This window comes from Nocardioides glacieisoli, from assembly GCF_004137245.1.
Lineage (GTDB): Bacteria > Actinomycetota > Actinomycetes > Propionibacteriales > Nocardioidaceae > Nocardioides > Nocardioides glacieisoli.
In genome coordinates this window covers 115,343-170,169 of sequence record NZ_SDWS01000008.1, presented here as the reverse complement: position 1 = coordinate 170,169, position 54,827 = coordinate 115,343, and the positions used below count along the sequence as shown (strand labels likewise).

The following is a 54,827-nucleotide window of genomic DNA, read 5'->3' as shown; positions in this document are numbered from 1 at the left end:
AGCCGTCGATGTCACCGTTGGCGATCCACTCCACCGCGCGCCGGTCGAACTCCGGGTCCGGCCCGTGCTCGCCGAACTGGCGCGGGCCACCGAGCTCGAGGGAGAGGTGGCCGGTTCCGATGATCGCCACGCGCTGGTCCGAGGGCCACGACTCCACCAGCTCGCGGATCGCCTTGCCCAGCGCGACGAACCGCTCGGGGCGCGGCAGCGGCGGGGCGAAGATGTTGGTGTAGATCGGCACGATCGGCAGGTCGGCCTCAGGACGCAGCGTGATGATCGGGCAGGTGATGCTGTGGTCGATGCGCAGCTCGTTGCTGAACGCGAGGTCGAAGCCCATGTCGAGGCCGCCGCGCAGCACGTGCGCGGAGAGGTCCTCCTGGCCGGCGAGCGTCATCCTCGGCAGCCCGAACTCGCGTTCCTCGTTGTACCAGTTGGCGTCGTAGAAGGGCGCCTTGCCGACGAGGAACTGCGGCATGTTGTCCAGCCACAGCTGGTGGAAGTGGTCGCTGCCCACCATCACCAGGACGTCGGGACGCGCGCGGGTCAGCGTCTCGCGGAAGGCCTCGATCTTGGGGACCCACTCGTCGGCGAAGGGCGGACGGTCCTCACCGACCGCCGTGCTCGCGCGGTAGTAGAAGGGGTGGTGCGTGGAGGCGATGACGGCGACGATCTCGGCCATGGGACTCCTCAGTCCTCCTCGGTCGGGGCGGGGTCGACGTAGACGGCGTTGCGGTCCACGGTCAGGTACGCGTCCATGCCGATCGGCCGGCGCTGCTCCTCGGCGATCTGGCCGAGCAGGCCCGCGGCACGGGCCAGCAGCGCGAAGCCGCGCAGCATCTCGACGGGCAGGCCCAGGTCGGCCAGGGCGGCACCGCAGACCCCGGCGCCGTTCAGCGGCAGCGAGCGGCCCAGCACCTCCGGGTGCACCCGGCCGATGGCTGCGAACAGTCGCAGGTGCGGTCCGAGCAGGCCCTCCTCGTGAGCGATCCGCATGAGGACGGGCGTGCGCGGGTCGCGCTCCTTGTGGACTGGGTGGCCCAGGCCGGGGACGTAGCGGCCGGCCTCCTTCGTGCGGCGTACGGCGGCGAGGGCGAGCGCGTCGTAGCCGTCGTCGTCGGTGGGAAGCTCGTCCGTGCCCTCGACGACGTCGTGGAGGTAGCTGCCACAGTCCTCGGTGACGCCGAGGAACCGCGAGCCGCCCCCGAGCAGTCCGGCGGCGAGCGCGCCCTGCAACGAGTCCGGGGCCGAGAGGTACGTGAGCCGGGCCGCGATCGCGGTCGGGGTGAAGCCGTGGTCGGCGAGGGCGACCAGGACCGCCTCGAAGAGCCGCGTCTCCGACGGGGTGGGCCTGCGCATCGCCACCAGCCAGAAGGCCAGCTCGCCGAACCCGACCTCGCCCATCAGGTCGGCCGTGAGGTCCTGCCCGAGAAGGCGGATCTCGTCGGCGGTGGAGGTGCCCAGGGAGGTGGGGAACTCGGGTGTCACGGTGTCTCCTCGTCGAGCCAGGCACGGATCTCGTCACCGTGCTCGTCCAGCGCGGGCGGCGGCAGGTCGTAGCGCGCCTCGGCGTCGGAGAAGCGGATCGGGTGCCGGACTCCCGGCAGCGCTGCGTCTCCGGTGCCGACCGTCACCACGGGATCGAGCCCGATCTGCTCGGCGAAGGCGACGCCCCCGTCCACGGTGTTGATCGGTCCGCACGGCACGCCGGCCGCGATGATCTCCTCGAACCACTCCTGCGCGGTGCGCGTGGCGAGTCGCTCGACGAGGAGCGGGCGCAGCTCGTCGCGGTGGGCGGTGCGGTCCTCGTTGCGCGCGAAGCGCGGGTCGTCGGCGAGCTCGGGGACCCCGAGGACCCCGACCAGCTTGCGGAACTGCCCGTTGTTGCCGGCCGTCACGACAAGGTCGCGGTCGGAGCACGGCAGCGGTTCGTAGGGGAACAGGCTCGGGTGGGAGTTGCCCATCCGGAACGGGACGGTGCCACCTGCGACGTACGCGCTCGACTGGTTGACCAGCCCGGACAGCGCGGAGGAGAGCAGGTTGACCTCGACGTGCTGGCCCCGTCCGGTCCGGTGCCTGTCCTGCAGGGCCGACAGCACCCCGATGGTCGCGTGGAGCCCAGCCAGCACGTCGAAGACCGAGATGCCGGCCCGGTACGGCTCGCCGTCGGGATCCCCTGTCAAGCTCATCAGCCCGCTGATGGCCTGGACGATCAGGTCGTACCCGGGCAGCTTCGCGCCTTGCTCGCCGCTGCCGAAGCCGCTGATCGAGGCGTAGACGACCCCGGGGTTGTCGGCGGAGACCGAGGTGTAGTCGAGCCGGAACCGCGCCAGCGCGCCCGGCTTGAAGTTCTCCACGACGATGTCGGCGCGGGCCACGAGGCGGCGCGCCACGTCGAGGTCGTCGGAGTCCTTGAAGTCCAGGGCGATCGAGCGCTTGTTGCGGTTGACGCCGAGGAAGTACGTCGAGACCCCGTCGCGCACCGGGGGCTGCCACGTGCGGGTGTCGTCCCCCTGCGGACCCTCGACCTTGACCACCTCGGCACCCAGGTCGCCCATCAGCATGGTGGCGTAGGGGCCCGCCAGGATGCGGGACAGGTCGGCGACGAGCAGACCGGCCAGTGGTCCCTGCTTGGGAGCGTCCGTCACGCGCCTGCCTCTCGGAAGTGCGGACACCTGTCCGCTGTGTGTCGGCACAGTCTTGGTGGGTCCGATCTGGCTTGTCAAGGGTCACCCCTTGACAGAGCCCCGCGGCGGCGCCACAGTGACACGCATCACAGTGACCGTCATACGGACAGTTGTCCGAGAGTAGGAGCGGGTTGATGCCCCCCACGTCCGACCGCCGACCGGTGCTGTTCACCGGCGGCACCGTGCTCACCATGGACGACCAGCACACCGTGCTGACCGACGCCGACGTGCTGGTCGTCGAGGACCGCGTGGCCGAGGTGGGCCATGGCCTGTCGGCGCCCGACGGTGCCGAGGTGGTCGACGCCTCGGGCGGCATCGTGATGCCCGGCATGATCGACACCCACCGCCACATGTGGCAGACGGCGATGCGGGCGTACGGTGCCGACTGGACCCTGACGCAGTACTTCGTCTGGTACTACCTCGAGCACGGCGCGAAGTTCCGCCCCCAGGACGTGCGCGCAGGCAACCTCCTCTCGGCGTGGGACGCCCTCGAGGCCGGCGTCACCACCACCGTCGACTGGTCCCACGGCCTGCAGACGGTGGACCACGCCGAAGCCGCCGTCGACGCGCTGAGCTCGGTGCCGGGCCGGTTCGTGCTCGCCTACGGCAACATCCAGGCCGCCCCCTGGGAGTGGACGGCCGACCCCGCGGTGCGCGCCTTCTTCGAGCGCCACCGAGGAGCAGCCAGCGACATGCTCGGCTTCCAGCTCGCCTTCGACGTCACCGGCGACCCGGCCTTCCCCGAGAAGGCGGCCTTCGAGCTGGCCCGCGACCTGGGACTGCCCGTGACGACCCACGCCGGCGTGTGGGGGGCTACCAACGACGACGGCATCAGGCTCATGCACGAGCACGGCTTCATGCAGCCCGACACCGTCTACGTCCACGCGGCGACGTTGAGCACCGACAGCTACCACCGGATCGCCGCCACCGGCGGGTCGGTGTCGGTCTCTACCGAGTCCGAGCAGAGCGCCGGACAGGGCTACCCCCCGACCTGGCAGGTCCGTCGCCACGACATCCCCGTCTCGCTGTCGATGGACACGAGCGTGTGGTGGAGCAGCGACCTGTTCAGCGCGATGCGCACCACGCTCGGCGCCGACAGGTCCCGCGAGCACCTCGAGGCCCACGCGGCAGGCGACACCGTGACCCACTCGCACCTGCGTGCCGAGCAGGTCGTCGACTGGGCGACCCGCGGCGGCGCCCGCGCGCTGGGGCGGGACGACCTCGGCCACCTCACGGCCGGCGCGAAGGCCGACGTCGTGCTCATCAAGAACGACGACTCCCCCGTGTCGTTCCCGCTCCTCAACCCCTACGGCCACGTGGCCTTCCAGGCCCAGCGGGGCGACGTGCACACCGTCGTGGTCGACGGTCGCGTCGTGAAGCGGGACCACCGCCTCGTCGGCGCGGACCTCTCCTCGGTGCGCGACGACGTCGCGAACACCGTCGACCACCTGCGCTCGGCGATGGGCGAGGAGGTCTGGCAGCAGGGCATGAACCCCGACCTCCCCGGTGGCGACGACAAGGTGCTGGACAACCCCTACCAGTACACCGACTACCGCTCCGACAGCACGCACGGCGCACGCGGTACGGTCTTCGGCGAGCCGAACTCGGGGAGGTAGCCCATGGCAGGTCGTGGCACCGGGCCCGACTTCGTGGAGGCGCTGGCCCGCGGGCTCGACGTGCTCGCGGGATTCGGCCCGCAGCGGCCGACGATGACGCTCTCCGAGGTGGCGGCCACCACCGGTCTGGCCCGGCCCACGGCACGCCGGCTGCTGCTGACCCTCGAGGAGCTCGGTTACGTCCGCTCCCGCGACGGTGCGTTCTCGCTCACGCCGCGGGTCATCGGGCTCGGGATGGCGTACGTCGGCTCCCTCGGGATGTGGGACGTCGCCCGCCCCCACCTGGAGGACCTCGTCGCCCGCATCGACGAGTCGGCCTCCCTGGCCCAGCTCGACGGGTCCGACATCGTCTACACCGCACGGGTGGCCGTCCCCAAGATCATCGCGCTGCGGGTCGAGATCGGCACCCTCTTTCCCGCGGCGCAGACGTCGAAGGGCAAGGTGCTCCTGGCGGCGCTGCCGCCCCGCCGGGCCGCCGAGGTGCTCGAGACCCCCAGTCGATCCGGACTGTCGCCGCAGCACGGCCGCAGCCTCGAGCGGCTCATGGACGAGCTCAGCGAGGTGCGGGCGCGAGGCTGGGCCCTGGCCGACGAGGAGCTCGCACCTGGTGTCCGCTCGGTCGCGGTCCCCGTACGCGACGGGCAGGGCGAGGTGCACGCCGCCATGAGCGTCACCGTGCACGCCGCCGAGACGTCGCGGGAGACGCTCATCGAGCACCACCTTCCCCACCTCGTCCGCACCGCGAGCGAGGTGAGCGCCGACTGGGCCCTGTGGCAGGCGCGACCGCACGTCGAGATCGACGCCGCTCGCACGCGAGCCTGACGGGCTCCGCTCGCAGGCGAGACCGCCCGAGCGCCTGCTACGCGGGCGGCGGGGTCCGGAACGAGGGCGGCAGCTCCTCGAGCAGCCGGAGCCAGAGCTCGGAGGCCGTGGGGTACGACGCCACGGCGTGGCGCAGCACGTGGACCGGGACGTCGCCGACGATCGCGACGGTCGCCGCGTGGACCAGCTCACCGGCCTCGACGCCGACGAACGTCGCCCCCAGCAGCAGGTGCGTGCTTGCGTCGACGACGATCTGGGAGTCGCCGACCACGGTGTCGCGCAGCAGGCCGGTGCCCGCGGCCGACGAGGTCGGCACGCGCGAGACGACGACGTCGTGACCGGCGTCGCGCGCCTCGGCCTCGGTCATCCCGACGCTGGCCACCTCGGGGTCGCTGAAGACGACCTGCGGCACCGGCGCCTCGCGGTCCGGCTCCCAGGCGACCTCGCCGGCAGCCGCGGCAGCGATCCGGGCGCCGATGACCCGCGCCTGGTGCTTGCCCCAGTGGGTCAGCGGCGGACCGCCGCTCGCGTCGCCGATCGCGTGCAGCCACTCGGGCAGCCGGCCGGCCTTCACGTCGTCGGCGGTGAGGCCGACGGAGTCGAGGCCGAGGTCGTCGAGCCGCGGCGTGCGGCCGATCGAGAGCAGCAGCTCGTCGGCGACGATCTCGCCGGCCGTCGTGCTGAGGGTGACGGTGCCGCCGTGGACCTTGCCGATCCCGGTCGCCTCCGGCGACTCACGACGTACGTCGCTCACCTCGGTGCCGAGGTGGACGGTGATCCCTCGCTCGCGCAGGCCTGCGAGCACGGCCTCCCCGGCGAAGGGCTCGGTGCGCCCGAGCAGCCGCTGGTCGCGCACCACGAGCGTCACGTCCGAGCCGAGCGCCGACATCCAGATCGCGGCCTCGCAGGCCACCACGCCGCCGCCGACGACCACCAGCCGGTCGGGCACCTCGACCACGCCGGTCGCGTCGCGGGAGCCCCACGGGAGGGCGTCGGCGTACATCGGGGGCACGACGGGCTCACTGCCGGTGGCGATGACGACCGCTCGGCGGGCGACGACCTCGACGTCGCCCGTCGACGACGTGACCCGGATCGTGCGCTCGCCGACCAGCCGTCCGGCGCCGCGGACGACGGCGATGCCGGCGCCGTCGGCCCACGTGTCCTGGCCCGCGTCGTCGTAGTGGGAGACCCAGTAGTCGCGCCGCTCGAGCAGCGCCTTCGGCGCGACGTGCGCGGTCGAGACCCCGTCGAGGTCACCGGTCAGGTCGGCCACCGCGATCGGTCGCAGCAGCGCCTTGCTCGGCATGCAGGCCCAATAGCTGCACTCGCCACCGAGCAGCTCGCGCTCGATGATCGCGGACGACATGGCTCGCCCGTCCACCTCGACACCTTCGACGGCATACTGCGCCGCGTTCTCCCCCGCTGGACCGCCGCCGATCACGACGACGTCGTACTCCCGTGTCTCCATGTCGTGGACGATACGTGCACGTCGAGGAGTTGGGATCCGCTTGCCGGTTCAACTAAAATCGATGGCGAGGGGAGTACCCCACCAACGTCCGACCGGTCACTACGGCGCCTCAGCAGGCGCCCCGGTCGGCGGCCACGCCCCGGTGTGGCGGGAGAGACCTCAGGAGCTCATTCGTGAGCGAGACCCTGAGGAGATCCATGTCGTCCATCGCGTCCCCCACCCTGTGGTTCCTGACCATCGGCGTGGTGCTCGCCCTGCTCGTCGTCGACTTCATCGCCACCCGCCGCCCGCACGAGGTGTCCATGAAGGAGGCCGTCGCCTGGTCGGCGTTCTACGTCGCCCTGCCGCTGCTCTTCGGCCTCTACGTCTGGAACGCCCACGGCGGCGACCGCGGGCTGGAGTACTACACCGGCTACCTCGTCGAGAAGACGCTGAGCGTCGACAACCTCTTCGTCTTCATGCTGCTGCTCGCAGCCTTCGCGGTGCCCGAGGTGCTCAAGCAGCGGGTGCTGCTCTACGGCATCGTCGGCGCGCTCGTGCTGCGCGGCATCTTCATCGCCCTCGGCGCTGCCGCGCTGTCGCGCTTCGACTGGGTGTTCCTGGTCTTCGGTCTCGTCCTGCTGCTCACCGGCGTCAAGCTGCTGCGTGACGCGATGTCCGGCAAGGACCACGAGGTCGACGTCGCGGACATGCGCGTGGTGAAGGTGATGAAGCGCTTCATGCCCGTCAGCGACGACTACGACGGCGCGAAGTTCACCGTCGTCAAGAACGGTGCCCGCGCGCTGACGCCCTTCGCGCTCGTCACCGTGGCCGTGTTCGCGACCGACGTCGTCTTCGCCGTCGACTCGGTGCCCGCCGTCTACGGCATCACCGGCGACCCCTACCTCGTCTTCGTCACCAACGCCTTCGCCCTTCTCGGCCTGCGCGCGCTCTACTTCGTGCTCGAGGGTGCGCTCGGCGCGCTGGAGCACCTCAGCTACGGCCTCGCAGCGATCCTCGGCTTCATCGGGTTCAAGCTGGTGCTCCACTGGGCGCACCTGGTCTGGACGTCGGTCCCCGACGTGCCGACGCTGATGTCGCTGTTCGTGATCCTCGGGATCCTGGCCATCACGATCACCACGAGCCTGGTCGCCAACAAGCAGAAGTTGCAGGCCGTCAGCGAGGAGGAGCTCGCTAGTCGACGGTGAGCATCGTCGCGCCGAGGCCGACCATCATCGTGCCGCCGGCGGCGCTCAGGGCGTCGAGGCGGGAGGGTCGTCGGGCGAACCAGTCGCGGGCCTTGCCGGCCGCGATGGCCCACGCCCCGTCGGAGGCCACCGCCATCAGCCCGAAGACGAGCCCGAGCACGACCGTCTGCAGGGCGACCGGCCCGGTCGGGTCGGTGAACTGGGGCAGGAAGGCCACGAAGAAGACGATCGTCTTGGGGTTCGTCGCGCCGACGGTGAAGCCGATGCGCACCGGGTGCCCACGCCTCGCCGGCGCGGCGTTCTCCATCGCGAGCCGCGCGTCGGCACGGTGACGGATGGCCTGGATGCCGAGCCACACGACGTACGCCGCACCGAGCACCTTGATCGCGGTGTACGCCGTCGCGCTGGCCGCGACGACCGCCCCGAGGCCGATCGCCACGAGGACGACCTGGGCCACCAGCCCGATCGCGTTGCCGACCACCGAGAGCAGCGCCTCGCGGCGGCCCACCGTGAGCGCGCGGCCGATGGTGAAGAGCAGGCTCGGACCCGGCACCTGGATGAAGAGGATCGAGGCGACGAGGAACGCGACCCACTGGCTGGACGACGGCATGGCCCCAGTGTGGGGCCACGCCGTCGACGGGGCCATTCGTTTCGATCGGTGGTCTACGTCAGCAGCCGCAGGTGTAGTAGGTGATGTCCCAGTGGTTGCTCTCGCGGGCGTACACGTTGCCCGACGGGGCGGTGTAGAGCGTCGCGCCGTCACCGCGCACGCCGGAGTACGAGTAGTGGCTGGTGATGTAGTTGGACACACAGGTGGTGGGGCTGACGTCGACCTTGTAGCCGTTGTAGTGGCTGTAGGTGCCCGACGCGTGGCCGACCTCGGTGCCGCCGGTGATCGTGATGGCGCAGCCGCTGATGGACTTGAAGGTCTTGATCCCGCTGACCGTCTCCTGGTTGATCTGCTCGTAGGACGTGCAGGTCGAGATGCTGCGGGTGGTGCAGCCGCCGGTCGAGACGCGGGTGATGCCGACCGCCGAGAGCTGGCTCGCCGCCTGGGCGTCGGTCAGGTTGGTGACCGCGTGCGAGGGGCCGGCCAGCCCGGCCACCGCCATCAGCGAGGCCAGGAGGGTGATCAGGATCCTGGTGGTGAGGATGGTCATCGAAATGCGCATGCGCATGACTCCGTACGTCCGTGGCGAGACCCCCGATGGGCTCGCCGCTCACCTCCACCAGAACAAGACCTCGCACGCGGGGTCAACCCCCGCGCAAAGTCTTTGCCCTGGCCAGTGAGTCTCTGGGAGACTCACGGCCCAGGGCGTCGTCCAACGCCCAGCCAGACGCATCGGCCCCAGCCCGAGCGAGGTGGCGAAGGGGAGCGGATCCTCGGGCGCACCACCTCCGAGTCGCACCGATGACGCCCGCTGCAGCGGCGTGCTGGGGACGCAGCGCAGTCGAGGGTGATCGAGATGACCAGGGACAGTGACTTCAAGCAGGTCGTGCGCACGCGCATGGCCGACACCGGCGAGAGCTACACCGCCGCCCGCGCCGCGCTGGAGCGTGAGTCGTACGACGCGGCGCGGGCCGAGCAGGAGCGGCTGGTCGCCCGGCTGTTCACCGACGGCCGCATCGAGCGGGTGCCTGCCAGGCGCAAGGTCCGCGCGGCCGTGCTGCTGGAGGTGGTCGCGCGCTTCGAGCCGGGTCGCGAGTACGCCGAGAAGGAGGTCAACGAGGTGCTGCTCGGGGTGCACGAGGACTTCGCCTACCTCCGCCGCGAGCTCGTGAACTACCACTACCTGGAGCGGGAGGACGGGCGCTACCGCACCGCCGCCCGGGCACCCGAGCGTGCCGCGATCGAGCGCCAGGAGATCCCGGACTGGGAGGCCCACTGGCTGGGGGGCTTCCTCGCCGGTCGCTGAGCGGGCAGGGTGGGGCCATGAGTGAGGGCATTGATCCTGCCGTGGCCCCGTCCGGCCCCGGGTGCGTGGAGTGTGAGGAGGCCGGCGGCTGGTGGGTGCACCTGCGCCGGTGCGCGCAGTGCGGCCACGTCGGCTGCTGCGACTCGAGCCCGGAGCAGCATGCGACGGCCCACTTCGCGGCGACCGGCCATCCGGTCATGCAGAGCTATGAGCCCGGCGAGGACTGGTTCTGGGACTTCGAGCGCTCGGTCGGCGTCGTCGGACCGCGGCTCGCCGACCCGCAGAGCCACCCCGAGGACCAGCCGACCCCCGGACCTGCCGGTCGGGTGCCCGACGACTGGCGCCAGCACATCCACGCCTGACCCCTCGTCCGACGCTCAGACCTGGGGCGTGCCGATCCCCAGCCGGCGCACCACGGCGTAGGTCATCACGGACACGCTCGCCGAGAGGAACGTGCCCCACGCCAGGTCGATCGGCACGAGACCCACCGGGAAGTCCCGGAGCACCGCGAGGTTCGTGAGGTCCCACGTGGCGTAGGTGACGAGCCCGAAGAACGCGCCCGAGCCGGCGGCACGGCGCCACGACCCGGCGGCGAGAGCGGGCGCGATGACGAACCACACCAGCCCCGCGACGAAGATCGCGTAGAAGACCGCGGCCGCGGCGAGGTTCGGCGAGTCGGCGAGCAGGTCGCCGAGGAAGTGGTCGTAGGTCGGCTGGGCCAGGGTGCCGAGCCAGATCGCGTCGACGAGGCAGAACGCGACGGCCGCCACGGCGTACTGGACGGCGAGGGTCTTCAACCGCACGTCGATGGTCATGGCGCCAGCCTCCCAGAGCGGTCCACGACGACACCGGGTGCGCGGCGCGCCCGTGAGCCCAACGGGTCGATCGACGCCGCGCGTGCCATGCTCAGCGCATGCGTCGTACGCCGCGCATCCGTCGCGCTCGCCAGCAGCATGCAGGGTCCCGCACGCGCCCGCAGGTGGTCGCCCACCGCGGCAGCAGCCACGACACCCCCGAGCACACCCTCGCCGCCTACGTGAAAGCGCTCGACGAGGGAGCCGAAGCACTCGAGTGCGACGTCCGGCTGACCGCCGACGGCCACCTCGTCTGCGTGCACGACCGCAACCTGAGGCGCACCGCGGCGAACGCCGGCATCGTGTCGACGATGAACCTGGCCGAGCTCGACGAGCTCGACTTCGCGTCGTGGAAGGACCCGTGGTCCGAGCTCGACGACGAGGCGCCGGCACGCGACCAGCGGGACGGCAAGGTGCTGACCCTGCGCAAGCTGCTCGACACCGTCGCCGACTACGACCGACACGTCGAGCTGGCGATCGAGACCAAGCACCCGACCCGCTACGGCGGGCTCGTCGAGCGGCGGCTGGTCGAGACGCTCGGCGACTTCGGCTGGACCGGCGCCGACTCCCCGGCACGGGTGATGAGCTTCTCGCTCAACGCGATGAACCGCGTCCGCCGGCTCGCACCCGACCTGCAGGTCGTGATGCTCGTCGACAAGGCGCACCACTGGCCCGTGCTGCGCCCGATGGTGGACGACGACTGGATCATCGGGCCGGGCATCGACGAGCTGCGTGACCACCCGGGGCTGGGCCGGCACCTGGTGAAGGCGGGGCGGGAGATCCACGTGTGGACCGTGAACACCGCCGAGGACCTCGAGATCTGCCTCGCCCTGGGGGTCAGCGCGGTCATCAGCGACCGGCCGAAGTACATGCTGGAGCTGCTCGGCGGATAGGTTCTCGGCCATGGCCAAGAAGTCCCGCAAGCCCACCACGTCCACCCCCGTCGCCGAGGGTGAGGTCGGACCCCGTCAGCCCTGCCCCTGCGGCTCCGGCAAGCGCTACAAGGCCTGCCACGGCGCGGCCGGCGGAGCGGCCCCGACCTTCGTGTCGCGCCCGTTCGAGGGGATGCCCGGCGAGTGCGACGTGATCGCGCTGCGCGAGCTGGTCCCGGCTGCGACCACCCCGCTGACGCTGAAGGACGGCGGCCGGACCATCCGGCTCGCGACCCTGCTCCCGGGCGCCGCGCCCGCCATGGTGCGCGACTCCGGCGAGGTGTGGCTCGGCCTGCAGGTGCAGCACTCCTATGGCAACCCCGCCCGCGACCTCGGCGCGGTGCTCGAGCGGGCGCTCGCCACCGAGGAGCCGGGCATCGTCGGGCTCCCGAACGACCCGGGCGAGGGCCCGAGCCTCCAGGACCTGATCACCGACACCAGCCTCGACATCACCGTCCACGACGGCTTCGAGTACTGGATCGACGACATCCCGGAGCGCGACGCGAGCATGGCGGCCGCCCTGGAGCAGGCCAATGACGGCGTGATGCCGACGTCGCGCCTCACCTCGGTCGAGGCGGCGTACTGGACCAACGTCGGCACCAAGGAGCACCTGCGCTGGGTGATGCCGCACCCCGAGGACCAGCTCCTCGACGCGCTCGCGCGCCTGCACGCGGCGGGCCAGGACTCGGTCGCGGAGGGCTCGCGGTTCGTCGGGATGTTCCGCGCCCACGGGCTGCTCGCCCCGGTCTGGGACCTGCCGCTCGGCACCGGTGCCGAGGTGCTGGAGGAGCCGGCCGCCCGCTTCGCGCAGGACCTCGAGAAGGCGCTCGCCAAGGGCGACCTGACGGCCGAGGAGCGCTCCGCACGGGCAGGTCTCGCCAACCGTCAGGTGACGATCCGGTAATCCCTCCACACATCCTCGCCACGGAGCGAACACAACCGGGCCAACGGTTGTGCCGCCGCTCGCGAGCGGAGTAGATTCGTTCTTGCCCGGTCGTTGTCGTTTCCCCCGTCGACAACGACCGGGCTTCTTCGTGCTCGGGGCCGGGAGGCCGCCCGACGATGCTCTGGGCGGCCCGAGTGCCCGCGTCTTGAGCACTCGGGCCTGGTCAGCGCGACACTCATGAATGTCGTGTGGACCTGACGGGCCAGTACCCCGCGATCCTCATCGGATGCGGCTACGACTTCGCGGCCCGCACCCGCCACGCCTGGAGGTGGTCGAATCCCTTGGCCGAGACCCGCCTCAGCCGGCGCCAGCGCCACCCGGGCTCGCCGTCGGGGTCGTCGGCCGTCAGCGCCTCGTGGACGCCCGCATCGACCAGCACGGTGCCGGGTCGGGCGGCCGAGGTCAGGCGCGAGGCCGCGTTGACGGTCGAGCCGAACACGTCACCGAGGCGGCGTACGACGGCACCGTGCGCGATGCCCGCCCGCACCGCCGGGAAGGGGTCGTCCGCGTCGTCGCCGCGGGCCGCCAGGGTGAGCGCGATCTCGACGGCGGCGGCGGGGTCGGCCACGGTGAAGAGCACCTCGTCGCCGATCGTCTTGATGACCTGGCCGCCGTGGTCGACGACCTGGGCGGTGGTGTCGTGCTCGAAGCGGTCGACCCACTCGACGAGCTCGGCGCCGTCGAGGCTGCGGCTCCGGGTGGTGTAGCCCACGATGTCGACGAAGCAGACCGCGAGCCGGGTCTCGGCGCTCGACAGCGAGCTGTGGTCCTCGAGCAGGTGTTGCGCCGCGCTCGCGAGGTGGCGGCGCCAGACGTAGGTCTGCAGGGCCTCGACCCGCGGCAGGACGTCGGACGCGAGCTCGGTCAGCGCGGTCGCGGGGTCACCGCCCTCCGTGGCCACCCCGGCGAGCAGCGTGGTCTGCCACTCCGCGAGGCGGGCATAGCTGCGGCCCCACGTGCGGACCAGCGCGGCCTGCGACTCCGGCGGCAGGATGCCGAGCCGGACGAGGTCGGAGGTCAGGCGCAGCGCCTCGACGTCGCTCTCGGCGAACGCCACGTCGTCGTCGCTGCGGTGCGGGAACCCGAGCTGGTGCCAGAGCTGGACGGCGAGCTCGAGCGGAACACCGGCGCGCTCGGCGACCTGGACCCGCGTCAGGCTGGGCTCCTCGCCGAGCAGGAAGGCCTCCATCGCGCCGGCGATGTCGTCACCGACGTCGGGCCCCTCCGGCTCCCGCTCGTCGGCCAAGCCCGGTCAGCTCCCCGTGACCCGTCCAGCGGCCGCCGCGCGCAGGGCGGCGCCGAAGGCCGGCACCTCGTCGGCGAGCTGCTCGATGCGCTCGCTGGTGAAGTGCACGACCCTGAGCGGGGTGAGCGCCACGATCGTGGCGGAGCGGAGGGTGCGGTTGACGATCGCCGTCTCGCCGACGACCGCGCCGGGACCGAGGGTGGCGATCTCGACGCCACCCTTGCGGACCGAGACCTCGCCCTCGCAGATGAGGTACGCCTTGTCCGCCGGCGTGCGCTCGGCGATCGGCGACCAGCCCTGCGGCAACGTCAGCTCGCGGCCCGCGGCGAGGACGCGCTTGGCGTCGGCGGGGTCGAGGCTGTCCAGGATGGATTCAGTCATGCCTGCTCAACGATCCACGGCGGCGCGGGTGATGGGGATGTGTCTCACTCCACGTCGTCGTCGGCGCCCAGCGGCTCGCGGGAGATCGGGCAGCTCATGCAGCGCGGTCCGCCACGGCCCGAGCCCAGCTCGGACCCGGCGATCCTGACGACCTCGATGCCGGCGTCCTCGAGCCGGTCGTTGGTCTCGTCGTTGCGCTCGTAGGCGACCGCGACGCGGGGCGCGAGGGCCAGGGTGTTGTTGCCGTCGTCCCACTGCTCGCGCTCCGCGGTTACCGGGTCGAGACCGGTGTCGATCTGGTGCAGCGTGTCGATCTGCATCGCCTTGGCGGCCGCCACGAGGAACGGCTCGGAGTCGCTGACGTCGAGGGAGAGGTCCGACTCGTCGGAGCCCTTCTCGCGCAGCGTCACGGTCACCGCGCGGAGGGTGTCGGCGACGTTGGGGTACATCACGACCTTGTCGACGTCGACCATCGTGCACACCGTGTCGAGGTGCATCGTCGCGCGCTCCTGCGCGATCGGCACGGCCAGGACGGTGTGGGCCAGCCCCGCGTGGAAGACCTGGCGGGCGAACCGCTCGACGCCGGCGGGAGTCGTACGCTCCCCGACACCGACTGCGATCACGCCGGGCGCGAGCAGGAGGACGTCGCCGCCCTCGACGTGCTCGTTGTGCCAGCCGTGGATCTTGCGGGTGCCGGCGAAGCGGGGGTGCTCGGTGTAGATCAGCTCGGTCAGCTGCGTCTCGCGCTTGCGCGCGGGCATCGCCAGGCTGGTGACGGCCACCCGGTCCTGCACCCACACGCTGGAGTCGCGCGTGAACAGGAGGTTGGGTAGCGGGTCGATGAGGAAGTCGTGGGGGTCGAGCAGGCTGGTGACCAGGCCGTGGCCGCCCTTGACCTCGTCGTTGCGGATGCCGGAGGTCAGGGTGTCCGTGAGCTCGGCCGGGGACTGGTCGCGCAGCGCCTGGGCGAGGTAGCGGCGCATCGTGTCGCCGAGGTGGAGCCCTGACAGCGCGCTGGTGATCGCGTGGTTGCGGGCCAGCTCGCTCTCGAGCGTCTCGGTCAGCAGCTCGGTCAGGTAGAGCACCTCGACGCCGCGCTCGCGCAAGGTCGCTGCGAAGGCGTCGTGCTCGTCCTGCGCGCGGCTGACCCAGGGGATGCCGTCGAAGAGGAGCCGGTCGTTGTTGCGGGGCGTGAGGCGCTTGAGCTCGTTGCCGGGCCGGTGCAGCATCACCGTGGCCAGGCGGCCGACCTCGCTGTCGGCACCGTGGGGGGCAGGGGTGGAGACCATGACGGGACTCTAGCGGTGCCCCACCGCGACACGTGTCCGGGAAGTGGCCCTCTCCTGCCGGAGCAAGGGGCCATGTCGCGGACACGTGTCGTCGTACGCCGTCACGCCGCGTCGGCGAAGCCCGGGAAGTGCGGACGCCAGTCGTCGAGCAGTCGCAGCGGGACGCCCGGCAGCCCCCGGGCCAGCAGCACCCGGTGCACGCGACGCAGGGTCCGGAGCGGGTCCTTGAAGATGCCGGAGCTGACCACCACCACCAGGCGCCAGTCGTCGTCATCCATGTCGGCGCGACGCTCGAGGTCCTCCTCCCAGTTCTCGATCACCTCGACATGGAGCTTGCCGTTGTACTCGACTGCGACACGAACGGCGGGATAGGAGAGGTCGTACATCCGGATCACCTCGCCGTCCTCGGCGCGGATCTTGAGGTTGATCTCCGGCTCCGGCAGGCCGGCCAAGACCATGAGCATGCGCAGACGGGTCTCCATCGGCGAGTCGACGCCGGACCGGACGTAGCGGGCCGCGACCAACGCCTTGCGGCAATCCTTGTGGCGGCTTCGGCCACAGGCACGCACGAGCTGCTCGGGTGTCACGCCGCGTCGCCGCGCCAGCCAGTCGCCGACCACGACAAGGTCCACCAGCGTCAGCTGCCCGCTCAGCTCGATGAACATCTGGACGTCCCCCGAGACGCGCATGCCGTGCTCGACGACGACGCCCTGCGGGTCACCCACGTGGCACCGGACTCCCCGGTGGTGCCGGCGCAGCTTCTGGTGCCGGACGCTCACGTGCTCGTCGGCGATGGTGGGGATCGGGGCAGCCTTGACCCGTGCCGCCGAAGCGTGGCTCGCCCAGGCGTCGGTGACGTGGAGGGCGAGGGCACCCCGGACGCGCTGGACCGGCGTAGGCGCGGTCGCTGCCGAGACGAGGACGTTGCGGAACAGCCGGCGGTAGCCCGGTCCTCGCAGTGCCTTGAGACTCAACCCGTTGTCGAGGCCCGCGGCGCGGAGGAACGGCTGTTGTGGATCGAAGGCCATCACCACAGGTTCGGCGATCTGGGCGGCCGCCGTCGGTCGTCATCCACAGGCCCGGCCGCTGGCGCGTACACGTGTCCGAGATGTTGCCCCCGGCGGCTGCTGTCGAGGGCCACGTCGCGGACACGTGTCCGCGACGTCAGGTGGAGCTAGCCGGTCAGCGTGTCATCTCCCACACCGTCAGGGCTGCCATGAGGACGCAGACCGTCGCACCCACGTAGTGCAGGACCGAGAGGCGTACGCGCTGGAGCAGCAGTCGGCCGACGATCACGGCGAGGCCGGACACTGCGAGGAGCGCGCCCCACGCGCCGAGGAAGACCGAGAACGGGTCGTCGTACTTCGCGACGAGGGAGATCGTGAGCAGCTGCGACAGGTCGCCCCACTCGGCGGCGAAGAGCACGAGGAACGAGGTGACGATGACCCGGAACCCCTGCGCGGTGGCCTTGGCGGCGTACTCCTCCTCCTGGTCGGACTCGTCGGCGTCTGCCGAGCGCGCCTCCCGGAAGAGGATGATCGCGCCGATCACGAACATGAGCGCGGCGACCGTGTGGATCAGCTGCTCGGGCAGGAACGAGGCGGCCTTGCCGAGGCCGACGGCCACACCGGTCTGCACGAGGAACGCCAGCGCGACGCCGATCCAGACGAAGAGCGGGCGCATCTTGGTCGACATGACCAGCGTCGCGATGAAGGTCTTGTCGGGCAGCTCGACGACGAAGATGGCGCCGAAGGCGAGGGCCACGACGAGGAGGTCGATCACTGATCGATCCTCTCAGTCACTCCGAGCGGAAGGCATCGGCGGGGTAGACGCCCAGCACCTTGACCTCGGTGGTGAAGAACTCCAGCTCCTCCAGCGCGTTGCGCACGCCCGGGTCGTCCGGGTGGCCGTCGACCTCGGCGAGGAACTGGGTGGCGGTGAAGTGGCCGCCGACCATGTAGCTCTCCAGCTTGGTCATGTTGACGCCGTTGGTCGCGAAGCCGCCGAGCGCCTTGTAGAGCGCGGCCGGCAGGTTGCGGACGTTGAAGATGAAGGTGGTCACGACCGGCCCGTGGCCGCGCGGCGCCTGCTCGAAGTCGCGCGAGAGCACGACGAAGCGGGTCGTGTTGTGGTCCTCGTCCTCGATCTCCTCGCGCAGCACCGTCAGGCCGTAGATCTCCGCTGCCAGCGGCGGCGCGATCGCGGCCTGCGTCGGGTCGCCCGACTCGGACACCTCGCGTGCGGCACCGGCGGTGTCACCGGCCACCACCGGCGTGAGACCGAGCTCGCGGATCACGCCGCGGCACTGGCCGAGCGCGTGGACGTGGCTGTGCACCGTGCGCAGCGAGTCGATGCTCGCCTCCGGCAGCGCCATCAGCGAGAACTGGATGCGCAGGAACCGCTCGCCCACGATGTGCAGGTCCGAGGTCGGCAGGAAGTGGTGGATGTCGGCGACCCGGCCGGCGATCGAGTTGTCGATCGGGATCATCGCGAGGTCGGCGTCGCCCGACTCGACGGCCGCGAAGGCGTCCTCGAACGACGCGCACGCCACCGGCTCCCAGTCGGGGTAGGCCTGCTGGCAGACCAGGTGGGAGTTGGCTCCGGGCTCTCCCTGGTAGGCGATGCGACGGTTCACTCTCGGAGTCTGTCATCCCCGGCCGTGTCCGACGGGCCGTGACCGGTCGGCGAACATAGGGTCGCCGCATGCTCGATGTGGTCGCCGTCGTCCTCGCCGCCCTGGCCTGCGTGCTCGCGGGCCTCGCCCTGCGTCGTACGACGTCGCGCCCCAGCGGCGAGGGCGTGGATGCGCTCCCCGAGGACGTGCACGGCCTGCGGCAGGAGGTCGCGGCCCTCAAGGCGGAGAACCGCGACGCGCTGCGGCACCTGTCGGTCGTGCGCTACGACGCCTTCGGCGATGTCGGCGGCCATCTGAGCTGGAGCCTCGCCCTCCTCGACGACGCCGGCCACGGGGTGGTCCTGACGTCGATCCACGGCCGCAGCGAGGCCCGGACCTATGCCAAGTCGGTCTCCTCCTGGTCCTGCGAGCAGCAGCTCTCGCCGGAGGAGGACGAGGCGATCGAGCACGCCCGTCCCTGAGGGGGGCGGGGGGTTGCTCAGCGCGGGACGCGGACCAGGAGGCGGCCGTGGATGCACTCCATCCAGAGCTCGCGGCCCTCGCCGATCGAGTCGCCGTCGAGCTGGCGCGGTGTGGGCGCCGAGGCCTTGACCCGGACGCGTGAGCCGGTGCGGCGGTCGAGCGTCTCGTCGACGATCGTGCTCTTGCGCAGCACCCGCGAGGCCACGGTGATCCACGACAGGAACTGGCGCGGGTGGATGATCACGACGTCGAGGATGCCGTCGTCGATGGTGGCGTCGGGCAGCAGCGGCATGCCGGCCTGCAGGAAGCCGACGTTGCCGACGACGACGGTGCGGGCGCGGTGGGTCGTGGGCTCCTCGTCGTCGATCTGGATCTCCACCTTGATCGCGGGGAACATCAGCGACCGCAGCCCGGAGACGACGTACGCGATCCAGCCGATCTTCTTCTTGATCTCCTCGTTGACGCCCTCCATGATCGCGGCGTCGAAGCCCATCCCGGCCATCACCATGAAGTGGGTGTCCTCGATGCCGTCGCCACCGACCCGCACCAGGTCGATCGCGCGGTCCTGGCCGTTGAGCGCCACGTCGATGGCCGAGCGGAGGTAGAGCGGGATGTCGAGGTTGCGGGCCAGCAGGTTGCCGGTGCCGGCGGGGATGATCCCGACCGGGATGCCCGTGCCGGCGAGCTCGGCACAGACCTCGCGCACCGTGCCGTCGCCGCCGCACACGATCACCAGGTCGGCGCCGGAGACCGCGGCCTTCTCGGCCATACCGGTGCCGGGGTCCTCGATCGTCGTGTACTGCCAGGTCGGCTCGGACCAGCCCGACTCCTTGGCCATCGTGCTCACGACGGCGCGGAACTGACCGACGTCCTCGACCTTGATCGGGTTGAGGATCACCGCGAGGCGACGCTCGTTGGTGAAGACCTCCGGCAACGGCTCGGCGTTGGCGGCGGTCGAGCGGGGGCGCGGGTCGACGACGGCGATCGTCGCGAGGAAGACGAAGAGCGCGAGCAGCGTGCCGCCGACGACGTCGGTCGGGAAGTGGCGTCCGAGCATCATCCGGTCGAGGCAGACGACGAGCCACCACACCACGACGAGCGTGATGCCGAGCCGCCGGAGGTTGGCGCGGCGCACGAAGAGCACGAGCAGCATGATGAGCAGGCAGGAGTACGCCGCCACGGACGAGGCGTGGCCCGACGGGAAGCTGAAGTTGCTGTGCAGGTCGAGGGTGTCCTGCCAGTCCGGACGGTCGCGCCCCAGCCAGCGCTTCAGGCCCGTGGTGGCGAGCGACGTCACCGTCATCACCACGACGACGACGAGCGCCGCCCAGCGCTGGCGCCGGAGGAACAGGCCGCCGGCCAGCAGGACGGTCAGGATCGTCATCCCGATCGTGCCGAACGCGACCTCGACCACACGCAGGGCGTGGACCAGCCACGCGGAGTCGTCCGCCCAGTCCTCCATCGCCCGTCCCTCGACGTCGAAGGTGTCGAGGGGCGCGCGGTCCTGGGACACGAGGTACGCCAGGACGGCGAAGAGCACACCGGCGAGGACGGCCCAGGCCGCGGTGCGGTTGCGAGAGGCGGGGGTCACCCGCGAAGTATGTCCAAACCCCGTCGAGTCCCCCACGCCCGGACGGATAGCCTTGCCGCATGATCGACCCGCGCCTCCTCCGAGACGACCCCGACCGCGTCCGCGCCGCCCAGGCCAAGCGTCGGCTGTCCGACGACGTGGTGGACACGGCGCTCGCGGCGGACTCCGCCCGCAGGCAGGCGATCGCCGACTTCGAGTCGAGGCGCGCCGAGCAGAAGGCCAGCGGCGCGCTGGTCGCGAAGGCCCAGGGCGAGGAGAAGCAGGCCCTGCTGGCCCAGGTGAAGGAGCTCGCTGCCGGGGTGAAGGAGGCCGAGGCCGCCCGCACCGCCGCCGAGGCTGCCTGGGACGAGGCGATCCGGGCGATCCCCAACATCGCCGACGACGCCGCCCCGGCCGGCCTCGAGGACGACTACACGGTGATCGAGCAGGTCGGCACGCCCCGCGAGTTCGACTTCGAGCCGCGCGACCACGTCGAGCTCGGCCGGCTGCTGGGTGCCTTCGACCTCGAGCGCGGCGCCAAGGTGTCGGGCTCGCGCTTCTACTTCCTCACCGGCATCGGTGCCCAGCTCCAGCTGGCGCTCGTCAACATGGCGATGGACCAGGCCCGTGCCCACGGCTTCATCCAGGCGGCGGCACCCTCGCTCGTACGCCCCCGCGCGATGGAGGGCACCGGCTTCCTCGGCCAGGCCGCCGACGACGTCTACCGGATCGAGGGCGAGGACCTCTACCTCGTGGGCACCTCCGAGGTCCCGATGGCCGCCTTCCACTCCGACGAGATCCTCGACGCCGGCGCGCTCCCGCTGCGCTACGCCGCGTTCAGCCCGTGCTTCCGCAAGGAGGCCGGTTCGCACGGCAAGGACACCCGCGGGATCTGGCGCGTGCACTGGTTCGACAAGGTCGAGATGTTCGTCTACACGACGCTCGAGGAGTCCTACGCCGAGCACCAGAGGCTGCTGGAGTGGGAGAAGGAGTTCCTCGACAAGCTCGAGCTCTGCTACCGGATCATCGACACCGCGGCCGGTGACCTCGGCCTGAGCGCCGTGCGGAAGTTCGACTGCGAGGCGTGGATCCCGACCCGCAACGGCTGGGGCGAGCTCACCTCGACCTCCAACTGCACGGACTACCAGGCCCGTCGTCTCGACATCCGCACCCGCGTAGACGGGTCGACGACCCCGGTCGCGACCCTTAACGGCACCCTGACCGCGGTCACCCGCGCGATCGTGGCCATCCTCGAGACACACCAGAACGAGGACGGCTCGGTCACCGTGCCGCAGGCGCTGCGCCCCTACCTGGGCGGCCTCGACGTGATGAAGCCGATCTCCGTTGGTTGAGTGGCAGCCCAAGGTCGTCGCGCTCGACATCGACGGCACCCTGCTCAAGTGGGTCGACGGGCAGGACGAGGACTACGAGACCATCACGGCACCGGTCCACGACGCCGTGCACCGCGCCCTCGACGCCGGCGCCCACATCGTGCTGTCGAGCGGCCGGTCGCCGCACGGGATGACCCGGATCGCCGACCTGCTGCACATCCCGCGCGAGGACGCCGACCGGCTCTGGGTGGTCGCGTCCAACGGCGCGGTGGTGTTCCGCTACCCGCCGATGGAGGTCGTGCACGAGGAGACCTTCGACGCCGCCCCGGCGGTCGCGATGGTGCTGGAGCACCACCCCCACGCCCTGGTCGCGGTCGAGGAGCGCGCGATCGGTGGCTACCGGGTCAACCGGGTCTTCCCGGAGGGTGAGCTCCACGGCGAGCAGCTGATCACCCACGTCGACGACATCGTCGGCGAGCCGGTCAGCCGCGTGATCATCCGCGACCCCGACGCCACCGCCGACGACTTCATCGAGCTGGCCTCCAAGCTCGGGCTGCACGGCACCGACTACGTCATCGGCTGGACGGCCTGGATGGACCTGTCGCCTGTCGGGGTCTCCAAGGCCTCCGGCCTCCAGCACGTCTGCGACGCGATCGGCGGCCTCGGCGCGGCCGACGTGCTCGCGATCGGTGACGGTCGCAACGACATCGAGATGCTCCGCTGGGCCGGTCGCGGCGTGGCGATGGGGCAGGCCGTGGACGAGGTGAAGGCTGCCGCGGACGTCGTGACCGACTCCGTCCACGACGAGGGCGCGGCGGTCGAGATGTCGCGATGGTTCCCCGTCCCCGGACAGCCCTGAGCCGTGGCGGACTCGTTCAGCTTCACCGCGTCGCTGTGGCGCTGGACGGCGCGTGAGAAGTCGGACGATGCGGGGGCGTGGAGCTTCGTGACCCTGCCGCCGGAGGTGTCCGAGGACGTGCGACACCTGGCGGGCGAGCCACGCGGCTTCGGGTCCGTACGGGTGCACGTCGAGGCGGCCGGGCAGGCGTGGGACACGAGCGTCTTCCCCGACTCCGGGTCCGGCTGCTTCGTCCTGCCGGTGAAGAAGGCCGTCCGGGCCGCTGCCGGCATCGGCGAGGGCGACGAGCTGACGGTGACCCTGTCGCTGCGGGACGGGCCGTGACGCCCCGTCTGGTCGCGACCGACCTCGACGGGACCCTCCTCCACTCCGACGGGACGGTCACGGCCCGCACGCGTGAGGTGCTCGACGAGCTCGACGGCCTCGGCGTGCCCGTCGTCTTCACCACGGGTCGCCCGATCCGCTGGATGGGGGAGCTGTGGGCCGACGTCGGCGGGCACGGCCTGGCGATCTGCAGCAACGGCGGCATCGTGTACGACGTCGCGCGCCGCGAGGTGCGGACCGCCCGGACGATCGCGCCCGACGTGCTGGTCGAGGTCGCCTCGCTCCTGCGCAGCGAGCTCCCCGGGACGGTCTTCGCGCTCGAGAAGACCACCGGCTTCGCCCGCGAGCCCGACTTCATGCCCCGACTGACGGTCAACCGGGTGCCGGACGTGCCGACCGCTCCCCTGGAGGACCTCGTCGACGGCGATGTCGTCAAGCTGCTCGCACGCCACGAGGACCACCTGCCCGAGCCGTACTGGGAACGGGTCGCGAGCGCCCTTGGCGAGCTCGTGGTCACGACCTGGTCGTCGACCGGGACGCTGGTGGAGATGAGCGCCGCCGGTGTCACGAAGGCCACGACCCTCGCCGCCGTGGCCGCCGAGATGGGGCTGGGACCCCGGGACGTGGTGGCGTTCGGCGACATGCCCAACGACCTCCCGATGCTCGAGTGGGCGGGCACGTCCTACGCGATGGCCAACGCGCACGGGTCCGTGCGCGACCTCGCCGACCACCTCGCGCCCGGCAACGACGAGGACGGAGTCGCGGTGGTGCTGGCCGACCTCTTCGGGCTCTCTCGCTAGGGTGTCCGCCATGTTGCGAGCCGTCCGCCTTGCCGCCGCGCTGCTGGTGGCGTGCGTGGGGCTGGTCGTCACGGTCAGCGCGCCGGCGGCCGCCGACTGCACCTGCAAGCAGGCAGGGCTCGAGAAGCAGATCGCCCAGGCGGACCTCATCTTCGTGGGCACCATCGACCGGGTCGAGGCGCAGGGCAACGGCTTCCTCTACGAGATCACCGCCTCCCGCGCCTACCAGGGCACCCCCGAGCGCGAGACGCAGGTGCTCTCGGCCGGCGGCCGCGACGCGTGCGGCCTGGGCGAGCTCGGTGTCGGAACGAGCTACGTCTTCTTCGCGAGCGGCACCGCGACGCCGTACGCCGCCGACGCCTGCGGTGGCACCAGCGTCGCCAACCCGGCGAAGGTCGACAAGGTGGAGGGCATCCTCGGCGCGGGCACCGCGGTCGAGCCGCCCCCGCCGCCGACCGCCCAGCGGACCCTGGTGGAGGACGCCGCCCCGGCGGGCTTCGCCCGGGCTGCGGCACCGGGCGCCGCGGCCGTGCTGGTCGGCCTCCTCGGCCTGCTCGTCGTACGCCGCCTCGCCCGCTCCTGACTACCGATAGTCCCCATCATTCGGGCCGCCCAGTGGAGCTCGCGGCGACCCAGTTGATCGGGACTACCGGGGTCGGGCGGGGTAGTCCGCATCAAAGTTCTCGGTGCGACGGCCCCGTCGCCAGACGATCGATGCGGACTATGTCAACGGGTCAGAGGTACATGCCGTTGGCGGGGCCGTTGGACTCGTCCTGCGGCTGCTCGTCGCCAGGCATGTTCGGCATCCCGACCGGCTGTCCCTGATCGTGCTGACCGTGCTGGCCGCCCTGGCCCATCGGGAGGGCGCGGCGGATCTGCTCGAGCTGGGCGCGGGAGGCGACCTGCTGGGCGTAGATCGCGGTCTGGATGCCGTGGAAGAGCCCCTCGAGCCAGCCGACGAGCTGGGCCTGCGCGATCCGGAGCTCGCCCTCGGACGGCGTGCCGTCCTCGGTGAAGGGCAGCGTGAGCCGGTCGAGCTCCTCGACCAGCTCCGGCGCGAGGCCCGTCTCGAGCTCCTTGATCGAGGCCGCGTGGATCTCCTTGAGGCGCTGGCGGCTGGCCTCATCGAGGGGCGCCGCCTTCACCTCCTCGAGGAGCTGGCGGATCATGCTGCCGATCCGCATCACCTTCGCGGGCTGCTCCACCAGCTCGGTGATGTGGCGCTGGCCGTCGCCCTCCTCGCCGTCCCCGGAGTCCTGGTTCATCTCGGGAAGCGCGCTCGCGGGGATCGTGCCGATCGGCTGGCCGTCGGGGCCGACGACGACGACCACGTCCTCGCCCCCTCCTCCGGCCTGGGTGTCGGTGGGCTCGGGCTGCTGCTGCTCGGTCATGCCACAAACCCTAGTTCGGGGCGCCCGAGCCCGCCGGAGCGGTGTGTGAGGAGCATTGCGATGGCCCGGATTGCTCCTCACGCACCGCCCGCGGGCGTGGCGGTCGCGGCGCGCCGTACGAGCGGTGGCTGAGGAGGATCCGGCCGCCGAACGATCCCCTTCACACACCGCCGTCCAGCGGTGGTGGAGACACATTCATAGTCCGGGGAGTGTGGGTGGACCACCGCTCGGGAGCGAGTCGTACGCCGACACGCGGGTGAGCGGTGGTGGGGCCACAGTCCACGTCCGCGGAACGTGGGTGGACCACCGCTCGAGGAGGGGTCAGAGGGTCAGCACGATCTTCCCGGAGTGCGACCCGTCCTCCATCAGCTGGTGGGCGCGGGCGACGTCCTCGAGGGGCATCGTCGTCTCGACGATCGGCCGGATCGCGCCCGAGGCGACGAGGGGCCAGACGTTCTCGACGACACCGCAGCAGATGGCCGCCTTCTCCGGGACCGGTCGTGCTCGCAGGGAGGTCGCGGTGACCGATGCGCGCTTGCGGAGGAGGGCGTTGATGTCGAGCTCGCCCTTCGCTCCTCCCTGCATCCCGATGATCACGAGCCGACCGGCGGTGGCGAGCGCGGTGACGTTGCGGCCGAGGTACTTCGCACCCATGTTGTCGAGGATGACGTCGGCCCCGCCGGCGTCCTGGAGCACCTCGACGAAGTCCTCGTCGTGGTAGTCGATCGCGTGGGCGGCACCGAGCGAGCGGCACAGCTCGAGCTTCTCCGGCGACCCGGCGGTCGTGAACACCTCCGCACCGCGCGCGGTGGCCAGCTGGATCGCCATCGTGCCGATCCCGCCCGCCCCGCCGTGGACGAGGAACCGCTCGCCCTTCTGCAGGTGCGCGGTCATGAAGACGTTGGACCACACGGTCGCCGCGACCTCGGGCAGGCAGGCCGCCTCGACGAGGGAGACGCCGCCCGGCACCGGCATGACCTGGCCGACCGGCACCGCCACGCGGGCGGCGTACCCACCACCCGCGAGCAGCGCGCACACCTCGTCGCCGACCGACCAGCCCGTGACCCCGTCGCCGAGCTCGGCGATCCGGCCGCTGCACTCGAGGCCGATCGTGTCGGTGGCGCCGGGCGGCGGCGGGTAGAACCCCTGCCGCTGCAGGGTGTCGGCGCGGTTCACGGCCGTCGCGACGACCTCGATGACGACCTCGCCGGCACCCGCGCGCGGCGCGTCGACCTCGCCCACGGACAGGACCTCGGGGCCGCCGGTTCCGGCAGCGACGACTGCGCGCAAGGGCTCAGTCCTCGTAGCGGTCGGTGGAGTGGTCGACCGTCGAGTCGTCGGGCACGTCGTCGTCGACGTCGTCGGGGTCGGGCGCGTCGGCCGGGCGGTCCCAGTTCTCCGCGAGGGCCTGCGCCCTGGCCGCCAGCCGCTCGACCTTCTCGGGGTCGAGGTCACCGGCGCCCGCCGCGAAGCCGAGGAGGTACGTCGTGATCGGCGCCGCCGTCTTCTGCACCTCGTGCGCTGCCACCCGGGCCAGGTCGAGGATCAGCGCCTCGTCCAGCTCGGTCTCGACGTCGAGCACGTCGGCGAGCTCGTCGATCCAGTCGTGGAGGTTCACGGACCCAATCTCTCGCACCGACCCGGCGCCCGGCAAGGACTACGCGAGGTCGCGCAGGTCTGCCCACGAGTCGATGTCGACCGCCTCGTCGCCGATCGCCGGCACCACGGCGAGGTCCAGCGGCGCCAGCAGCCGGTGCAGGGCCATGCCGTGCTGCTCCTCCAACCCCGGTCGTACGCCGTCGAGCCGGGCCGCGTCGAGCACACCGGCCAGCTGTCGCCGTCCGTCGCCGCCGACGAGGAACGCCCCGTCCCGGCCGGCCGCCGCATCCCGCAACCGTCGCCACGTCGCGGGAGTCATCCTCGGCATGTCCACGGCGACGACGCCGATCAGCGCCGGGCTTCGCAGCAGGGCGTCGACCCCGGTCAGGAGCCCGGCGACCGGGCCGCCGCGCGGTGGGTCCTCGCAGACGAAGGTGACGGGTCGTTGTGTCGGCACGCTCACCGGAGCGACCACCACGACCTCGTCGGCGTCGAGGAACGCATCCAATGCGAGCTCGAGCAGCGTGCGGCCGTGCAGCTCGACGGCTGCCTTGTCGATGCCGTCCATCCGCGCGGCCGTCCCGCCTGCGAGCACCACGCCGCAGAAGCCGCCTGCCCGCTCGTCCATGGGGCCATCCTCCCAGTCCGAGGTTTCGAGGCTCACAGCCTCCGATGCAGGGCCCTAGGCTGGGTCACATGGGTGACCAGCTGCGGATCCGCGTGCACCAGTGGGCGAGCGGGCTGGACCCCGCCGCCAACCGGGCCCGCCTCGCCGAGGGCGTCACGCCCGGCGCCGATCTGGTGGTCTTCCCGGAGGCGTTCGCGCGCGACTTCGGGGAGGCAGGCTCGGACGTCAGCGAGTTCGCCGAGGCGGTCGACGGGCCGTTCGCCGGCGAGCTGGCCCGGACGGCGGACGCCGCCTCGTGCACCGCGGTCGCCGGGATGTTCGAGGTCGCCGACGATCCCGCCCGGCCCTTCAACACCCTCGTCGCCGCAGGCGGCAGCACGGCGACGTACCGCAAGATCCACCTCTACGACTCGTTCGGCTACCGGGAGTCCGACCGCATCACCGGCGGCGCGACCGAGCCCGTCGTCGTCGAGGTCGCGCGATGGCAGGTTGGCCTGATGACCTGCTACGACCTGCGCTTCCCCGAGCTCGCGCGGCGGCTCGTGGACGCCGGCGCGGACGTGATCGTCGTGCCGGCCGCCTGGCTGCCGGGCGACCGCAAGGTCGCGCACTGGCGCACGCTGCTCGCGGCCCGCGCGATCGAGAACACCTGCTTCGTGGTCGGCGCCGCCCAGCCCGAGCCGCGCTACTGCGGCCACTCGGCGATCTACGGCCCGATGGGCGAGGTGCTCGGCGAGGCGGCCGGCGGCGAGGCGACGTTCGAGGCAGTCCTCGACCGCGGCGACCTCGACGCGACCCGTCGTACCAACCCCTCCCTGGCCAACCGACGGCTGTAACCTCCTCCGACGTGCCGACCCCCTCCTCCGACAGCCCCCGCGGGTCCGCCCGCGGCAAGCGGGCCGCGGAGCGACCGCCGTCGCGGCTGCGCCGGCGCCGAGAGGCCGAGCCGACGTCACCGCCATCCCAGCAGGAGCCGGTCGAGCCGGCCGATCAGGTCGAGCCGAGCACGCCCGCCGAGCCGCTCGAGGTGGCCTCGCCGGAGGCGGTGGCGCCGCCCGAGGGTCCGCGCAAGGTGCTGCTGGTCTTCTGGTTCGCGGTGCTGCTGGTCGGCGCCGTGGCACTCGGCGCCTCCGCGGTGACCGGGATCCTGGGCCACGAGCCGACGGTCGAGGGCTTCACGCTCCCGGGCTGGCTCGACGGCGTCGGGGCGGTCGCCGTGGTGACCGCCCTGTCCTGGCTCCTCGCGACACGCACCGCAGGACGTGCGCTGATCTCGGCCGGCCTCGCGCTCGCGCTCGGCGTCGCGAGCCTGCTCGTCGGCGGTCGGGTGCTGCCCACCGGCGCGGCCGTGATGACCTGCGTCGTCGGCAGCGTGTACGCCGTGATGGTGACGGTGCCGGCGATCACCTGGCTGAAGGCCGTTCGCGAGACCCTCGTCGCCACCCTCGTCGCGGCCGTGACCGCCTTCGCGGCCGTCGGTTTCGAGCCCACGGTCGCCACGGAGCGCTTCGACATCGCGGCGCTGCTGCTGGCGCTGGGGCTCGTGTTCACGATCGTCTACCGGCTCGGCGCCGGCCTCCACGGCCTCGGCCGCCGCGGCCTCTTCATCGTCGCGATCGGGCTGGCCGTCCTCGTCGCGACCCTGGCGTACGCCGAGCTGCTGCGTCGCTACGGCGCCCAGACCTTCGTCTCGTCGGTGCTCGACTTCGCCGACGAGACCTCCGAGCGGATCGGTGCGTTCCCGCGCCCGCTCGTCGTGCTGCTGGGCATCCCGGCCCTCGTCTGGGGCACCCACGTCCGGGCCCGTCGCCGCCAGGGGTGGTGGGTGTGCGCCTTCGGCGTCGCCGCCACCGTGCCGATCGCGTCGGGCCTGATGGCGGCGGACAGCTCCTATGCCGAGGCCGGCCTGCGGGTGGCGTACTCCCTCGTCCTGGGCCTGCTCATCGGCTATCTCGTCATCCGGGTCGACCTGGCGCTCACCGGGCCGAAGGGCCGCGGTGCCCGCCGTGCCGAGGAGGCCGGGCCGCACCGTCCGGAGCCGAGCCGTCTCGCCGAGCTGTGAGGCGGATGAGGTGCAGCTCTGAGGTGCAGCGATCAGCGGGTACGCCCGGGTAACCGCTAGCGTCGGGCGCATGGCCCGCAACACCTCCCTCGAGATCGTGTCCGAGCTCGTCGCCAACGTGCTGACGATCGAGGTCGCCGAGGGCGACCGCGTCGAGGCCGGTGACACCGTGGTGCTGCTGGAGTCGATGAAGATGGAGATCCCGATGCTCGCCGAGCGGGCGGGGACGGTCACCGCCATCAAGGTGACGGTCGGTGACGTGGTGCAGGACGGCGACGTCCTGGTCGTGCTGGACTGAGCCTCCCCCGGCGGGGGGCCGACCCCTACGCTCCTGCCATGACTCCCGAGCGCGCCCGGCGCGTGCACCTGGTCGTGGCGGTCGTCGCCTGGTTTGCGGTGGTGTTCCAGCTGGTCCTCGTGGTCCAGGGCTCGGCCGTCCTGGTCGAGGAGGACCCGCCGGGTCTCGCGGAGCGCATCTACCGCTTCTTCGCCTACTTCACCATCGACAGCAACCTGCTCGTCGCGGTCGCGTCGACGGTGCTTGCGCGTGACCCGGCGGCCAACCAGCAGTGGTGGCGGGTCGTCCGGCTCGCCGGGCTCGTCGGCATCACCGTCACCGGACTCGTGCACTTCTTCCTGCTGCGACCGCTGCTCCACCTCGACGGCGCCGACTGGGTGGCCGACAAGTTCCTGCACATGGTCGTGCCGGTCCTGGCCGTCGCGGCCTGGGCCTGGGCCGGACCCCGCCCGCGCATCACCGGGCGCGAGGTGGCGTACGCACTGGGCTTCCCGATCGTGTGGACCGCGTGGACGCTGGTGTTCGCTGAGATCGACGGCTGGGTGCCCTACCCCTTCATGGATGCCGACGAGAAGGGCTGGGGCTCGGTGATCGTCGTGTGCGTCGGGATCACGGCGTTGTTCGTCGCCCTGTTCGGATTGGCTGGATGGCTGGACCGGAGGCTGCGACCGGCCCCTCGCTAGGTTGGGGAGATGGAATTCCGATACCTCGGCAACAGCGGACTGAAGATCTCCGAGATCACCTACGGCAACTGGCTCACCCACGGCTCCCAGGTCGAGAACGACGTCGCCACGCAGTGCGTGCGCGCCGCCCTCGACGAGGGCATCTCGACCTTCGACACGGCGGACGTGTACGCCAACACGGCGGCGGAGACCGTCCTCGGCGAGGCGCTGAAGGGCGAGCGCCGCGAGTCGCTGGAGATCTTCACGAAGGTCTACTGGCCGACCGGGCCCAAGGGCAAGAACGACACCGGCCTGTCCCGCAAGCACATCATGGAGGCGATCGACGGATCGCTGGAGCGGCTGCAGACCGACTACGTCGACCTCTACCAGGCCCACCGCTGGGACGCGGAGACCCCGCTCGAGGAGACGATGCAGGCCTTCGCCGACGTCGTCCGCCAGGGCAAGGCGCTCTACATCGGCGTCAGTGAGTGGACCGCCGACCAGATCCGGCAGGGCGTCGAGCTGTCCAAGGAGCTCGGCTTCCAGCTGATCTCCAGCCAGCCGCAGTACTCGATGCTCTGGCGCGTCATCGAGGACGAGGTCGTCCCGGCGTCCCGCGAGCTCGGCGTCTCCCAGATCGTGTGGAGCCCGATCGCGCAGGGCGTGCTGACCGGCAAGTACAAGCCCGGCCAGGCCCCGCCGGAGGGTTCGCGCGCCACCGACAGCAAGGGCGGCGCGGACATGATCTCGCGCTTCATGAAGGACGACGTCCTCACCGCCGTCCAGGACCTCGAGCCGATCGCCGCCGACTGCGGGATCACGATGGCGCAGCTCGCCATCGCCTGGGTGCTGCAGAACGACAACGTCGCCGCCGCCCTCGTCGGGGCGTCCCGGCCCGAGCAGGTCGCCGACAACGTCAAGGCCGCCGGTGTGAAGCTCGACGACGACGTGATGAAGCGCATCGACGACGCCCTCGGCTCGGTCGTCATCCGCGACCCGAAGCTGACCGCGGAGAACACGCCGAAGTCGCGCGTCGTCTGACAGTCAGGGCCTCAGGTGTACGTCGCCCGCGTGACCCGGTAGCGCACGAAGGCCGGCACGACGAGGGCGGCGGCGACGGTGCCGACGACCACCAGCACGCCACCTCCCGCCGCCGCGACGGCCGCACCCGTGGCCGCCGCGGTGGCCCCGTGGGCGACGTCGGCGATGCGGGGGCCGCCGGCGACGACGACGATGAAGATGCCCTGCAACCGGCCGCGGACCTCGTCGGCAGCGGCGGACTGCAGCATCGACGTACGGAAGGCAGCGGACGCCATGTCGGCGGCGCCGCCGATCGCGAGCATGAGGACCGCGACGCCTAGCATCAGCGCAGGGGCGTACGACGCCAGCATCGCCGCGACGCCGAAGCCGACCATCGCGAAGCCCCACACCAGGATCGCGACGATCACGGCGAGGCCCTGGCGCTCGACGCGCGAGACCCAGCCGGACAGCACGCCGCCGACGACCGCGCCGAGCGGGATCGCGGCGAAGAGCAGTGCGAAGGCCAGGCCGCCCTCGCTCGGGCCGCCGAAGTCCACGTCCGCCATCTCGGGGAAGAGCGCGCGGGGCATGCCGAAGACCATCGCGATGATGTCGACGACGAAGGACATCATCAGCACCGGCTGGGTCCGCAGGTAGCGGAAGCCGTCGACGACCGCCTTCAGCCCGGGCGCCACGGCGGCGCCCATCACCGGAAGGGCGGGCAGCCCGACGACCGCGCCGAGGGTCGCGAAGAGCGTGATCGTGTCGAGCAGGTAGAGCCACGAGAAGCCGATGATCGGGATCAACGCCCCACCGACCAGCGGTCCGGCGATGCCGCCGGCCTGCATGACGGTCATGTTGAGCGAGTTGGCCGCGGGCAGCAGGTCGTGGTCGAGCAGGCGGGGCAGCAGCGCGGACCGCGTCGGCTGGTTCACCGCGAAGAACGCCTGCTGCACGGCGAAGAGCGTGAGCAGCAGCCAGACGTCCTCGGCACCCAGCGCCGCCTGGAGCCAGAAGCCCGCAGAGGTGAGGATCAGTCCGATCGTCGTGATCAGCAGGAGGGTCCGCCGGTCGAAGGCGTCCGCGAGCGCGCCGCCCCACAGCCCGAAGACCACGAGCGGGACGAGGCCGAAGACGCCGGTCAGGCCGACGTACGCCGACGAGCCGGTCATCACGTAGATCTGCGCGGGCACCGCCACGACGGTCAGCTGCGCGCCGATGACCGTGACGATGTTGGCGAGCCACAGGCGGCGGAAGTGGGGGTTGGCGAGCGGGCGGGTGTCCGCCAGCAGTCGCCTCTCCACCTCGGCAGGCTAGGTGACCGTGGCCGCACCGCCGAACCGCGGGCGAGGACTGGACCGCGCCTATCATCGGCCATCGAGGGACAGCCGCCGATGGAGGACCGATGGGGCACGGACACTCGCACGGCCACGCCGGCGGTCGGCACCGGTGGCGCCTCGCCGTCGCGTTCGGTCTCGTCGCCGCCTTCTTCGGCGTCGAGCTCGCGGTCGGCGTGGTCAGCGGCTCGCTGGCGCTGATCTCCGACGCGGGGCACATGGCCGCGGACGTGGTCGCCCTCGGTGCGGCCCTGGTCGCCACGAAGATCGCCACCCGCCGTGACGACACCGGTCGCCGCACGTACGGCTCCTACCGCGCCGAGGTCTTCGCGTCGGGCTTCACCGTGCTCGTCATGCTCGGCGTCAGTGCCTACGTCGTCGTCGAGGCCGTACGCCGGATCGGCGAGGACGTCGACGTGTCGTCCGGCCCGCTGCTGGTCGTCGGCGCCATCGGCCTCGTGATCAACCTCGTCTGCCTCGCGCTCCTCCGCGGCGGCGCGCAGGAGTCGATCAACGTCAAGGGTGCCTACCTCGAGGTGATGGCCGACACCGCCGGGAGCGTGGGCGTCATCGCTGCCGGTGTCCTGGTCAGCGTCACCGGAGCGGCGGTGTGGGACACGGTGGTCGCGGTCGCGATCGGTGTCTTCGTCGCGGTCCGCGCGGTCCTGCTGGGCCGCGAGGTCCTCGCCGTGCTCGGCCAGCACGCGCCCGAGGGGCTCGACCTCGACGCCGTCGTCAGCGACCTCGAGCGCGTGCCCGGGGTGGCGGAGGTGCACGACCTGCATGCGTGGACGCTGACCTCGGGGATGAACGTCGCCACGGCGCACTTGGTGACCGGCGTCGGCGCCGACCCGCAGGCGGTGCTCGCCGGTGCGCAGTCGACGCTGCGCGAGGTGCACGGCATCGAGCACGCCACGCTGCAGGTCGAGGTCACCCCGGCGCGGGAGTGCCGCGAAGCCACGTGGTGAGCCACCTGCTGACACACTGGCGCCCGAGGGCGCTCGAGCAGCCGGGCGCGGGGATGAGGTGCACGTGTCCGAGGCAGTGATCGAGCATCCCCTCACGCCCACGCTCGCGAAGAGCGCCAACGTCCTTGCGAAGGGCGCACTCGTGCTGCTCCTCGTCTTCGCGGTGGCCTACCCCGACCAGGCCAACCTGCGTGACAAGGCCGCCGGCATGCGGGCCATCGGCTATCCGCTCGTGTCCTTCACCATCCCGGTGCTGTGGTGGACGCTGTGGCGCGATCGGATGTCGTTCCCGTGGTTGCCCGACCTGCTCATCACGATCACCTGCTTCTCCGACATCCTCGGCAACCGGCTGGACCTCTACGACACGGTCGTGTGGTTCGACGACTGGATGCACCTCGTCAACACCGGCCTCCTCGCAGCGGCCTTCATCCTGCTGACGCTGCCGAGCTCCGTCGGCCTCGGACGCGTGCTCGAGCGCGGCCTCGCCTTCGGCGCCACCGCGGCGATCGCGTGGGAGCTGGCCGAGTACTTCGCGTTCCTCAGCCGCTCGACCGAGCGCGAGTTCGCGTACGCCGACACCCTGGGCGACCTCTCGCTCGGCACCGCGGGTGCCGTGCTCGCGGCGTTGGTCATCCACCGTGCCTGGCGCCGCGGGCACCTGCGCGAGCCGGCCCCGCTCGCCGCCCCCTGACGCGACGGCGTACTCCAGTGGGTTTCGGCTGTCCGGCCCGCGTAGTCCAGTGGGCAATCGCTGCCATTCCGCCCTGAAGACGACCATTCGCCACTGGACTACCCCGGGCGGGGGCGAGGGACGGTCCCCACTTGACCGACTTCACACGACTCAGGACTTGGATCGTTCCAATTGCATCGTCACACTGGATGTAGTGGACCAACCGAAGGAGAGTCCCATGAGACTGATCGACGAGCTCAACCAGCTGCACGACCACTACGCGAGCCAGGTCAACGAGGCCATCGAGCGCGACGACGTCGCGACCGCCGAGCAGCTCGCCCAGGGCTACGAGGACGACGCGATCCTCCTGATGGCCGAGCGCGAGGGACTGACCCACCTGCTGCCCCTGCAGCGGTCCGCGCCGCAGGAGAGCTCGCTGCACCGCCTGGTGCGCCGGCTCCTTCCCAGCCGCGCCGCCTGACCCACCCGCCAAACCCGACCGGTTGACTTGACTTTGCCGGACCGGACGCGGTCGAGTGCTCCTGTGCCAGGACCGCAGGAGTCGATGCGCGACGTCATCCCCCTGCGGGAGGCGACGAAGGCGTGGTTCGCGATCTCGCTGCAGACCTTCGGCGGACCCGCCGGCCAGATCGCCGTCATGCAGCGCACGTTGGTCGACGAGAAGCGCTGGATCGGCCAGCAGCGGTTCCTCTTCGCGCTGTCCTACTGCACGCTGCTCCCCGGGCCCGAGGCCCAGCAGCTCGCAACCTACGTCGGGTGGCTGCTCAACGGCGTCCGCGGTGCCCTCGTCGCCGGCATCCTCTTCATCCTGCCCGGTGTCGTCGCGCTCCTCGTGCTGTCCGGCATCTACGTCGCCTTCGGCGACACCACGCTCGTCGAGTCGCTCTTCCTGGGCCTCGCGCCTGCGGTCATCGCGATCGTCGTGCAGGCCGTCGTCCGCGTCGGCCGCAAGGGCCTGGGTCACCCGGCCCTCGTCGGTCTCGCAGTGGCCTCGTTCCTCGCCCTCACCGTCTTCGCCGTCCCGTTCCCGGCCGTCGTGCTCGTCGCCGCCGTGGCCGGCTGGGTGCTCGGCCGGCGGCTGCCGACGCTGACCGCACCGCCGAAGGCAGCCGTCGACGACGGCCCGCCCCCGCTGATCAGCGACGACGCGCTCCACGCCGAGCGACCCTCGGGTCGCCGGGCCGGGCTGATCCTCGCGATCGGCCTGGTCGCGTGGTTCGCGCCCGTCGCGGCGGCCGCGCTGCTGCTCGGGCGCTCGAGCATCTTCGTCGACCAGGGCCTCTTCTTCTCCGGCGCCGCACTGGTCACCTTCGGAGGTGCGTACGCCGTCCTGGCCTACGTCGCGCAGCAGGCGGTCGAGGTCTACGGCTGGCTCGCTCCCGGCGAGATGGTCCGCGGCCTCGCCCTCGCCGAGACCACGCCGGGCCCGCTCGTGATGGTGGTGCAGTTCGTCGCGTTCGTCGGCGCCTACCGCGCGCCCGGCGACCTCGACCCGTGGGTGGCCGCGGTCCTGGCGGCGCTGCTGACGACCTGGGTGACGTTCGTCCCGTGCTTCCTCTTCATCCTCCTCGGTGCGCCGTACGTCGAGCGCCTCCGCGGCAACCGCGACCTCACCGCCGCGCTGGCCGGAATCACCGCAGCCGTCGTCGGCGTGATCGCGAGCCTCGCGGTGTTCTTCGCCCTGCACACCCTCTTCGACGAGACCCGCACCCTCACCCGGGGCCCGCTCGACCTCGAGCTCCCGGTCCTCACCTCGATCGACGGGGCGTCGCTCGCGATCACGGCGCTCGGGTGCGCGCTGGTCTTCTGGCGCAAGTGGTCGGTGCTGCGCACGCTCGGCGCCTGTGCGCTCGCCGGGATCGTGCTCGGCCTGGCGATGGCTGCCTGAGGCCGGGCTCAGTCCTCGTCCGGCAGGTACATCGCGCTGACCAGCGGGACCACGTCGGCGATCGAGTCGACGATGCGGGTCGGGCGGTAGGGGAAGTTCTCCACCTGGTGGCGTTCGGTCGCGCCGGTCGCGACGAGGATCGTGCGCATCCCGGCCTCGAGCCCGCTGATGATGTCGGTGTCCATCCGGTCGCCGATCATCACCGTGGTCTCGGAGTGCGCCTCGATCTGGTTGAGCGCGCTGCGCATCATCAGCGGGTTGGGCTTGCCGATGAAGTACGGCTGGCGTCCGGTCGCGGTGCTGATCAGCGCCGCCACCGAACCGGTCGCAGGCAGCATCCCCTGCGCGCTGGGGCCGCTAGGGTCGGGGTTCGTCGCGATGAATCGCGCGCCGCCATTGATCAGCCGGATCGCCTTGGTGATGGCCTCGAAGGAGTAGGTCCGGGTCTCGCCGAGCACGACGTAGTCCGGGTCCTGGTCGGTCATCACGTAGCCGATGTCGTGCACCGCCGCGGTCAGCCCCGCCTCGCCCACGACGTACGCCGATCCTTCCGGACGCTGGTCGTCGAGGAACTGCGCCGTCGCCAGTGCGGACGTCCAGATCGACTCCTCCGGCACGTCGATCCCGCTGCTGCGCAGCAGCCGCACGCGCAGGTCGCGCGGGGTGAAGATCGAGTTGTTGGTGAGGACCAGGAACGGGATGTCGTGCTCGCGCAGGGCAGCGATGAACTCCTTCGCCCCGGGGATCGGGTCCTCCTCGCGGACCAGGACCCCGTCCATGTCGGTCAGCCAGGTGCGGACGGGTCGCTGTTCGCTCACGGGGTCATCCTCCCGCACGATCGCCCGCACCGGGGGCCGCATGGCTCCGCTCGAGCCGGGCGCCCTCGACGTCGACGTCCGGAAGGATCCGGTCGAGCCACTTCGGCAGCCACCAGGCCGACTCGCCGAGCAGGTGCATCGCGGCCGGGATGAGCAGCATCCGGACGACGAAGGCGTCGAGGAGCACCCCGAAGGCGAGCCCGAAGCCGATCGGCTTGATGGTCGCGTCGTGGGAGAAGATGAAGCCCGCGAAGACGGAGATCATGATGATCGCGGCCGCCGTCACGACCGACCGACCGGCGCGCAGCCCGTGCTGCACGGCCACCCGCGCAGGTGCCCCATGTGCGTGCGCCTCGCGCATCCCGGAGACCAGGAAGAGCTGGTAGTCCATCGCCAGGCCGAAGAGGATGCCCGTCGCGATGATCGGCAGGAAGCTCAGCACCGGCCCGGGCGCGTGCACCCCGAACAGGTCGGACAGGAAGCCCAGCTGGAAGATCGCGGTGATCCCGCCGAACGCCGCCAGCAGCGACAGGACGAAACCGAGCGTGGCGGTCAGCGGCACCAGGATCGACCGGAAGACCAGCACCAGGATGAGCATCGAGAGCCCGACCACCAGGACGAGGTAGACCGGCAGCACGCTCGAGAGCTGGTCGGAGATGTCGATGCCCGCGCTGGCGTTGCCCGCGACGCCGAGGGTGGCCTCGCCGCCCGACGTCGTGGTGAGGGTCGACGAGCGCAGGTTCTGCACCAGCTCAGCGGTCGACTCGTCCGTCGGGGAGCCGTCGGGGACGACCTGGAAGGCCAGCGCCGACCGGTCCTTCGACGCGCCGATCGGCACGACCGCGTCGACGTTCCAGGCCCGGCCGAGCTGCGCGCCGATCGTGGCCTGCTCCGCCGTGACCTCGTCCTCGGCGACCGGCCCGGGCAGGTCGGCCACGACCAGCAGCGGGCCGTTGGACCCGTCGCCGAACTTCTCCGCCTGGACCTCGTAGGCCTGGTAGGCGGCGGAGTCCGGGGGCTGCGTCGAGCCGTCGGGCAGGCCGAGCCGCATCTGGGTCGCGGGCGCGGCGACGACGAGGAGGGCCACGATGCCGAGGCCCAGCACCGTCCACGCCCGGGCGTTGCTCATCGGCTCGTCGCGAGCCGTGATCGCGTGGTCGTCGTACGTCGTCCCGGTGGCGATCTCACTGCGCTCGCGTCGCTTGAGGATCCGCGGACCGACCAGCGACAGGACCGCTGGGGTCAGCGTGATCGCCATCAGGATCGCGACCAGCACGGCGACGGCGCCGACGGTCCCCATCAGGCCGAGGAAGGGGACCCCGGTGACGTTGAGCGCGAGCAGGGCCACGATCACCGTGACCCCGGCGAAGACGACGGCGTTGCCGGACGTGCCGTTGGCCAGGCCGATCGACTCGGAGAGCGCGATGCCCTGCTTCAGCTGGCGCCGGTGCCGGTTGATGATGAAGAGCGAGTAGTCGATGCCGACCGCGAGGCCCAGCATCACGCCGAGCACGGGCGTGACGGACACGAACTCGACGAGCCCGGAGAACGACAGCGACGCCAGGGACGCGACCCCGACCCCGAGCAGCGCGGTGACCAGGGGCAGGGAGGCGCCGATCACGGTGCCGAGCATGAGGAACAGGACGATCGCGGCGATGACGACGCCGGCGACCTCGCCCGGACCGAGGATCGACGGCACGGTCTGGGCGATGTCCTGCGAGGGGTAGAGGGCGACGCCGTCGATGTCGGCGTCGGCGAGGAGGTCCTCGATCGCGGTCTTGGTCTCGACCGACACCTCGTTGATCGCGACGGCGAAGACGACGTTGGCGACGGCTGCGGAGCCGTCCTCCGAGACGGTGCGGTAGCCGGACGACAGCTGGGTGAGGGTCTCGCCCTGCTCGAGCTGCGGGAGCTCCTCGTCGACCTTCGCGCGCTGCCGGTCGACCTCGGCCTGGCCGTCGTCGAGCTGCTGCTCGGCGTCGTCGAGCTGCGCCCGGACGTCGGCCAGCGTGCCGTTGGCGCGCGCCTGCCGGCGCTGCTCCTCGAGGGCAGTCCGGCCACCGTCGATCTGGCCCTGCGCCTCGGTGAGCTTCGCCAACCCCTTGTTGAGCTGTTCGCGGCCGTCGGCCACTCGCGCCGCGCCGTCGTCCACCTGCTGCTGCGTGGCGAAGGGGTCGGTCACCTCGTCGACGCCGTCGACCGCGGCGATCCGGTCGAAGAGGTCGAGCGCGTCCTGCTGCTGGTCGTCGGTGAGCGCGGAGCCGTCGGTGGACTCGACGACGATCGTGCCGTTGCCGCCGCCGGTGCCCTCGAAGTCGCGCTCTAGCTGGCCGGAGACTCGCGTGGTCGGGGTGTCGGGCAGGGAGATCGACGACGACAGCGCGCCGGCGAACGACGCGTACGTCACTCCTGTGAGGACGAGGACCGCGAGCCAGGCACCGATGACGGTCCAGTGGCGGCGCGTCGAGAAGCGACCGATGCGGTAGAGGAGCTCAGCCATGGTGGTTCAACGGGCCTTTCGGTACGACGGGGGAGAAGGGGGTCAGTGGGTCAGCCGGCGGTGCCGGTCCGCAGCCGGAGCAGCAGCCGGTCGAGCAGTTCGTCCCAGTCGCGGCGGGCGCGGGCCGGCACGGTGGTCGGCAGGTCGGGGTGGGCGTCGAGCCAGAGCCCGGCGATGGTGACGATGCCGGCGAAGAGCAGGGCCAGCCCGAGCTCGAGGTCGACCGGGTCGAGACCGGGGGCGCGTTGGTGCAGCCGCTCGCGGAGCAGGCCGCCGACGTGGTCGAAGGCCGTGCGAGAGATGCGCTGGGCGCGCTCGTCCTCGGGCTCGGGGCAGCCGAGCATGCGGTGGATGGTGGTGATCGCCGTCGGAAGGTCGACGCCGCGCGCCGCTTCACCGACCGCGTCGAGAGCGGCCCGGCCTCCCGCCTCGTCGCCCTCCACCCGGCCGCCGAGCGTGGCGTCGACGCGCTCGAGGATCGCGGCTGTGGCCTCGGCCAGGATCTGCTGGCACGCCGCGACGAGCAGGTCGTCGACCGTGGCGAAGTGGTTGAAGACGGTGCGTCGCGACACCTCTGCGAGCTGTGCGACCTGGTCGACGGTGAAGCCGTCGGACCCGTGCGCGGCAGCGAGGCTGCGCGCGGCGTCGACGATGGCGTCGCGCCGCTGCAGGCGGAGAGCGCCGCGGCCGTCGGTCGGGCGGGGGGAGGTCACTAGTCGATTGTTGCACTCAGTGCAAATAACTCCCTCATCCGGAGCCGTAGGCTCGACGGCGTGGATGGCCACAGTCACACCCCAGCGCTCGTCGCGCTGACCGAGTCCGGCATCGAGCACACGGTCACGCGCCACGGCCGCGTCGGTTCGCTGGCAGAGGCGGCCGCCGCCCGCGGCGTCGAGCCGTCGGCGATCGTGAAGACGATGGTCGTACGCCGCGGCGAGGGCGACCACCTCTTCGTCCTCGTGCCGGGCGACCGCCAGATCTCCTGGCCCAAGCTCCGCGCCCTCCTCGGCGTGAACCGGATCTCGATGCCCGACGCCGACGCCGCCCGCGAGGTGACCGGCTACGAACGCGGCACCATCACGCCCTTCGGTGCGCGCTCGCCGCTCCCGGTCGTCGCCGACGAGAGGATCGTCGGCCGCACGATCTCGCTGGGTGCCGGCGCCCACGGCGTCGCGGCGACGCTCGCCGCCGACGACGTCGTACGCCACTTCGACACGCAGGTCGCGGACGTCACGGACCCGGCCTGAGCGGGCCGACGGACCGAACTCGCGTGTCGGCGGACGCCTGAGCGCGGCCAGGACGCTGGGTTGAGCGTTCGGTCCGTCGATCCGCTCAGGTCAGGTCGTCGGGTCGACGATCGTCATGCCGGCGACGGTCGCGGAGTCGAAGACCGGCAGCAGGGCGGCGGCCTCGTCCAGGCCGATGACCCGCTCGACCAGGAGCTGCGGGCGCAGGTCGCCTGCCTCGATCAGCGCCATCATCGCGGGATAGTCGGCGGCGGCCATGCCGTGGCTGCCGAGCAGGTCGAGCTCCCAGCCGATGACCCGCGCCATCGGGACCCGCGGGTGGCCGTCGACCGGCGGGAGCAGCCCGACCTGGGCGAGCCGACCGCGGCGCCGCAGGGCGAGGATCGCGTCGGCGCAGGTCTGCTCGCTGCCGACCGCGTCGACCGCGACGTGGCTGCCCCCGCCGGTGAGGTCCGCGACCGCGGCGGGCACGTCGACGCCGTCCGCGAGCACCGTGTGGTCGGAGCCGAGCCGGGCCGCGACGGCGAGCGCCTCGGGGTTGCGGTCCACTGCGACGACCCGCGCGCCCACGGCCTTGGCGATCATCACCGCGCTGAGCCCCACGCCTCCGGAGCCGACCACCGTCACCCACTCGCCGGTCTCGACGCGGGCCCGGGCGACGAGGGCGCGGTAGGCCGTGGCGAACCGGCAGCCCAGGCTCGCGGCCGTGGCCATCTCGACCTCGGCGGGCACCGCGACGAGGTTGGTGTCGGCCGCGTGCAGCGCGACGAGCTCGGCGAACGAGCCCCAGTGCGTGAACCCGGGCTGGTGCTGGTCGGGGCACACCTGAGCGTCCCCCTGCCGGCACCACTCGCAGCGACCGCAGCCGCACACGAACGGCACGGTCACCCGGTCGCCGACGCGCCACCTCTCGACGCCGTCGCCGACCTCGACCACCTCGCCGGCCAGCTCGTGGCCCGGCACGTGCGGGAAGGCGATGTCGTCGTGCCCGGCCCACGCGTGCCAGTCGCTGCGGCACACGCCCGTCGCCAGGACGCGTACGACGACGCCACCCGCAGGTGCCGACGGCTCGGGCACCTCCCGCACCTCGGGCTGCGAACGGACGGCATCGACGACCACGGCGCGCATGGCCCGATCCTGCCCGGTCCGACAGACGAAGATCGGGCCGGCCCATGTAGGACCGACCCGATCTGTCGGCGGTGGCGGTGGGATTTGAACCCACGGTGGGTGTGACCCCACACAACATTTCGAGTGTTGCACCTTCGGCCGCTCGGACACGCCACCGCCGGAGACCATACCGGAGGCCGCGGGCGAGGAAGAAAACGGCGTCGGGTCCACGAACTGGGCCTGTGCCGTGGTCAGGGACGGCCAGCGGCGGTACCTTTCGGCGCACACCTGTGCTCGTCGCTGGAACACCTTCGGCGCGAGCGGGAAGGAGCGGTGCGCAGACGTGACTGCCGTCCGACGAGCCCGAGACCTGGCCCGCTCCGCGCTGCCGAAGAGCGTCGGCGAGCGGCTGCCCGCAGCGCCGCCGCAGGAGGTGACCGAGCTCCTCCACGACAAGCGCTTCCAGGCTGCTGTCGCCGAGCAGGCGACCGAGCAGGGTCGCCCGGAGGAGGAGGTCTGGTCGGAGGTGAAGGGCTACCTCCACGAGATGTCCGCCGCCCACGACGAGCGCACCTCCCAGGGCTGGGTGCGGATGGGGGAGTGGTTCCTCCGGGCGTACGACGTGCTGGTCGACGAGGACGACATGCACGCGCTCAAGCGCCTCGACCGCTCCCACAGCCTGGCGCTGGCCTTCAGCCACCGGTCCTACCTCGACGGCATGGTCATCCCGAACGCCCTCGCGGCCCGGCGGTTCTCGCCGACCTACACGTTCGGCGGAGCCAACCTCAACCTCCCCGTCATCGGCACGGTCGCGAGCCGCACGGGCCTGATCTTCATCCGTCGCTCGACGCAGGAGATCCCGGTCTACCGGCTCGCGCTGCGCTCCTACATCCGCCAGATGGTGACCAACAAGCGCAACATGGCGTGGTCGATCGAGGGCGGTCGCACCCGCACGGGCAAGCTGCGGCCGCCGGTGCACGGCATCCTGAAGTACCTCACCGACACGGTCGACGGCGAGGAAGCACCGGACGTGCAGGTCGTGCCGGTCTCGGTGGTCTACGACCAGCTGCACGAGGTGTCGCTGATGACCGAGGAGGCGCGCGGCGGCAGCAAGACGCCCGAGGACTGGCGCTGGCTCGTGCGCTTTGCCCGGCTCCAGCGCAACCGGCTCGGTCGCGCCTACCTGACCGTCGGCGAGCCCTTCTCGCTCCGCGAGCGGATGGCCGAGCTGGAGGCCGACGGGGTCACCGGTCACGCCGCGGTCGAGCGCGTCGCCCTCGACATCTCCCACCGCCTCAACCGCGCCACCCCGGTCACCGTGACGGCGATCGTCTCGCTCTCCCTCCTCGGCGCCGACCGCGCGCTGACCGTCGACGAGGTGCTGGAGACCGTCGAGCCGCTCGCCGCCTACATCGACGCCCGCAAGTGGCCGGTCGCCGGCGCCGCCGACCTCCGGGACCGCTCGACCATCCGCCGCGCGCTCGCCGAGCTGGCTCGCAGCGGCGTGCTGACGGCGTACGACGGTGGCACCGAGCCGGTCTGGAAGATCGGGGACGACCAGCACCTGGTCGCCGCGTTCTACCGCAACACGGTCATCCACATCCTCGTCGAGCGAGCGATCGGTGAGCTCGCGCTGCTCACCGTCAGCGAGCTCGAGCCCGACGCCGAGCTGCCTGCCGGTGGCGAGCTGCAGGTCGGGTGGGAGGAGGCGAAGCGGATGCGCGACCTCCTCAAGTTCGAGTTCTTCTTCCCGAGCCGGGCAGGCTTCGAGGACGACCTGCGCACCGAGCTCCAGCTCCTGGTGGGCGAGGGCGTCACCGAGATGACACCGGTCAGGGCGCGCGAGCTGCTGGTCAACGCGCGGCCCCACCTCGCGCACCTCGTGCTGCGGCCGTTCCTCGACGCCTACCTCGTCCTGGCCGACCGGCTCGCCGACCGCGGGGACAGCCCGGTCGACGAGGACGACCTGCTCAAGGACTCGCTGGCCGTCGGCCAGCAGTGGGCGCTGCAGCGTCGCGTCGCCAGCGCCGAGTCGATCTCCCTCGAGCTCTTCCGCACGGCGATGGCGCTGGCGCGGCACAAGGGACTGCTCGACGGCGGGGAGGGCGTCGGCTCCGCGCGCGAGGCCTTCGCGGCCGAGCTGCGCGAGGCGGTCCGCCGGGTCAACGTGATCGGAGAGATCGCGGGCGAGCCGGTGCAGGTCGTGCTGCCCGAGACCAAGTCCGAACCACAGCCGCAGGACGCTTCGTGAGCGGACTGTCCGACGAGGTCCTGGCCGCGATCGACGCGATCGAGGCCGGACCCCAAGGGCCGACGGTCGGGGCGTTCTTCGACCTCGACGGCACCCTGGTCGCGGGCTACACCGCCGCCACGTTCTACGGCGACCGGCTGAAGGGCCGCGACGTCTCGCCGGCCGAGTTCCTCCGCACGGTCGTCACCGCGGTCGACGGCGAGCTCGGCGGCGACCCGACCCGCATCGCGCACGTCGCCTTCTCGGCGATGCGCGGGGAGTCCGAGGAGGCGTTCGCCGACCTGGGCGAGCGGCTCTTCCGCTCCAAGATCGCCGGCACCATCCGGCGCGAGTCACGCGCGCTCGTGATGGCCCACCAGCGCGCCGGCCACACCGTCGCGGTGGCCTCCGCCGCGACGTCGTACCAGATTGCGCCGGTCGCCCGGGACCTCGGCGTCGAGCACCTGGTGTGCACCCGGCTCGTGGTCGAGGACGGCCAGTTCACCGGCGCCACCGACGGCCCGATGCTGTGGGGACGGCACAAGGCGAGCGGCGTGCGGGCGTTCGCGCGCGAGCACGGCCTCGACCTGTCGACGTCGTACGCCTACGGCAACGGCTACGAGGACGTCGCGTTCCTCTCCTCCGTCGGTCACCCGACCGCCCTCAACCCGCACCGCGACCTGCGATCCGCCGCTGCGCGCCTCGGCTGGCCGGTCCTCGACCTCAGCGACCCGGTCGGGGGCTCGCTGATCGCTGCGGGTCGTACGGCCGCAGCGCTCGCGGGCATGAACACGGGCGTCGTCGCCGGTCTGTCCTACGGCCTGCTCCGCGGTGACCTGAAGGAGGGGCGCAACGCCGCGATCAAGCTGGCGACCTCGCTCCCGATGTCGCTGGCCGGCGTGACGCTCAACGTGCTCAACCGCGAGCGGCTCTGGACCCACCGGCCCGCGATCTTCGTCGCCAACCACCAGAGCGCGCTCGACATCCCGGTCCTCGGCAACCTCCTCGAGCGCGACTTCACGATCGTCGCCAAGAAGGAGGCGCGGTGGGACCCGCGCACCTTCGTCGGCTCGGTCGTCATCGACCCGGCCTACATCGACCGCGGCGACTCCGAGTCAGCCCGCGCGACCCTCGACGGCGTCGCCGAGCGGATCCGCAGCGGGACCTCACTGATGATCTTCCCGGAGGGGACGCGGTCGGCGACGCCGGTGCTCGGGCCGTTCCGCAAGGGCGCCTTCCACCTCGCCGCGCAGGCCGGCGTGCCGGTGGTGCCCGTGGTGCTGCGCAACACCGGCGAGCTGATGCGCCGCAGCTCCTTCGTGCTCAACCCGGGCGTCGTCGACGTGTGCGTGCTCGAGCCCGAGACCGACTGGAACACCGACGACATGAGCGAGCGGATCGCCGCGCTGCACACGAAGTTCGAGGAGACGCTCGCAAGGTGGCCCGGATGACGAAGAGTGAAGACTTCGAGCGCTGGGGCGGCGCCGCAGGATGGACGTCCGGCAACGACCTGACCCCCATGCAGACCCTGATGTGGCGCTCCGAGCAGCACCCGGTGCAGTCGTCGACGTCGACGGTGATCATCGACCTCGACCGGGCGCCGGACTGGAAGCGCTTCGTCGCCGCGACCGAGTGGGGCACCGGGCTCGTACGCCGTCTGCGCCAGCGCGTCGTCGACCCCGTCGTGCCGACCGCTGCGCCCACGTGGGCCGACGACCCGACCTTCGACCTGGGCTACCACCTGCGTCGCGAGCAGGTGTCGAGCCGCGAGGAGATGCTGGCCCAGGCCGCGCAGATCGCGCTGCGCCCGTTCGACCGCTCGCGCCCGCTGTGGGAGGGCGTGCTCTTCGAGGGCCTGCCTGACGGGGCGGCGTACGTCCTCAAGATCCACCACGCGCTGGCCGATCCGCTCGGCACCGTCCAGCTGCTCTCGATGCTCCAGTCCGGCAAGCGGGCGCACACTGCGCGCAAGCCAGTCGGCGAGGAGGTCGCGGCGCCGGCCGCCGCCGACCCGGTCGACCTCGCGGTCTCGGGCCTGCGCACCGACGTCGCGACGCTGCCCGAGGCGGCGCTCTCGACCCTGCGCGGGCTCGGCCTCGCCGCCACCCGGCCGCAGGCGGTCCTCGCCTCCACCCTGCGCTACGGAGCGTCCGTGCGCCGGCTGGTCTCCCAGGCCGCGCCACCGTCGCCCGAGCTGTCGCCGCGCACCGGGCGGATGTGGTCGTTCCTCACCCTCGACGCCCCGCTGGAGCAGCTGCGCGCGGTCGCCAGGCAGGGCGGCGGCACGCTCGACGACGCGGCCGTCGCGCTGGTTCTCGGCGGGCTCCGCCGCTACCACGAGCGACGGGACGGTCCCGTCCGTGAGATCCCGGTCGGGGTGCGGGTCTCGCTCGACCGCGCCGACGACCTCGGCAACCGCTTCGCCGGCGCGATCATCTCCGGGCCGCTCGCGATCGAGGACCCGGTCGACCGGGTCGCGGCCGTGCGTGGCGAGGTGCTGTCGCTCCACACCGAGCGCGCGCTCGAGGTGCTCGACGCGGCCGCGCCGCTGCTCAACCGGATGCCTGCCTTCGTCGGCGCCGGCGCGCTCCGCACGGCGGCCGTCCCGGACGCCTTCGTCCTGACCCTGCCCGGCCCGCCGCGCAAGCGCTTCATGGCGGGTGCCGAGGTGCAGGGGATGTACGTCCTCGGCCCGCTCCCCGGTGCGGCGCTCACCGTGTGCCTGGTGACGGTCGGCGACACCGCGTGTATCGGCGTGAACGTCGACGCGAGCGCCGTCGCGGACCTCCGTGACCTCGAGGAGTGCCTGGTCGAGGGTGTCGAGGAGATGGTCTCAGCCGGCTGACGGCGGCGCGGTCGGGCCGACGTAGTAGAGCATCCGGTAGTCGACGCCCTCCTCGATGTTCACGAAGCCGTGGCGCTCGTAGAACCGGCGGGTGTCCGTGTCGACCTCGTCGACGCCGATGTGCATCTCGGGCGAGCCCTTCTCGCGCACCAGCCGGCGGCACAGGTCGAGGACCTGCGTGCCGATCCCGCGGTCGCGCAGCGTCGGCACGACGTAGAGCTCCTCGAGCTGCGACGCCGGGCCGTCGAACCAGATGGCCGGGCGCAGGCTCACGAGGGCGAACGCCACTGGGGTGCTGTCGTCCTCGGCGAGCACCGCGACGATGTCGTCGAGCTCGAGCAGCCGGGCGAAGCGGACCTCCAGGACTTCGACGTCGTCGACCTCGGTCTCGAACTCGGTGTTGAAGTCCCACAGCAGCCGGGCAAGCACCTCTGCGTCGGTTGTGGTGGCACGGCGTACGTCCGTCATGTCGCCTCGTGCCTGCCGGGCAGCCGGTGGCGGGCGAAGAAGTCGTCCAGCAGCGTGGTCGAGTCGGCGGCGAGCACGCCGGCCACGACCTCGGGCCGGTGGTTGAGGCGGCGGTCGCGGACCACGTCCCAGAGCGAGCCGACGGCGCCCAGCTTGTCGTCGTACGCCCCGAAGACGAGGCGGTCGACCCGGGCGAGCACGAGGGCACCGGCACACATCGTGCACGGCTCGAGGGTGACGACGAGGGTGCAGCCGGTCAGCCGCCACTCACCGCGGGTGGCGGCAGCCGCACGCAGCGCGACGACCTCCGCGTGACCGGTCGGGTCGCCCTCGGCCTCGCGGGTGTTGCGGCCCGTGCCGATGACCGCGCCGGACTCGTCGAGCACGACGGCGCCGACCGGTACGTCGTCACCGGCCAGGGCGTCCCGCGCCTCGGCGAGGGCCAGCCGCATGGGCTCGTCCCAGGTCACCAGCGTGGTCATGCCGAGGCGAGCCCCACGGTGTCGTCGAAGAGGTCGCCGAAGCCGAGGCGGCTCGCGATGTCGGACAGCACGTCGTCAGGGTAGAGCTCGACGTCGTCGAGCAGGGCGCCCATGTCGTAGGCGTGCAGGCCCAGGTCGCCGAGCAGGTCGAGGTCGCCGGCAGGCACCTCGATGTCGTCGTCCTCGGGCGGGGGGAGGCCGAGGAACTCCACGACCGAGTGCGCGAGCTCCCACTCCTCGGCCGCGGTGACGTCGGAGAGCAGCACCCGGGTGGTCGAGCCGACCACGCGGACCAGCACGAAGAAGTCCTCGTCGACGGCGATCATGCCGACGGCGCCGTCGGGGCCGGAGACCTGGCGCAGCGCGTGGCTGAGGGAGTCGACGGACTCGAAGGCGGGCGAGGCGATGTCCTGCAGCTGCCAGTCGCCGTCCTCGAGGAAGGCGACCAGCGCGTAGTCGACCGCGCCGTTCAGTTCGGACATGCCGACCCCTCCCCAGGCTGCGGACTGCTCCAGAGTCGCAGAAGCCGGCCCGACCAACAAGGAGGTTTGCGAGTCGTTCATCCCGCTGCCGACACCACTAGGGTGACCCCCATGCGCCTGCACGTCGTCGACCACCCGCTCGTCTCCCACAAGCTCACCGTCCTGCGCGACGAGCAGACCGACTCGCCGACCTTCCGGCGGCTCACCGACGAGCTGGTGACGCTCCTCGCCTACGAAGCGACCCGCGAGGTGCGCGTCGACCCGCGTGACATCACCACCCCCGTCGGGCCGACGACCGGCGTCTACCTCGCCCAGCCGCGACCGATGGTGGTGCCGATCCTCCGCGCCGGCCTGGGCATGCTCGACGGCATGATGCGGCTCCTGCCGACGGCCGAGGTCGGCTTCCTCGGCATGGTGCGCAACGAGGAGACGCTCGAGGCGTCGACCTACGCCGAGCGGCTGCCCGACGACCTGTCCGGGCGCCAGTGCTACGTCCTCGACCCGATGCTCGCGACCGGCGGCACCCTCGCGGCGGCGATCAACTTCCTCACTTCTCGCGGCGCCGACGACATCACGGCGATCTGCCTGCTCGCGGCACCCGAGGGCGTCGCGAACCTCGAGGCCGGCCTCGAGGGCCTCGACGTACCCGTCACCGTCGTGACCGCGGCGCTCGACGAGAAGCTCAACGACAAGGGCTACATCGTCCCCGGCCTCGGCGACGCCGGCGACCGGTTGTACGGCGTCGCGCACTGACCTCCCGGGGGTAGTCCGCATCAAAGTTCTGCCCGACACGGGTTCGGCACCAGACGTGTGATGCGGACTATCGCCGTGAGGCGTCGGTCGGTGGAGGGACAACGCCTACGAACGTTTCAGCGGGTCAACCCAGGGTCGAGGTGCGGGCGATCAGCTCGGGGGTGAACTCGACCTGCTGGTGCAGGTGCTCGGGGTTGTTGACCTCGTCGATCAGGAGCTCGGCGGCGGTACGCCCCAGCGACTGCCGCGGCTGCCGGACCGACGTGAGGGGCACGGCCGCGCTGGCGGCGAAGGCGATGTCGTCGTAGCCGACGATCGCGAGGTCCTCGGGAACCTTCTGACCGGTGGAGACGACCTGCTGCAGGAGGCCCAGCGCGACGAGGTCGTTGGCGCAGAAGACCGCGCTCGGGCGGCTGCGTCTGGGCAGTCCCGCGATCCGCTCGCCGGCGACCCTGCCCTCCTCGACGGAGAGCGTCTCTGTCTCGACGTGGACCAGGTCGGACTCGGCGAGGCCGGCGTCGCTCCACGCTGCCCGCGCGCCCTCCCAGCGCTCGCGCACCTGGCCGATGGCGACGGGCCCGCCGACGTAGGCGACGCGAGTGTGGCCGCGGTCGACGAGGTGCTCGATGGCCACGCGGCCGCCGAGCCGGTCGTCGACCGTGACGGAGCAGAAGGTCCCCGTGGTGGTGGCGCGGTCGACGATGACGAGGGGCGTGCCCTGCGCGATGATCCGCGCGAGCTCGGGTGCCTCGGGGTCGACGGGCGTGATCAGGATGCCGTCGACGCGCTGCTGCTGGAGGTGCGCGAGGTGGGCATGCTCCCGGGCGGAGCGGCCGTCGCTGTTGCAGAGGAACAGCGACAGGTCCGCCTTCTCGGCAGCGAGCTCGATGCCGCGCGCCACGTCGGTGAAGAACGGGTTGGTCGCGTCGAGCATGACGTAGGCGAACGTGTTGCTGCGCCCCATCCGGAGCTGGCGGGCGGACTCGTTGAGCACGAACCCGAGGTCGACCATCGCGCGCTCGACGCGCTCACGGGTGCCGGCACTCACCCGGTCGGGGCGGTTGAGCACGTTGCTGACGGTGCCCAGGGAGACCTGGGCGCGCTCGGCCACGTCCTTGACCGACGGCCGACGCCCGTTGCGCACCGGAGGGCTGCTGCTGGACATCGGGCTCCTCGGGACGACTGACAGTCGGAGAGTAGACCACCCACCAGTCGAATGAAACGTCACAGAAAAATTCACCGGGATGCTTGACGCGTGTGACGGCCGCCACTTACCTTTCTCGCGACGTGAAACCTTTCAACCACGACGACAGGGCCCCGATCATGACCGCCACCGACACCGCCGCACCGGTGCTGGAGCTGCGTGACGTCTCCAAGTCGTTCGGCCCGGTCGTCGCCCTCCGCTCCGGCAGCCTCCGGGTCGACGGCGGCTCGATCCACGCCCTGATCGGCGAGAACGGCGCCGGCAAGTCGACCCTCGTCAAGGTCGTCGCCGGCGTGCACCGCCGCGACTCCGGCGTCTTCGAGCTCGGCGGCGAGGCCGTCGACTTCTCCTCCACCGCCGACTCCAAGGGGGCCGGCATCGCGGTGATCTACCAGGAGCCGACGCTCTTCCCCGACCTGTCGGTCACGGAGAACATCTTCATGGGCCGCCAGCCCCTCGCCCGCGGCCGTCGCATCGACCGCGCCGCGATGATCACCGAGGCCGAGGGCCTCTTCGCTCGCCTCGGCGTGCGGATCGACCCCCGTCGTCCCGCCGCCGGCCTCTCGATCGCCGACCAGCAGATCATCGAGATCGCCAAGGCCATCTCGCTCGACGCACGCCTGCTGGTGATGGACGAGCCCACCGCCGCGCTCAGCGGCGTCGAGGTCGACCGCCTCTTCGCCGTCGCCCGGAGCCTGCGCGACGAGGGTCGCGCACTCGTCTTCATATCCCACCGCTTCGACGAGGTCTTCGCCCTCGCCGACACCGTGACCGTGATGCGCGACGGCTCCTACATCGACACCCGCCGCATCGACGAGACCTCGCCGTCCGAGCTGGTGTCGTTGATGGTCGGCCGCGACGTCGACGAGCTCTTTCCCAAGGTCGCCGCAACCATCGGCGAGCCGGTCCTGCAGGTCAGCGGACTCAACCGGTCGGGCGTCTTCCACGACATCGACCTCGAGGTCCGCGCCGGCGAGATCGTCGGACTGGCCGGCCTGGTCGGCGCGGGTCGGAGCGAGGTCGCCCGCGCGGTCTTCGGGGTCGACCACTACGACAGCGGCACGGTCACGGTCAACGGCAAGGACGTCAAGGAGCACGACCCGCGCTCCGCGATCCGCGCCGGCATGGCCTTCATCCCCGAGGACCGCCGCAAGCAGGGCCTGGTCATCGACTCCTCGGTCACCCGCAACGTCGCAGGCGTCATCCGCCGCGGCATCGCGAAGGCCGGCCTGCTCACCGCCGGCATGGAGAACAAGGCCGCCGGCCCCTGGGCCTCCCGCCTCGAGGTCAAGACCAGCGCGCTCGACATGAACGCAGCCACGATGAGCGGCGGCAACCAGCAGAAGGTCGTCATCGCCAAGTGGCTCGCGACGAACCCGAAGCTGCTGATCATCGACGAGCCCACCCGCGGCATCGACGTCGGCACCAAGGCCGAGGTCCACCGGCTGCTGTCCGAGCTCGCCGGGCAGGGCCTCGCGATCCTGATGATCTCCTCCGAGCTGCCCGAGGTCCTCGGCATGGCCGACCGCGTCCTCGTCCTCTGCGAGGGCCGCATCACCGCCGAGCTCGACCGTGCTGAGGCCACCCCCGAGGCCGTCATGCACGCGGCCACCCACCACCTCGAGGACGCCTCATGAACACCGACGTGCAGCCCGCGAGCGAGGTCTCGTCCGGCGAGGCCCTCCTCGTCGAGCCCAGCCGCCTGTCCCCGACCCGACGCGCGATCACGACCGTGCTCCGCTCGCGCGAGCTGTCGATCTTCCTCGTCCTCCTCGCGGTCGTCGTGCTCGCGACCTCGAAGAACAACAGCTTCCTGTTCAGCTCCGACGGCTGGCGCAACTTCCTGCTCAACCCGTCGATCCTCGTGCTGCTGGCGGTCGGTCAGGGCGTCGTGATCATCACCCGCAACGTCGACCTGTCGGTCGGCTCGGTGATGGCGCTCACCGCCTACCTCACCGGCCGGCTCTTCATCGACCATCCCGGACTGCCGATCATCGTGGTGATCGCGGCCTGCCTGCTGCTCGGCGCAGTGCTCGGCCTGGTCAACGGCCTCCTGGTGGCGTACGGCAAGGTGCCCGCGCTCGTCATCACGCTCGGCACCCTCTACATCTACCGCGGCATCATGCTCACCTGGGCGGGCAGCGACCGGATCAACGCCGGCGACCTGCCGCGCGAGTTCCTCCGGCTCGGCACCCGCTCGGTGCTGGGCGTTCCGATGCTGACGATCATCGCGGTGCTGGTCCTGGCCGCGGTCGGCTACTACCTCCACACCGCGCGCGGTGGCCGCGAGATGTACGCGATCGGCTCCGACCCCGACGCGGCCGTGCTTTACGGCTTGCCCGTACGCCGTCGCCTGCTCGCCGCGTTCGTCCTCAGCGGTGCGCTGGCCGGCCTGGCCGGAGCGCTCTACACCGCCCGCTACGGCACGGTGAGCTCCAGCGTCGGCAGCGGCATCGAGCTCCAGGCCGTCGCCGCCGCCGTCATCGGTGGCATCGCCATCTTCGGCGGCAGCGGCACCGTGTGGGGCGCGGCGATCGGCGCCTTCCTGCTCGTCACCATCAACCGGGCGCTCCCGAGCCTGGGCATCGAGGACTTCTGGCAGCGCGCCGTCGTCGGCGCCCTCATCCTCGGCGCGATCGTCCTCGACCGGGTCCTCGCCGTCAGACAGGCCCGCAAGCTCGCCGAATCGAGGGATCGCTCATGAGCGCCACGACCGAAGCGCCGGCCCGCACCTACTCGGCGTACTCCGCACCCCTGTGGCAGCGGCTGCTGCTCACCCGCGAGACGGCCGTCATCGCGCTCACCGCGGCGGTGATCCTCTACTCGATCGCCAACGTGCCCAACTTCGACGGCCCGCTCACCATCAAGTTCCTGCTGCAGGACATCGCCCCCATCCTGCTGATCGCCCTGCCGATGACGCTGGTGATCATCACCGGCGAGATCGACCTGTCGGTCGCGAGCATCATGGGCCTGAGCAGCGTGCTGCTCGGCGTGCTCCACGAGGGCGGGATGTCCGTCCCGGCCGCCGCACTGCTCGCCCTGCTGGCCGGCCTGGCCTGCGGTGCGCTCAACGGCTTCCTCATCGCCTACGTCGGACTGCCGTCGCTCGCGGTCACGATCGGCACGCTTGCGCTCTTCCGCGGCATCGCCGTCGGGCTGCTCGGCACCAAGGCGATCACCGACTTCACCGAGAAGTGGTCGGACCTCGCCACCGGGACGATCGGCGAGACGAAGATCCCGCTCGTCATGATCCCCTTCGCGGTCCTCGCGATCGGCTTCGTGGTGCTGCTGCACTTCTCGACCTTCGGCCGCGGTGTCTACGACATCGGGCTCAACGACGAGGCGGCGCACTTCACCGGCGTCGACGTGGCCCGCACCAAGCTGGTGCTCTTCATGCTCTCCGGCGTCGTCTCGGCGCTGGCCGGCATCTACTTCACCCTGCGGTTCGGCTCGGCCCGCGGCGACAACGCCACCGGCTACGAGCTCCAGGTCATCGCGGCGGTGCTCCTCGGCGGCGTCTCGATCTTCGGCGGCCGCGGCCGGCTCCACGGCGTCCTTGCCGGGGTCGTGCTGATCGGCGTCCTCTCCAGCGCGCTGCGCCTGGAGAGCGTGACGGTCAACGTCACCAACATCATCGTCGGCCTGCTCCTCGTGGCCTCGGTGATCCTCCCCAACGTCCTTGCCGCGGCCTCGTCGAGGCTCCCCCGCAAGGCGACACCGGCGGCTCCTCGGGAGTCCCACACCCCAGATAACGCGGCATCCGCCGGCGTCACAACGAGAGGCAGTGACTCATGAAGATCCACACCAGGAAGCCCACGGCTCTGGCCGCGCTCCTGCTCACCGCGACCTTCGCCTTCGCCGGTTGCGGCGGCGACGACGGCGGGGACTCGGGCAGCGACTCGGGCAGCGGCGGGGACGGTGGGGGTGCGCTGTCGATGACGATGCTCCCCAAGAACCTCGGCAACGCCTACTTCGACACCAGCACGAAGGGCGCCATGACGGCGGCCGACGAGCTGGGTGCGGACATGGAGGAGGTCGGCCCGGAGACGGGTAGCCCGGATGCGCAGGTGTCGTACATCAACACCGTGGCCCAGCAGGGCAAGGACGCGTTGATCATCTCGGCCAACGACCCCGACGCGTTGTGCGACGCGATCGAGGAGGCCCGCAGCGCGGACGTCAAGGTCGTCACGTTCGACGCCGACACCAACCCCGAGTGCCGCGACCTGTTCATCAACCAGGCCACGTCCGAGGGCATCGCTGCCAAGCAGCTGGAGCTGATCGCCGAGGAGATCGGCGGGTCGGGTGAGATCGCGATCCTGTCGGCCTCGGCCAACGCGACGAACCAGAACGCGTGGATCGCGACGATGGAGGAGGAGCTGGCCTCGAACCCGGACTACGCCGACATCGAGCTCGTCGACACCGTCTACGGCGATGACGAGGACCAGAAGTCGTTCGACCAGACCGAGGCGCTGCTGCAGAACCACCCCGACCTGAAGGGCATCATCAGCCCGACCACGGTCGGCATCGCCGCTGCGGCCCGGTACCTGTCGGACTCGGAGTACAAGGGCCAGGTCGCGCTGACCGGTCTCGGCACGCCGAACCAGATGCGTGAGTTCGTCGAGGACGGCACCGTGGCGTCGTTCGCGCTGTGGAACCCGGGCGACCTGGGCTACCTCGCGACCTACGCGGCTGCTGCGCTGGTCGACGGGTCGATCACTGGTGAGGAGGGTGACTCCTTCGAGGCCGGTGAGCTCGGCGAGTTCGAGGTCGGCGCCGACGGCACCGTGCTCCTGGGCGAGCCGTTCACCTTCAACGCGGACAACAT

General features: G+C 71.5%; 58 protein-coding genes and 1 tRNA gene (2 of these 59 running past the window's edge). 31 read left to right on the top strand and 28 right to left on the bottom strand.

Annotated features, from left to right (window positions below; all coding sequences use genetic code 11):
- The 3 genes in view from EUA06_RS17370 to EUA06_RS17360 are tightly spaced (at most 8 nt apart) and all read right to left on the bottom strand, a layout consistent with a single transcriptional unit that may run on beyond the window.
- On the bottom strand, positions 1-679 hold the 5' portion of the coding sequence (locus tag EUA06_RS17370) for a DODA-type extradiol aromatic ring-opening family dioxygenase (RefSeq protein ID WP_129478108.1). It extends 185 nt beyond the left edge of the window; 679 of the gene's 864 nt are visible here — the first part of the coding sequence; its start codon is at positions 677-679; the stop codon falls past the left edge of the window.
- Between the two features lie 8 nt (positions 680-687).
- On the bottom strand, positions 688-1,485 hold the full coding sequence (locus tag EUA06_RS17365; RefSeq protein WP_129478106.1) for a citryl-CoA lyase: 798 nt from the start codon (positions 1,483-1,485) through the stop codon (positions 688-690).
- Positions 1,482-2,645, bottom strand: a complete 1,164-nt coding sequence (locus tag EUA06_RS17360; protein WP_129478105.1) for a CaiB/BaiF CoA transferase family protein — start codon at positions 2,643-2,645, stop codon at positions 1,482-1,484. Before EUA06_RS17360 ends, EUA06_RS17365 begins: the two co-directional genes overlap by 4 nt.
- A 173-nt stretch (positions 2,646-2,818) precedes the next feature.
- Here EUA06_RS17360 and EUA06_RS17355 point away from each other — a divergent pair, with 173 nt between their 5' ends.
- Together EUA06_RS17355 and EUA06_RS17350 are read left to right on the top strand one after the other, a co-directional pair.
- Positions 2,819-4,300 (top strand): amidohydrolase family protein, encoded by a 1,482-nt coding sequence (locus tag EUA06_RS17355; RefSeq protein ID WP_129478103.1) that lies wholly within the window; start codon positions 2,819-2,821, stop codon positions 4,298-4,300.
- 3 nt (positions 4,301-4,303) lie between these two features.
- Positions 4,304-5,122, top strand: coding sequence for an IclR family transcriptional regulator domain-containing protein (locus EUA06_RS17350; protein WP_129478101.1), 819 nt, complete (start codon positions 4,304-4,306; stop codon positions 5,120-5,122).
- Positions 5,123-5,159: 37 nt separating this feature from the next.
- Here the strand turns inward: EUA06_RS17350 and EUA06_RS17345 are convergent, their stop codons facing one another.
- Positions 5,160-6,590, bottom strand: coding sequence for a dihydrolipoyl dehydrogenase family protein (locus EUA06_RS17345; protein WP_129478099.1), 1,431 nt, complete (start codon positions 6,588-6,590; stop codon positions 5,160-5,162).
- 173 nt (positions 6,591-6,763) lie between these two features.
- On the opposite strand from EUA06_RS17345, the gene EUA06_RS17340 reads away from it, so the two are divergent.
- Positions 6,764-7,777, top strand: a complete 1,014-nt coding sequence (locus tag EUA06_RS17340) for a TerC/Alx family metal homeostasis membrane protein (protein WP_242498215.1) — start codon at positions 6,764-6,766, stop codon at positions 7,775-7,777.
- Here EUA06_RS17340 and EUA06_RS17335 read toward each other — a convergent pair.
- Both EUA06_RS17335 and EUA06_RS17330 read right to left on the bottom strand, forming a co-directional pair.
- Complete coding sequence (locus tag EUA06_RS17335; RefSeq protein WP_129478097.1) at positions 7,764-8,387, bottom strand: LysE family translocator; 624 nt, start codon at positions 8,385-8,387, stop codon at positions 7,764-7,766. The genes EUA06_RS17340 and EUA06_RS17335 overlap by 14 nt on opposite strands.
- 58 nt (positions 8,388-8,445) lie before the next feature.
- Positions 8,446-8,937 (bottom strand): hypothetical protein, encoded by a 492-nt coding sequence (locus tag EUA06_RS17330; RefSeq protein WP_129478095.1) that lies wholly within the window; start codon positions 8,935-8,937, stop codon positions 8,446-8,448.
- Between the two features lie 306 nt (positions 8,938-9,243).
- On the opposite strand from EUA06_RS17330, the gene EUA06_RS17325 reads away from it, so the two are divergent.
- Both EUA06_RS17325 and EUA06_RS17320 read left to right on the top strand, forming a co-directional pair.
- Entirely contained in the window at positions 9,244-9,693 is a 450-nt protein-coding gene (locus tag EUA06_RS17325) for a DUF2087 domain-containing protein (protein ID WP_129478093.1), read from the top strand.
- A gap of 17 nt (positions 9,694-9,710) precedes the next feature.
- Positions 9,711-10,055 carry a UBP-type zinc finger domain-containing protein gene (locus EUA06_RS17320; RefSeq protein ID WP_129478091.1) on the top strand — a complete coding sequence of 115 codons (345 nt, stop codon included), beginning with the start codon at positions 9,711-9,713 and terminating at the stop codon, positions 10,053-10,055.
- A 15-nt stretch (positions 10,056-10,070) separates the two neighbouring features.
- On the opposite strand, the gene EUA06_RS17315 is transcribed toward EUA06_RS17320, so the two are convergent.
- Entirely contained in the window at positions 10,071-10,508 is a 438-nt protein-coding gene (locus EUA06_RS17315) for a DUF2177 family protein (RefSeq protein ID WP_165354430.1), read from the bottom strand.
- Positions 10,509-10,606: 98 nt separating this feature from the next.
- On the opposite strand from EUA06_RS17315, the gene EUA06_RS17310 reads away from it, so the two are divergent.
- Together EUA06_RS17310 and EUA06_RS17305 are read left to right on the top strand one after the other, a co-directional pair.
- On the top strand, positions 10,607-11,440 hold the full coding sequence (locus tag EUA06_RS17310; protein ID WP_129478089.1) for a glycerophosphodiester phosphodiesterase family protein: 834 nt from the start codon (positions 10,607-10,609) through the stop codon (positions 11,438-11,440).
- A 10-nt stretch (positions 11,441-11,450) separates the two neighbouring features.
- On the top strand, positions 11,451-12,383 hold the full coding sequence (locus tag EUA06_RS17305; protein WP_129478087.1) for a DUF5926 family protein: 933 nt from the start codon (positions 11,451-11,453) through the stop codon (positions 12,381-12,383).
- A 274-nt stretch (positions 12,384-12,657) separates the two neighbouring features.
- On the opposite strand, the gene EUA06_RS17300 is transcribed toward EUA06_RS17305, so the two are convergent.
- The 6 genes from EUA06_RS17300 to EUA06_RS17275 form a co-directional block, all read right to left on the bottom strand.
- Positions 12,658-13,671, bottom strand: coding sequence for an adenylate/guanylate cyclase domain-containing protein (locus EUA06_RS17300; protein ID WP_242498214.1), 1,014 nt, complete (start codon positions 13,669-13,671; stop codon positions 12,658-12,660).
- A gap of 6 nt (positions 13,672-13,677) precedes the next feature.
- Positions 13,678-14,052: a cyclic nucleotide-binding domain-containing protein gene (locus EUA06_RS17295; protein WP_129478085.1), complete on the bottom strand. Its 375-nt coding sequence runs from the start codon at positions 14,050-14,052 to the stop codon at positions 13,678-13,680.
- A 44-nt stretch (positions 14,053-14,096) separates the two neighbouring features.
- Positions 14,097-15,341, bottom strand: a complete 1,245-nt coding sequence (locus EUA06_RS17290) for an arginine deiminase (RefSeq protein WP_129478083.1) — start codon at positions 15,339-15,341, stop codon at positions 14,097-14,099.
- A 101-nt stretch (positions 15,342-15,442) separates the two neighbouring features.
- Positions 15,443-16,369: a hypothetical protein gene (locus EUA06_RS17285; protein ID WP_129478081.1), complete on the bottom strand. Its 927-nt coding sequence runs from the start codon at positions 16,367-16,369 to the stop codon at positions 15,443-15,445.
- A 154-nt stretch (positions 16,370-16,523) separates the two neighbouring features.
- Positions 16,524-17,123, bottom strand: a complete 600-nt coding sequence (locus EUA06_RS17280; protein WP_242498213.1) for a TMEM165/GDT1 family protein — start codon at positions 17,121-17,123, stop codon at positions 16,524-16,526.
- A 16-nt stretch (positions 17,124-17,139) separates the two neighbouring features.
- On the bottom strand, positions 17,140-17,976 hold the full coding sequence (locus EUA06_RS17275; RefSeq protein ID WP_129478079.1) for a prephenate dehydratase: 837 nt from the start codon (positions 17,974-17,976) through the stop codon (positions 17,140-17,142).
- Positions 17,977-18,044: 68 nt separating this feature from the next.
- Between EUA06_RS17275 and EUA06_RS17270 the strand changes: the two genes are divergently transcribed.
- Entirely contained in the window at positions 18,045-18,437 is a 393-nt protein-coding gene (locus EUA06_RS17270) for a DUF4446 family protein (protein WP_129478077.1), read from the top strand.
- A gap of 17 nt (positions 18,438-18,454) precedes the next feature.
- Here the strand turns inward: EUA06_RS17270 and EUA06_RS17265 are convergent, their stop codons facing one another.
- Positions 18,455-20,029, bottom strand: coding sequence for a bifunctional phosphatase PAP2/diacylglycerol kinase family protein (locus EUA06_RS17265; protein ID WP_242498212.1), 1,575 nt, complete (start codon positions 20,027-20,029; stop codon positions 18,455-18,457).
- Between the two features lie 59 nt (positions 20,030-20,088).
- Here EUA06_RS17265 and serS point away from each other — a divergent pair, with 59 nt between their 5' ends.
- From serS to EUA06_RS17240, 5 genes are read left to right on the top strand one after another with little or no spacing between them, the layout of a single operon-like run.
- Positions 20,089-21,360, top strand: coding sequence for a serine--tRNA ligase (gene serS, locus EUA06_RS17260; protein WP_129478075.1), 1,272 nt, complete (start codon positions 20,089-20,091; stop codon positions 21,358-21,360).
- Positions 21,353-22,198 (top strand): HAD family hydrolase, encoded by an 846-nt coding sequence (locus tag EUA06_RS17255; RefSeq protein ID WP_129478073.1) that lies wholly within the window; start codon positions 21,353-21,355, stop codon positions 22,196-22,198. Before serS ends, EUA06_RS17255 begins: the two co-directional genes overlap by 8 nt.
- Positions 22,199-22,201: 3 nt before the next feature.
- A complete protein-coding gene (locus EUA06_RS17250) occupies positions 22,202-22,522 on the top strand; it encodes a DUF1905 domain-containing protein (RefSeq protein WP_129478072.1) in 321 nt (106 codons plus the stop codon).
- Positions 22,519-23,322 carry a Cof-type HAD-IIB family hydrolase gene (locus EUA06_RS17245; RefSeq protein WP_129478070.1) on the top strand — a complete coding sequence of 268 codons (804 nt, stop codon included), beginning with the start codon at positions 22,519-22,521 and terminating at the stop codon, positions 23,320-23,322. Before EUA06_RS17250 ends, EUA06_RS17245 begins: the two co-directional genes overlap by 4 nt.
- A gap of 10 nt (positions 23,323-23,332) precedes the next feature.
- The gene (locus EUA06_RS17240; protein ID WP_129478068.1) at positions 23,333-23,905 is read left to right on the top strand and encodes a hypothetical protein; all 573 of its coding nucleotides are present in this window, start codon (positions 23,333-23,335) and stop codon (positions 23,903-23,905) included.
- 151 nt (positions 23,906-24,056) lie between these two features.
- Here EUA06_RS17240 and EUA06_RS17235 read toward each other — a convergent pair whose 3' ends face one another.
- The 4 genes from EUA06_RS17235 to mobA all read right to left on the bottom strand — a co-directional run bounded on the left by EUA06_RS17235 (position 24,057) and on the right by mobA (position 26,940).
- Positions 24,057-24,713 (bottom strand): bacterial proteasome activator family protein, encoded by a 657-nt coding sequence (locus EUA06_RS17235; RefSeq protein WP_129478066.1) that lies wholly within the window; start codon positions 24,711-24,713, stop codon positions 24,057-24,059.
- Between the two features lie 321 nt (positions 24,714-25,034).
- A complete protein-coding gene (locus EUA06_RS17230) occupies positions 25,035-26,003 on the bottom strand; it encodes an NAD(P)H-quinone oxidoreductase (RefSeq protein ID WP_129478064.1) in 969 nt (322 codons plus the stop codon).
- A gap of 4 nt (positions 26,004-26,007) precedes the next feature.
- Positions 26,008-26,331, bottom strand: coding sequence for a DUF6457 domain-containing protein (locus tag EUA06_RS17225; RefSeq protein ID WP_129478063.1), 324 nt, complete (start codon positions 26,329-26,331; stop codon positions 26,008-26,010).
- Between the two features lie 39 nt (positions 26,332-26,370).
- The gene (gene mobA, locus EUA06_RS17220) at positions 26,371-26,940 is read right to left on the bottom strand and encodes a molybdenum cofactor guanylyltransferase (protein ID WP_129478061.1); all 570 of its coding nucleotides are present in this window, start codon (positions 26,938-26,940) and stop codon (positions 26,371-26,373) included.
- 68 nt (positions 26,941-27,008) lie between these two features.
- On the opposite strand from mobA, the gene EUA06_RS17215 reads away from it, so the two are divergent.
- From EUA06_RS17215 to EUA06_RS17195, 5 genes are all read left to right on the top strand, one after another.
- On the top strand, positions 27,009-27,776 hold the full coding sequence (locus EUA06_RS17215; protein ID WP_129478059.1) for a carbon-nitrogen hydrolase family protein: 768 nt from the start codon (positions 27,009-27,011) through the stop codon (positions 27,774-27,776).
- 11 nt (positions 27,777-27,787) lie between these two features.
- Positions 27,788-29,002 (top strand): hypothetical protein, encoded by a 1,215-nt coding sequence (locus EUA06_RS17210; RefSeq protein ID WP_129478057.1) that lies wholly within the window; start codon positions 27,788-27,790, stop codon positions 29,000-29,002.
- 70 nt (positions 29,003-29,072) lie between these two features.
- Entirely contained in the window at positions 29,073-29,300 is a 228-nt protein-coding gene (locus tag EUA06_RS17205) for a biotin/lipoyl-binding carrier protein (RefSeq protein ID WP_129478056.1), read from the top strand.
- A 38-nt stretch (positions 29,301-29,338) separates the two neighbouring features.
- Positions 29,339-29,983 carry a Pr6Pr family membrane protein gene (locus EUA06_RS17200; RefSeq protein WP_129478054.1) on the top strand — a complete coding sequence of 215 codons (645 nt, stop codon included), beginning with the start codon at positions 29,339-29,341 and terminating at the stop codon, positions 29,981-29,983.
- A gap of 9 nt (positions 29,984-29,992) precedes the next feature.
- Positions 29,993-31,003, top strand: coding sequence for an aldo/keto reductase family protein (locus EUA06_RS17195; protein ID WP_129478052.1), 1,011 nt, complete (start codon positions 29,993-29,995; stop codon positions 31,001-31,003).
- 11 nt (positions 31,004-31,014) lie between these two features.
- On the opposite strand, the gene EUA06_RS17190 is transcribed toward EUA06_RS17195, so the two are convergent.
- The gene (locus EUA06_RS17190; protein WP_129478050.1) at positions 31,015-32,286 is read right to left on the bottom strand and encodes an MFS transporter; all 1,272 of its coding nucleotides are present in this window, start codon (positions 32,284-32,286) and stop codon (positions 31,015-31,017) included.
- Positions 32,287-32,387: 101 nt separating this feature from the next.
- Between EUA06_RS17190 and EUA06_RS17185 the strand changes: the two genes are divergently transcribed.
- The 4 genes from EUA06_RS17185 (at position 32,388) to chrA (ending at position 35,866) form a co-directional block, all read left to right on the top strand.
- Positions 32,388-33,287 carry a cation diffusion facilitator family transporter gene (locus EUA06_RS17185; RefSeq protein WP_129478048.1) on the top strand — a complete coding sequence of 300 codons (900 nt, stop codon included), beginning with the start codon at positions 32,388-32,390 and terminating at the stop codon, positions 33,285-33,287.
- Between the two features lie 64 nt (positions 33,288-33,351).
- Positions 33,352-33,978, top strand: a complete 627-nt coding sequence (locus EUA06_RS17180) for a DUF2238 domain-containing protein (protein ID WP_129478046.1) — start codon at positions 33,352-33,354, stop codon at positions 33,976-33,978.
- A 217-nt stretch (positions 33,979-34,195) separates the two neighbouring features.
- Positions 34,196-34,438, top strand: a complete 243-nt coding sequence (locus tag EUA06_RS17175) for a hypothetical protein (protein WP_129478037.1) — start codon at positions 34,196-34,198, stop codon at positions 34,436-34,438.
- A gap of 63 nt (positions 34,439-34,501) precedes the next feature.
- A complete protein-coding gene (gene chrA / locus EUA06_RS17170; protein WP_242498211.1) occupies positions 34,502-35,866 on the top strand; it encodes a chromate efflux transporter in 1,365 nt (454 codons plus the stop codon).
- An 8-nt stretch (positions 35,867-35,874) separates the two neighbouring features.
- On the opposite strand, the gene EUA06_RS17165 is transcribed toward chrA, so the two are convergent.
- Genes EUA06_RS17165 through EUA06_RS17155 form a run of 3 tightly spaced genes read right to left on the bottom strand, consistent with a single transcriptional unit; the run spans position 35,875 to position 39,897 of the window.
- On the bottom strand, positions 35,875-36,645 hold the full coding sequence (locus EUA06_RS17165) for an HAD-IIA family hydrolase (RefSeq protein WP_242498220.1): 771 nt from the start codon (positions 36,643-36,645) through the stop codon (positions 35,875-35,877).
- Positions 36,646-36,688: 43 nt separating this feature from the next.
- Complete coding sequence (locus EUA06_RS17160) at positions 36,689-39,184, bottom strand: MMPL family transporter (RefSeq protein WP_129478034.1); 2,496 nt, start codon at positions 39,182-39,184, stop codon at positions 36,689-36,691.
- Positions 39,185-39,234: 50 nt separating this feature from the next.
- Positions 39,235-39,897, bottom strand: a complete 663-nt coding sequence (locus tag EUA06_RS17155; protein WP_165354429.1) for a TetR/AcrR family transcriptional regulator — start codon at positions 39,895-39,897, stop codon at positions 39,235-39,237.
- A gap of 60 nt (positions 39,898-39,957) precedes the next feature.
- Between EUA06_RS17155 and EUA06_RS17150 the strand changes: the two genes are divergently transcribed.
- A complete protein-coding gene (locus EUA06_RS17150) occupies positions 39,958-40,431 on the top strand; it encodes an aminoacyl-tRNA deacylase (protein WP_129478030.1) in 474 nt (157 codons plus the stop codon).
- A 90-nt stretch (positions 40,432-40,521) separates the two neighbouring features.
- On the opposite strand, the gene EUA06_RS17145 is transcribed toward EUA06_RS17150, so the two are convergent.
- Positions 40,522-41,559 (bottom strand): zinc-binding dehydrogenase, encoded by a 1,038-nt coding sequence (locus EUA06_RS17145; protein ID WP_129478028.1) that lies wholly within the window; start codon positions 41,557-41,559, stop codon positions 40,522-40,524.
- Between the two features lie 69 nt (positions 41,560-41,628).
- Positions 41,629-41,715: transfer RNA gene (locus EUA06_RS17140), tRNA-Ser, on the bottom strand.
- 166 nt (positions 41,716-41,881) lie between these two features.
- On the opposite strand from EUA06_RS17140, the gene EUA06_RS17135 reads away from it, so the two are divergent.
- The 3 genes from EUA06_RS17135 to EUA06_RS17125 are packed head-to-tail and all read left to right on the top strand — an operon-like array spanning position 41,882 to position 46,613.
- Positions 41,882-43,789 carry a lysophospholipid acyltransferase gene (locus tag EUA06_RS17135; protein ID WP_207208408.1) on the top strand — a complete coding sequence of 636 codons (1,908 nt, stop codon included), beginning with the start codon at positions 41,882-41,884 and terminating at the stop codon, positions 43,787-43,789.
- Complete coding sequence (locus EUA06_RS17130; protein ID WP_129478026.1) at positions 43,786-45,219, top strand: HAD-IB family hydrolase; 1,434 nt, start codon at positions 43,786-43,788, stop codon at positions 45,217-45,219. The genes EUA06_RS17135 and EUA06_RS17130 overlap by 4 nt, the downstream gene beginning before the upstream one ends.
- On the top strand, positions 45,216-46,613 hold the full coding sequence (locus tag EUA06_RS17125; RefSeq protein WP_129478024.1) for a wax ester/triacylglycerol synthase domain-containing protein: 1,398 nt from the start codon (positions 45,216-45,218) through the stop codon (positions 46,611-46,613). Before EUA06_RS17130 ends, EUA06_RS17125 begins: the two co-directional genes overlap by 4 nt.
- Here EUA06_RS17125 and EUA06_RS17120 read toward each other — a convergent pair.
- Genes EUA06_RS17120 through EUA06_RS17110 form a run of 3 tightly spaced genes read right to left on the bottom strand, consistent with a single transcriptional unit; the run spans position 46,602 to position 48,045 of the window.
- The gene (locus EUA06_RS17120; protein ID WP_129478022.1) at positions 46,602-47,081 is read right to left on the bottom strand and encodes a GNAT family N-acetyltransferase; all 480 of its coding nucleotides are present in this window, start codon (positions 47,079-47,081) and stop codon (positions 46,602-46,604) included. The two genes, EUA06_RS17125 and EUA06_RS17120, sit on opposite strands and share 12 nt — an antisense overlap.
- Positions 47,078-47,533 carry a nucleoside deaminase gene (locus tag EUA06_RS17115; protein ID WP_129478218.1) on the bottom strand — a complete coding sequence of 152 codons (456 nt, stop codon included), beginning with the start codon at positions 47,531-47,533 and terminating at the stop codon, positions 47,078-47,080. Before EUA06_RS17115 ends, EUA06_RS17120 begins: the two co-directional genes overlap by 4 nt.
- A gap of 26 nt (positions 47,534-47,559) precedes the next feature.
- Positions 47,560-48,045, bottom strand: coding sequence for a tRNA adenosine deaminase-associated protein (locus EUA06_RS17110; RefSeq protein WP_129478020.1), 486 nt, complete (start codon positions 48,043-48,045; stop codon positions 47,560-47,562).
- A gap of 111 nt (positions 48,046-48,156) precedes the next feature.
- Between EUA06_RS17110 and upp the strand changes: the two genes are divergently transcribed.
- Positions 48,157-48,798, top strand: a complete 642-nt coding sequence (upp, locus tag EUA06_RS17105) for a uracil phosphoribosyltransferase (protein WP_129478018.1) — start codon at positions 48,157-48,159, stop codon at positions 48,796-48,798.
- A gap of 124 nt (positions 48,799-48,922) precedes the next feature.
- Here upp and EUA06_RS17100 read toward each other — a convergent pair whose 3' ends face one another.
- Positions 48,923-49,963, bottom strand: a complete 1,041-nt coding sequence (locus EUA06_RS17100) for a LacI family DNA-binding transcriptional regulator (RefSeq protein ID WP_129478016.1) — start codon at positions 49,961-49,963, stop codon at positions 48,923-48,925.
- A 158-nt stretch (positions 49,964-50,121) separates the two neighbouring features.
- On the opposite strand from EUA06_RS17100, the gene EUA06_RS17095 reads away from it, so the two are divergent.
- The 4 genes in view from EUA06_RS17095 to rhaS are tightly spaced (each overlapping or abutting the next) and all read left to right on the top strand, a layout consistent with a single transcriptional unit that may run on beyond the window.
- A complete protein-coding gene (locus EUA06_RS17095) occupies positions 50,122-51,639 on the top strand; it encodes a sugar ABC transporter ATP-binding protein (RefSeq protein ID WP_129478014.1) in 1,518 nt (505 codons plus the stop codon).
- The gene (locus tag EUA06_RS17090; RefSeq protein WP_129478012.1) at positions 51,636-52,706 is read left to right on the top strand and encodes an ABC transporter permease; all 1,071 of its coding nucleotides are present in this window, start codon (positions 51,636-51,638) and stop codon (positions 52,704-52,706) included. The genes EUA06_RS17095 and EUA06_RS17090 overlap by 4 nt, the downstream gene beginning before the upstream one ends.
- On the top strand, positions 52,703-53,797 hold the full coding sequence (locus EUA06_RS17085; RefSeq protein WP_129478010.1) for an ABC transporter permease: 1,095 nt from the start codon (positions 52,703-52,705) through the stop codon (positions 53,795-53,797). Before EUA06_RS17090 ends, EUA06_RS17085 begins: the two co-directional genes overlap by 4 nt.
- Positions 53,794-54,827, top strand: partial view of a rhamnose ABC transporter substrate-binding protein gene (rhaS, locus tag EUA06_RS17080; protein WP_129478008.1) — the 5' portion only. Its footprint extends 19 nt past the window's final position; only the first 1,034 of its 1,053 coding nucleotides appear in the window; it begins with the start codon at positions 53,794-53,796; its stop codon lies off the right edge, out of view. Before EUA06_RS17085 ends, rhaS begins: the two co-directional genes overlap by 4 nt.

What these genes read in the sequence shown, in the direction of transcription:
- EUA06_RS17160 (WP_129478034.1), bottom strand. Translation starts at nt 39,184, where the DNA reads ATGGCTGAGCTCCTCTACCGCATCGGTCGCTTCTCGACGCGCCGCCAC.
- mobA (WP_129478061.1), bottom strand. Translation starts at nt 26,940, where the DNA reads ATGGACGAGCGGGCAGGCGGCTTCTGCGGCGTGGTGCTCGCAGGCGGG.
- EUA06_RS17240 (WP_129478068.1), top strand. Translation starts at nt 23,333, where the DNA reads ATGTTGCGAGCCGTCCGCCTTGCCGCCGCGCTGCTGGTGGCGTGCGTG.
- EUA06_RS17120 (WP_129478022.1), bottom strand. Translation starts at nt 47,081, where the DNA reads ATGACGGACGTACGCCGTGCCACCACAACCGACGCAGAGGTGCTTGCC.
- EUA06_RS17335 (WP_129478097.1), bottom strand. Translation starts at nt 8,387, where the DNA reads ATGCCGTCGTCCAGCCAGTGGGTCGCGTTCCTCGTCGCCTCGATCCTC.
- EUA06_RS17085 (WP_129478010.1), top strand. Translation starts at nt 52,703, where the DNA reads ATGAGCGCCACGACCGAAGCGCCGGCCCGCACCTACTCGGCGTACTCC.
- EUA06_RS17295 (WP_129478085.1), bottom strand. Translation starts at nt 14,052, where the DNA reads ATGACTGAATCCATCCTGGACAGCCTCGACCCCGCCGACGCCAAGCGC.
- EUA06_RS17215 (WP_129478059.1), top strand. Translation starts at nt 27,009, where the DNA reads ATGGGTGACCAGCTGCGGATCCGCGTGCACCAGTGGGCGAGCGGGCTG.
- upp (WP_129478018.1), top strand. Translation starts at nt 48,157, where the DNA reads ATGCGCCTGCACGTCGTCGACCACCCGCTCGTCTCCCACAAGCTCACC.
- EUA06_RS17330 (WP_129478095.1), bottom strand. Translation starts at nt 8,937, where the DNA reads ATGACCATCCTCACCACCAGGATCCTGATCACCCTCCTGGCCTCGCTG.
- EUA06_RS17355 (WP_129478103.1), top strand. Translation starts at nt 2,819, where the DNA reads ATGCCCCCCACGTCCGACCGCCGACCGGTGCTGTTCACCGGCGGCACC.
- serS (WP_129478075.1), top strand. Translation starts at nt 20,089, where the DNA reads ATGATCGACCCGCGCCTCCTCCGAGACGACCCCGACCGCGTCCGCGCC.
- EUA06_RS17100 (WP_129478016.1), bottom strand. Translation starts at nt 49,963, where the DNA reads ATGTCCAGCAGCAGCCCTCCGGTGCGCAACGGGCGTCGGCCGTCGGTC.
- EUA06_RS17320 (WP_129478091.1), top strand. Translation starts at nt 9,711, where the DNA reads ATGAGTGAGGGCATTGATCCTGCCGTGGCCCCGTCCGGCCCCGGGTGC.
- EUA06_RS17145 (WP_129478028.1), bottom strand. Translation starts at nt 41,559, where the DNA reads ATGCGCGCCGTGGTCGTCGATGCCGTCCGTTCGCAGCCCGAGGTGCGG.
- EUA06_RS17185 (WP_129478048.1), top strand. Translation starts at nt 32,388, where the DNA reads ATGGGGCACGGACACTCGCACGGCCACGCCGGCGGTCGGCACCGGTGG.
- EUA06_RS17290 (WP_129478083.1), bottom strand. Translation starts at nt 15,341, where the DNA reads ATGGTCTCCACCCCTGCCCCCCACGGTGCCGACAGCGAGGTCGGCCGC.
- EUA06_RS17095 (WP_129478014.1), top strand. Translation starts at nt 50,122, where the DNA reads ATGACCGCCACCGACACCGCCGCACCGGTGCTGGAGCTGCGTGACGTC.
- EUA06_RS17315 (WP_165354430.1), bottom strand. Translation starts at nt 10,508, where the DNA reads ATGACCATCGACGTGCGGTTGAAGACCCTCGCCGTCCAGTACGCCGTG.
- EUA06_RS17285 (WP_129478081.1), bottom strand. Translation starts at nt 16,369, where the DNA reads ATGGCCTTCGATCCACAACAGCCGTTCCTCCGCGCCGCGGGCCTCGAC.
- EUA06_RS17115 (WP_129478218.1), bottom strand. Translation starts at nt 47,533, where the DNA reads ATGCGGCTGGCCCTCGCCGAGGCGCGGGACGCCCTGGCCGGTGACGAC.
- EUA06_RS17110 (WP_129478020.1), bottom strand. Translation starts at nt 48,045, where the DNA reads ATGTCCGAACTGAACGGCGCGGTCGACTACGCGCTGGTCGCCTTCCTC.
- EUA06_RS17350 (WP_129478101.1), top strand. Translation starts at nt 4,304, where the DNA reads ATGGCAGGTCGTGGCACCGGGCCCGACTTCGTGGAGGCGCTGGCCCGC.
- EUA06_RS17195 (WP_129478052.1), top strand. Translation starts at nt 29,993, where the DNA reads ATGGAATTCCGATACCTCGGCAACAGCGGACTGAAGATCTCCGAGATC.
- EUA06_RS17325 (WP_129478093.1), top strand. Translation starts at nt 9,244, where the DNA reads ATGACCAGGGACAGTGACTTCAAGCAGGTCGTGCGCACGCGCATGGCC.
- EUA06_RS17200 (WP_129478054.1), top strand. Translation starts at nt 29,339, where the DNA reads ATGACTCCCGAGCGCGCCCGGCGCGTGCACCTGGTCGTGGCGGTCGTC.
- EUA06_RS17125 (WP_129478024.1), top strand. Translation starts at nt 45,216, where the DNA reads ATGACGAAGAGTGAAGACTTCGAGCGCTGGGGCGGCGCCGCAGGATGG.
- EUA06_RS17165 (WP_242498220.1), bottom strand. Translation starts at nt 36,645, where the DNA reads ATGGACGGGGTCCTGGTCCGCGAGGAGGACCCGATCCCCGGGGCGAAG.
- EUA06_RS17175 (WP_129478037.1), top strand. Translation starts at nt 34,196, where the DNA reads ATGAGACTGATCGACGAGCTCAACCAGCTGCACGACCACTACGCGAGC.
- EUA06_RS17090 (WP_129478012.1), top strand. Translation starts at nt 51,636, where the DNA reads ATGAACACCGACGTGCAGCCCGCGAGCGAGGTCTCGTCCGGCGAGGCC.
- EUA06_RS17345 (WP_129478099.1), bottom strand. Translation starts at nt 6,590, where the DNA reads ATGGAGACACGGGAGTACGACGTCGTCGTGATCGGCGGCGGTCCAGCG.
- EUA06_RS17205 (WP_129478056.1), top strand. Translation starts at nt 29,073, where the DNA reads ATGGCCCGCAACACCTCCCTCGAGATCGTGTCCGAGCTCGTCGCCAAC.
- EUA06_RS17310 (WP_129478089.1), top strand. Translation starts at nt 10,607, where the DNA reads ATGCGTCGTACGCCGCGCATCCGTCGCGCTCGCCAGCAGCATGCAGGG.
- EUA06_RS17305 (WP_129478087.1), top strand. Translation starts at nt 11,451, where the DNA reads ATGGCCAAGAAGTCCCGCAAGCCCACCACGTCCACCCCCGTCGCCGAG.
- EUA06_RS17270 (WP_129478077.1), top strand. Translation starts at nt 18,045, where the DNA reads ATGCTCGATGTGGTCGCCGTCGTCCTCGCCGCCCTGGCCTGCGTGCTC.
- EUA06_RS17235 (WP_129478066.1), bottom strand. Translation starts at nt 24,713, where the DNA reads ATGACCGAGCAGCAGCAGCCCGAGCCCACCGACACCCAGGCCGGAGGA.